Here is a 57,309-nt window from a genome sequence, read left to right as displayed (position 1 = left end):
GCGCCACACGTCGATCAGTACTGCAAACACGATGATCAGGCCCTTGGCGACCTGCTGGTAATAGGAGGACACGCCGAGCAGGTTCAGGCCGTTGTTGATCACGCCGATCAGCAACGCGCCGAACAGCGTGCCGACAATGCTGCCGGTGCCGCCCGACAGGCTGGTGCCGCCGATCACCACGGCGGCTATCGCGTCCAACTCATAGGACACCCCGGCCTGGGGCAGGGCGGAGGTGGTGCGTGCCGACAGCACCACGCCGGCCAACCCGGCGAGCAGGCCGGACACCACGTACACCGAAAACATCACCTTGCGCACGCCGATCCCGGAGGTGCGCGCGCTCTTTTCATTGCCGCCCACCGCGTACACGTAGCGGCCGTAGGTGGTGTAGCGCAGCACCATCCAGAAGATCAGCGCGACCACCGCAAAGATGATGATCGGCACGCCAATCGGGCCGATCTTTCCGATGCCCAGGGCCAGGTAGGCGTCGGGCAGGTCGGTGATCGGGCTGCCGTCGTTGAGGATGAAGGTCATGCCGCGGGCAATGCTGAGCATGCCGAGGGTGGCCACGAACGGTGGGATCGACAGGTTGGCGACCATAAAGCCGTTGACCACGCCGAGCATCGCCCCGGCAAACATCCCCGCACTCACCGCCGCCAGCAGCCCGTAGCCCTGGGTCGCGACCATGGCGCTGCACAATCCGGCAAAGGCCAGGATCGAGCCGACGGAAAGGTCGATGCCCTTGGTCAGGATCACGTAGGTCATGCCCACCGCGAGGATGCCGTTGATGGAGGTCTGGCGCAGGATGTCCATCCAGTTGCGCCAGGTCATGAAGTACTCGCTGGAAAACGCCATCACCACGCACAGCAGGATAAACACCAGCGGCAGGCCGAAACGGTCGAGGGACAGGCGCAGGCGGTTGCGCGGTGCGGTGGTGATAGGGGCGGCAATGGTTTTGGCATTCATGAGGCAAGACTCAACAGGGCTTCCTGGGAAAGGGCGGTGTCGGTGCTGATGGTCACCAGGCGGCCGCCCTTGAAGACGGCGATGCGGTCACTCAGGTGCAACAGTTCCGGGGCTTCCGACGACACCACGATGGCGGCGCCACCGGCGCGCACGAATTGATCCAGCAGGTGGTAGATCTCCTGCTTGGCGCCCTCATCGATCCCCCGGGTCGGCTCATCGCAGAGCAGGCACACCGGTTCGGTCGACAGGCATTTGGCGAGCACCACTTTCTGTTGGTTGCCGCCGCTCATGGACGCCACCGGCAGTTCCAGTGAGGTGGTTTTGATCTGCAGGCGCTTGACCATGTCCTGGGCCAGTTGGGTTTCCTTGCGTGCGTTGATCAGCGACCAGCTCGACAGGCGTTTGTAGGCCGACAGCGCAATGTTGGAAAGAATGCTGCCGGTGAGCACCAGGCCGCTGTCCTTGCGGTCTTCGGTGACCAGCGACATGCCGGCATTGATGGTCGCCTTGGGCAGGCCGACGGGCATGGGCTTGCCTTGCAGGGTGACGCTGCCGGAGTCGGCCACGGTCAGGCCATAGATGCAGTTGAGGAATTCACTGCGCCCCGAGCCCATCAGGCCGTAGATGCCGAGGATTTCACCCTGGCGCAGTTGCAGGCTGATGTCGTGGAACTCGCCGGCGCGGCTGAGGTTGTCGACTTGCAGGCAGGTGTCGGCGGCGCATTCGCGGCCGACCTTGTGGTCGATGCGGGTCAGTTCCTGGCCAACGATGCCGCGCACCAGGTGGTCGCGGTCGATATCGGCCATGCGTCCGCTTTCCACAAAGGCGCCGTCGCGGAAGATGCTGTAGTCATCGGCGATCTGCGCCAGTTCGCTCAATCGGTGCGATACATAGACGATGCCGGCGCCCCGCGCGGTGAGGCGGCGAATCGCCTTGAACAGGGTTTCGGCTTCGCGCTCGCCAATGGCCGAGGTGGGCTCGTCCATGATCATCACCTGGCAGTCATGGCTGAACGCCTTGGCGATTTCCACCAGCTGGATCTGCGCCACGCTCAGGCGGTGCATGGGGCTGCTCGCGTCGACATCGAATTCCAGGCTTTCCAGCAGTTCGCGGGTGCGGCGGTTCAAGGCCTTGTTGTCGACGATGCAGCCGGCGCGGCGCGGTTCGCGGCCCAGCCAGATGTTTTCGGCGACGGTCATGTAGGGGATCGGTTCCAGTTCCTGGGTGATCATCGCGATCCCCGCCGCGAGGGCTTCGCTGGGGCGATTGAACTGTACGGCGGTGCCGTTGAGCAGAATGCTGCCGGCATCACGCGGGGTGATGCCCATCAGGATGCTCAGGAAAGTCGACTTGCCTGCGCCGTTGCCGCCGCACAGGGCGTGGACGCTGCCGGCCCGCAGAGAGAGGCGCCCGTCACGCAGGGCAGGGATCCCGGCGTAAGCCTTGGCGACGTGTTCAGCCTGGAGCAGTAATGGCGTGGCCATCGGCGTGTCCTCGTGCTGTGAATTCTTATTAGGTCGCACAGTCATGTTTCGCTGTGATCATATGTGTATCAAATGAAATTCTGATCAGTCAATCTCTTTCATGTAAATGCTGCGATTCTGATCTTTTTCGCCAATTACCCTTTTTTAGAGCGCTTTGACTGACAGGTCAGTTAAATCCCGCTTGACAGAAGAGGGGTAACGCCTGCGAAATGAATGATAGAAATTTCATTGAGTGATCAATTGATCAGTTGTAAGCACCCTCACGGCAGCGGAGCCAGACACCATGAACACACCTTTCCCGGTGGCTATCGGATGCGATGAAGCGGGTTTTGAGCTCAAGGAGCTGTTAAAGCGCCATATCGAGGCGCTGGGCTATCCGGTGACCGACTTCGGCACCCATTCCACCGCGCCGGTGTTGTACCCGGACATCGCCCTGGCCGTGGCCACCGCCATCAACGCCGGGCAGCAGCGCCTGGGCGTGCTGGTGTGCGGCACGGGGATCGGCATGGCGATCTCGGCCAACAAGGTGCTCGGGATTCGCGCGGCCCAGGCCCATGACACGTACTCGGCAGAGCGGGCGCGCAAGAGCAACGATGCGCAGATCCTCTCTATCGGCGCGCGGGTGATCGGCGCCGAACTGGCGAAAAGCATCGTCAAGTCGTTCCTGGAGTCGGAGTTCGAGGCGGCCCGTTCCGGGGCCAAGGTCGAGCGCATCAATGCGATCGAGCGCGATGGGCATCAATAGTGGACGTAGCAGGGCAAGAGTCGGGAGAATGCGCCTTTGACGCCGAAACGGAAGCCCGTCCCCATGAGTGACAGTACCCAGCGCATGGCCAGCGATATTGATCAGATGACCGAAGTGGCGATGCTCTATTACCTCGAGAACGTCACTCAGGAAGCCATCGCCAAGCGCTTCGACCTGTCCCGGGCAAAAGTCAGCCGATTGCTCAAACGTGCGCGGGATGAGGGCATTGTCGAGGTGCGCGTCTTGCAGCATCCGGCGATGAACAACGAGCTGGAACAGGCCTTGGTGGCGCGCTTCAAGCTGGATCGCGCGTTGATCGCGGTGGACCACAGCGACCCCGATACCCAGCGCTCGGCCGTCGCCAGCCTGGTGGCCAACTACCTGAACAAGACCTTGAGCGACGGCATGATCGTCGCCGTGGGCATGGGCCGCAACGTCGGCGCCGTGGCTGATAACGTGTTCCTGCCGGTGACGCGCAACTGCACATTTGTCTGCGCCATTGGCGGTTCGCTCAAGGCCGGCGAATACATGAACCCCGATCACATCTGCCGGCGCCTGGCCCTGCGCTTTGGCGGCGAGAGTGAAAGCCTGTACGCCCCGGCCCTGGTGGCCAACCCGGAGTTGCGCGGGGTGTTGATCAACAACGACACGGTGCGCTCGACCCTCGACCGTGCGCGGCGGGCTGACATGGCGCTGATCGGCATCGGCGACATGAGCGAAAACAGCAATATGGTGCGCATGGGCTGGTTCTCGCCCCAGGAAATCGCCCAGGCTCGCCTGTCCGGCACCGTGGGCGACATGATGGGCTATGACTTCATCGACATCCACGGCCAGCCGGCAGTCAACGCGATCCAGGGGCGAGTGATCGGGTTGACGGTGCAGGAGTTGTTTCGCATCCCGGACGTGGTGGCGATTGCCAGCGAGAACACCAAGGCGGCGGCCACGCTGGGGGCGTTGCGTTCGGGGGTGATCAATACCCTCGCAACCACCGTCACTAATGCCCACACCATTCTGGCGCTGGACGACGCAACCCGTAAAACCTGACACGCCCTCATCGGGGCGTGGGTATCTACACAACGTTGGCTCAACGCCGGACGCCCGGCAGATAGGGCTGTTGTGGTGAGCGGGCTTGTCGAATCGTCGCACCGCCCGCTCACCACAGAGATTTGGCAGGATCTGAAAATACCCATGCTCATCGGGGGCAAGCCCCTTCCCACATGATTTTGTGTGGGGTTCGAAGACAGGTTTTGTAATAGTTTTGCGTTGCAGGAAATTTGTATTTCGCCTGTAGGATTCAAGTCCTTTTGTTATTTCAGGACCTGCATGAACATCCTCTCGGAGCCTCCCAGTCGTCTTTCCCCAAGACATCCGCCGCCGCTGTTCCCGCTGAAACATCCCGTATCCCGACTGCCAGCCGTGTCCCGGTCCACTGACCGCGCCTTGCCGTGCCCGGCATTCTGAAACCTGTAGAGAGACTTGTATAAATGGAATGGTTAGCGGATCCAACGGCCTGGCTCGGCCTGTTGACCTTGATTGTGCTGGAACTGGTGCTGGGCATCGACAACCTGGTGTTTATTGCGATCCTGGCGGACAAGCTGCCGCCGGAGCAGCGCGACCGTGCGCGCTTGATCGGTTTGTCCCTGGCGTTGCTGATGCGCCTGGGCCTGTTGGCGAGTATTTCCTGGTTGGTGACCCTGACCCAGCCGCTGTTCGAGGTGTTCGACAAGAGCTTCTCCGGCCGTGACCTGATCATGCTGTTCGGCGGTGTGTTCCTGTTGTTCAAGGCCACCATGGAATTGCATGAACGCCTGGAAGGCCATGTGGCCCAGCGCACCGGTAACGTGGCATACGCCATGTTCTGGCCGATTGTGGCGCAGATCGTGGTGCTCGACGCGGTGTTCTCCCTGGATGCGGTGATCACGGCCGTGGGCATGGTGGATGAGCTGGCGGTGATGATGATCGCGGTGATCATTTCCATCGGCCTGATGATCGTCGCGAGCAAGCCGCTCACACGCTTCGTCAACGCCCACCCGACGGTGATCATGCTGTGCCTGGGCTTCCTGATGATGATCGGTTTTGCCCTGACCGCCGAAGGCCTGGGTTTCCATATTCCCAAGGGTTACCTGTACGCGGCGATTGGTTTCTCGATCCTGATCGAGGTGTTCAACCAGATTGCCCGCGCGCGTCGCAAGAAGTCGGCCCAGAGCGTGTTGCCGGTGCGTGAGCGCACGGCCCATGCGGTGATGCGCTTGCTCGGCGGTCGCAGCCTGGCGGTGGAGGAGGTGGGGGAAGAGGTGGCTGACCTGTTGGGCGAGACGGATGCCGCCCAGGGGCCGCTGTTCGACCGACGCGAGCGGGTGATGATCAGTGGTGTGCTGCAACTGGCCGAGCGGCCGATCCGCAGCTTGATGACGCCGCGGGCCAACGTTGACTTTATCGACCTGGCGGACGACGCCGACACGATTCGCCTGAAGCTGATGCATTCGTCCTATTCGCGCCTGCCGCTGATCCGCAATGGCGCGGTGGATGAGCCGCTGGGCTTTGTGCACAAGAAGGAGTTGCTCAAGGAATACCTGGCCGGCAACGAGCCGAACCTGGAGCACCTCGCACGCCGGGCGATCAACCTGCTGGAGAGCTTTTCGATCCTCAACGCCCTGGAGCAGATGCGCCAGGAATCCACCCATATCGCCTTCGTGATCAACGAATTCGGTGACTTCATGGGCGTATTGAGCATGACCGACATTCTTGAATCCATCGCCGGTGAGTTGCCGGATGCCAGTGAGATCGAAGGGCCGGATATTGTCGAGGAGGGCGCGGGCTTCCGTGCCAATGGCGCCCTCAACCTCACCCAGATTCGTCAGCGTACCGGCTTCAAGGCTGTTGCGACCGAGGACTACCAGACCCTGGCCGGCCTGGTCATGAGCCTGCTCGACCGCCTGCCGGTGGTGGGCGATAGCCTGGAGCATGAGGGCTGGCGCCTGACGGTGGCGGCGGTAGAGGAGCGGCGGGTGACGCAGGTGTTATTGCAGCCTTACGGCGTGCATAACGCCTGAAGGTGTCCTCCACAAACTGCGCTTGCTGCTCCTCGGGCCCGAAACCCTTGAATGTTTCCATCAAGGTGCCGTTCTGGAAGATCAGCAGCGTCGGGGTGCCTGTAACCTGCGGGTGCCTCGGCGTTTTCGCGCAATCGAGCACCAGGCTCACTACTGATCGGTACTGGGCGGCAATCTGCTCAAACAGCGGCCCGGCTACCCCGCAGGCCGGGCAGTGAGCTGAGATGAACAGCATGAACACCGGGCGCGAACTGCTCAGCACGCGCCGGTAGTCGTCGGTAGTGGCAATGGTTGCAGTGGCAATCCCCATGATGATCTCCCTTTGGGCCTTGCAGGATTTTTGCCAACGCTAAGCCCGGGGGACCGTTACCGTCTACTGTCAACCTTCACAGGTCTGCCTCACGCTCCACACGTTCCCGGGCCTTGCGCGCCTGGTTTGCGCACTTGCGGTATTCCTCATTGTCCCGGGAGGCCTTGGCCCGGCGGTAGTCGTGGTGGTTCTGGCTGGTGTAGTTGGTGTCGAAGGCTTCCTTGAGCCTGCGCAGTTCTTCCTTGCATTCGCGGCGGTCGTTGCTGGCCGACGCGTTGCCGGCTGCCAGCAAGGTGAGCACCACCAGGGTAAGACATGACTTCATCAGGGCAGGGTCCTTGTCGGCAGGGATGTGCCAAGGCTAGTCCAGCGTGGGGATTTTTCCACGCTGCGCGCGCACTGCAACGGTGCGCGGTAACGCTGCTGCAGTGCGTCCAAAGGGACCTGTCACCGCCATATGGGGCCTTGGGTAGCAAAGTGATTGCAGATACTGGCGTAGCGCCTTGTCTCCCAGAAATATTTATCTATCTGATTTAACAAGCCTTTATTACAGGCATGTTTTTGTTTGGGGGCGTGTGGCACACTTTCTGCTGTCTATTCCGTTGTTACATACTAAGTTCCGGTATAGCGGAATACACAACTCCTGGAGTGCTTGTCATGCATCACCGACCTTCCGTGTTTAAAGCGTGTGTTTTTCTCTTCGCCGCATCGGCTTCCCTCGCAGGCATCGTGCAGGCGGCGGACAGCAAGCTCGATGATGTGCTCAAGCGTGGGCACCTGATCGTGGGTACAGGCAGTACCAATGCGCCGTGGCACTTCCAGGGAGCGGATGGCAAGTTGCAGGGGTTTGATATCGACATCGGCCGGATTGTGGCCAAGGGGTTGTTCAACGACCCGAGCAAGGTCGAGTTTGTGGTGCAGTCCTCCGACGCCCGCATTCCCAACCTGCTGACCGACAAGGTCGACATGAGCTGCCAGTTCATCACCGTCACCGCCAGCCGTGCCCAGCAAGTGGCGTTCACGCTGCCGTACTACCGCGAAGGCGTGGGCCTGCTGCTGCCGAACAACAGCAAGTACAAGGAAATCGAAGACCTGCAGGCGGCGGGCGATGGCGTCACCGTGGCGGTGCTGCAGAACGTGTATGCCGAAGAACTGGTGCACCAGGCGCTGCCCAAGGCCAAGGTCGACCAGTACGACAGCGTCGACCTGATGTACCAGGCGGTGAACTCCGGTCGCGCCGATGCTGCCGCCACCGACCAGTCCTCGGTCAAGTACCTGATGGTGCAGAACCCTGGCCGCTACCGCAGCCCGGCCTATGCCTGGAGTCCGCAGACCTACGCGTGTGCGGTCAAGCGTGGCGACCAGGACTGGCTGAACTTCGTCAACACCGCGCTGCATGAAGCCATGACCGGTGTGGAATTCCCCACCTACAAGGCGTCGTTCAAGCAGTGGTTCGGTGTGGACCTGCCGGAACCTGCCATCGGCTTCCCCGTCGAGTTCAAGTGATTCGTGAAAACCGGGGCGCCGCCAACGGCGCCCCCATCAGGTACTGCTGACCATGAACTATCAGTTGAACTTTGCCGCCGTGTGGCGCGATTTCGACACCTTGCTGGCGGGGCTCGGCCTGGGCCTGCAACTGGCATTGCTGTCGATCGCCATCGGCTGCGTGATCGGCCTGTTGATGGCGTTTGCCATGCTGTCCAGACACCGTGCGCTGCGCATCTTCGCCTCGGTGTATGTGACGGTGATCCGCAATACGCCGATCCTGGTGCTGATCCTGTTGATCTACTTTGCGTTGCCCAGCCTGGGTATCCGCCTGGACAAGATCCCGTCGTTCATCATCACCCTGTCGCTGTACGCCGGTGCCTACCTGACCGAAGTGTTCCGCGCCGGGCTGTTGAATATTCCCAAGGGCTTGCGCGAAGCCGGACTGGCCATTGGCCTCGGCGAATGGCGGATCCGCGCCTACATCACCGTACCGGTGATGCTGCGCAATGTATTGCCGGCGCTGTCGAACAACTTCATTTCGCTGTTCAAGGACACTTCCCTGGCCGCCGCCATCGCAGTGCCCGAGCTGACCTATTACGCCCGCAAGATCAACGTCGAAAGCTACCGGGTGATTGAAACCTGGTTGGTCACGACCGCGCTCTACGTGGCGGCCTGTTACCTCATTGCCATGCTGCTCCGTTATCTGGAGCAGCGTCTGGCGATCCGTCGTTAAGGAGGGTGTCCATGTACGAGTCCCCCAGCTGGCTGCATGAGTTGTGGATCGCCCGGGATACGCTCTGGGCGGGGTTTCAGGCCAGTGTCGCGGTGTCGGCGCTGGCGATTATCTTTGGCACGCTGATCGGTATCGTCGCCGGGTTGATCCTGACCTACGGCAAATTCTGGATGCGCGCACCGTTTCGCCTGTATGTCGACCTGATCCGTGGCACGCCGGTGTTTGTGCTGGTGTTGGCGTGTTTCTACATGCTGCCGGCGCTCGGTTGGAAAATCACCGCGTTCCAGGCCGGCGCCGTCGGGCTCACGCTGTTCTGCGGCTCCCACGTGTCGGAAATCGTGCGCGGTGCACTGCAAGCCATTCCCCGTGGGCAGCTGGAAGCAGGCAAGGCGATTGGCCTGACGTTCCAGCAGTCCCTGGCCTACGTGCTGCTGCCCCAGGCGCTGCGGCAGATCCTGCCGACCTGGGTCAATTCCTCGACGGAAATCGTCAAGGCCTCGACCTTGCTCTCGGTGATCGGCGTGGCCGAATTGCTGCTGAGTACCCAACAAGTGATCGCGCGTACCTTCATGACCCTGGAGTTCTACCTGTTCGCCGGGTTTCTGTTCTTTGTCATCAACTACGCCATCGAGTTATTCGGGCGCTACATTGAAAAGCGGGTGGCCTTGCCATGAACCAACCTCAAACAACCGAGCCGCTGCTGGACATCCGCGGCCTGCGTAAACAATACGGCGAGGTCGAAGTGCTCAAGGGCGTCGACCTGTCCATGGAGCGCGGCAACGTGGTGACGTTGATCGGCTCCAGCGGCTCGGGCAAGACCACCTTGCTGCGTTGCGTCAACCTGCTGGAAGAATTCCAGGGCGGGCAGATCACCCTCGATGGCGAGTCCATCGGCTACAGCGACATCGGCGGCAAGCGTGTGCGTCACCCTGAACGGGTGATCGCCCAGCACCGGGCGATGACCGGCATGGCGTTCCAGCAGTTCAACCTGTTTCCCCATCTGAGCGCGTTGCAGAACGTCACCCTCGGCCTGTTGAAGGTTAAGAAAATGCCTAAGGACGAGGCGGTGGCACTCGCGGAAAAATGGTTGGACCGTGTAGGACTTTTGCAGCGCCGCGATCACTTTCCCGGCCAACTGTCCGGCGGCCAGCAGCAGCGTGTGGCGATAGCCCGTGCCATTGCCATGAACCCGAGCCTGATGCTGTTCGACGAAGTCACTTCGGCCCTCGACCCGGAATTGGTGGGCGAGGTGCTCAGTGTGATCAAGGGCCTGGCGGAAGAGGGCATGACCATGTTGCTGGTCACCCACGAAATGCGCTTTGCCTATGAAGTCTCGGACAAGATCGTCTTCATGAACCAGGGCCGGATTGAAGAGCAGGGCTCGTCGAAGGACATCTTCGAGCGGCCGCAATCGCCGCGCCTGGCGGAATTTCTCAAGAACATTCGTTTTTAATCAGGAGCATCGTTTTATGAGCATCACTCGTTACGGAGCCGGCAGTACGGCCGGCGGTGGCCAGCCGCGTCCCTTCGCCCGCGCGGTGGAAGCGGACGGTTGGTTGTACGTCTCGGGCCAAGTGCCTGCGGTGGACGGCGAAATCATCACCGGCGGGATTATCGAGCAAACCCGGCAGACCCTGCGCAACGTGGTGGCGATCCTCGAAGAAGCCGGCTACGAGTTGAAAGATGTGGTGCGGGTCGGCGTGTGGCTGGAAGACCCGCGTGACTTTTGGAGTTTCAACAAGGTCTTCGGCGAATACTTCACCCCGGAACACGCCCCGGCGCGGGCCTGTGTGCAGGCCAGCATGATGGTGGATTGCAAGGTCGAGATTGATTGCGTGGCCTACAAGAAAAAGGGCTAAATTGCCCTCACTCTTAAGCCCACTGCAAATCCAATGTGGGAGGGGGCTTGCCCCCGATGGCGGTGAGTCAGTCACAAATGTATGTGCTGACACTCCCTCATCGGGGGCAAGCCCCCTCCCACAGGAGAATTGTGTCGTACCCAACAACTTCGACCGGACCGAAATTGCCATGACCGAAGACACCATCAAACGCCGCGCCAAAGGCCTGGACCGTGCATTCGATATCCTCGATTTTCTCAAGGAAATCGGCCAGCCCCTGCGCCCGAATGATATTGCCAGCGGCATCGGCAGCCCCAAATCCACGGTCTACGAATTGGTCGCGTCCCTGTTGGAGCGGCGCATCCTCGAAACCGTGGGCAAGGACGGTCACGTCTACCTCGGCCGCCAGCTGTACTTCCTCGGCCAGGCGCACCTGCGCCATTTCGACCTGACCCGCGAGGCCGACCACGCCTTGCAGGAGATCGTCAGCCAAACCCACGAAACCGCGCAGATGTGCCTGCTCAACGGGCGCAAATACACGGTGGCGCTGATGCGCGAAGGCGAGCGGCATTTCCGTATTTCCTCGGACATCGGTGAAGACGCGCCGATCCCATGGACCGCCTCCGGGCGCCTGTTGCTGGGGCACTTGAGCGACCAGCAGATCATCGACCTGATCGACCACGACGACTTTATCCTGCCGGACGGCCAGCGCCTGCCGCTGGAGACCTTTCTCGCGCAAATCCGCCAGGCCACCCTCGATGGGTTCTTTTCCTTCGACAGTGTGGCCGACACCTTTACCCACTGCTTTGCCGCCCCGGTCCGGGACGCGCAGGGCATCAGCATTGCGACGCTGTGCATCGTCGCCCCTCGGGCCGATGCGAGCAAAAACTACAACGACTACCGCCGGGTGTTGATCGACAGCGCCAACAACCTGGCCCGTCGCATCAACGAATAGGAGTACTTCATGTCTGCCATCAATGCCGTTGAAAAGGGCGCCGCCGCCGTCGGTGCCCACCTGGTCCGTGACGTCAGCCTGCCCGCCCTGGTGCTGCACCGCGACGCCCTGGAACACAACATTCGCTGGATGCAGGATTTCGTCAGCAACAGCGGCGCGGAACTGGCGCCCCACGGCAAGACCAGCATGATGCCGGCATTGTTCCAGCGCCAGCTTGCCGCGGGCGCCTGGGGCATCACCCTGGCCAACGCGGTGCAGACCCGCGCCGCCTATGCCAGTGGCGTGCGCCGGGTGCTGATGGCCAACCAGTTGGTGGGCGCACCGAACATGGCGTTGATCGCCGACCTGCTGGCCGACAAGGATTTTGACTTCCACTGCATGGTCGACCACCCGGACAACGTCGCCGACCTGGGCCTGTTCTTCGCCGCCCGTGGCCTGCGCCTCAACGTGATGATCGAATACGGCGTGGTCGGTGGCCGTTGCGGTTGCCGCAGCGAGCAGGAAGTGCGCGACCTGGCCAAGGCGATCAAGGCCCAGCCGGCCCTGGCCCTCACCGGTATCGAAGGCTACGAAGGGGTGATCCACGGCGAGCACACCATCAATGGCATCCGCGACTTCGCCGCGAGCCTGGTGCGCCTGGCCGTGGACTTGCAAGACAACGGGTCCTTCGACCTGCCCAAGCCTATTATCACGGCGTCGGGGTCGGCCTGGTACGACCTGATTGCCGAGTCCTTCGAAACCCAAAACGCCGCTGGCCGTTTCCTCAGCGTATTGCGCCCCGGCAGCTATGTGGCCCACGACCATGGCATCTACAAAGAGGCGCAATGCTGCGTGCTCGACCGTCGCAGCGACCTCCAGGAAGGCCTGCGCCCGGCCCTGGAAGTCTGGGCCCATGTGCAATCGTTGCCTGAGCCGGGGTTTGCGGTGATCGCCCTGGGCAAGCGCGACGTGGCCTACGACGCCGGTTTGCCGGTGCCGCTTAAACGCTATCGCGCCGGAATCCTGCCGGCGGAAGGCGATGATGTGAGCGCCTGCACCGTCACCGCCGTGATGGACCAGCACGCCTTCATGACCGTCGCGGCAGGTATCGAGCTGCGCATCGGTGACATCATTTCCTTCGGCACCTCGCACCCTTGCCTGACCTTCGACAAGTGGCAGGTCGGCTGCCTGGTGGATGAGCAGTTGCGGGTGATCGAGTCCCTGGAAACCCGTTTCTGAGTGTAAAGCCATGACCACCACCCATCCCCGCATCGCCCTGATCGGCGAATGCATGATCGAATTGCAACACCGCGCCGACGGCAGCCTGCAACAGAGCTTCGGCGGCGACACCCTGAACGCGGCGGTGTACCTGCGCCGTGAGCTGGGGGATATCGGCACGGTGGACTATGTCACCGCCTTGGGCGATGACAGCTTCAGCGACGCCATGTGTGCGCACTGGGCCGAAGAAGGCCTGGGGCTGGAGCGGGTCCAGCGCCTGCCCGGGCGTTTGCCCGGCTTGTACTGCATCCAGACCGATGCCAACGGCGAGCGCAAATTCCTCTACTGGCGCAACGAAGCGGCCGTGCGCGACTGCTTTACCACGCCGGCGGCCGAACCGATCCTGGCGGCATTGCCGGACTACAACGTGGTGTATTTCAGCGGCATTACCCTGGCGGTGCTGGGTGAAGTCGGGCGCCAGCGCCTGCTCGAAGTCCTGAGCGAAACCCGCCGACGTGGCGGTGCAGTGGTGTTCGACAACAACTACCGGCCGCGACTCTGGGCCACGGTGGACGTTGCCCGCGAGGCTTATCGCAGCGTACTGGCTGAGGTGGATATCGCCTTGCTGACCGAGGATGACGAACGCGCGTTGTTTGGTTATGCCGACAGCGAACAGGTATTCGCGGCGTACCCGGCGATTGCGGAAGTGGTGCTCAAGCGCGGTGCCGATGCGTGTTTGATCCGTTGCGACGGTGAGCGCCTTGCCGTGCCGGCGCTGAAGGTGGAGAAGGTGGTGGACACCACGGCGGCGGGGGATTCGTTCAGTGCGGCGTACCTGGCCAGTCGGCTCAAGGGTGGTTCGCCCCAGGAGGCGGCGTTGGCCGGGCATCGATTGGCGAGCCGGGTCATCCAGGTGCCGGGGGCGCTGATCCCCAGGGAGTAGGTGAATGGCCGCCTGCGGCGGATCGGGAGCAAACCCCCTGTGGGAGGGGGCTTGCCCCCGATAGCGGTCTTAAGCCAAAGCCTCAATCCCGGTAAAACACCTGCACCAGGTGATACCCGAACTTGCTCTTGATCGGCCCGTGCACCACCTTCACCGGTTTCTTGAAGATCACCGCATCGATCACCCCGACCATCTGCCCCGGCCGCACTTCACCCAAGTCGCCGCCGCGCTTGCCGGAGGGGCACGTGGAGTACTTCTTGGCCAGCACATCAAAGGCTTCGCCCTTGGCAATGCGCTGCTTGAGTTGTTCGGCTTCTTCGCTGGTTTTCACCAGGATATGGCGGGCTTGGGCTTTCATCGGTCTCTACCAGGTGTGCGACGGCGCGCGATTATGCCTGAACTGAATCATCGACGCTGATCATGCTGCGGATTTTGGTCGCCAGCAGGTCGATGGAAAACGGCTTGGCGACCATGTCCATGCCGTCCTCCAGGAAGCCCTGGCGCTCGGCGGCTTTCTCCGCGTAGCCGGTCATGAACAGCACCTTGAGCCCCGGCCGATGCTGGCGGGCGATCTCCGCCAGTTGGCGGCCGTTCATGCCGGGCAGGCCGACGTCGGTCACCAGCAGGTCCACGCGCAAGTCCGACTCCAGCAACGGCAGCGCTGCACGGGCATCCGCCGCCTGGTGTGCGGTATAGCCCAATTCGTCGAGCACATTGACCACCAGCATGCGCACCGCCGGGTCATCCTCGACCACCACCACCGCTTCGCCGGCAAGGGCCAGCGGGACTTCGCCCAGATGGGCGGGCTGGCTGCTTTCCAGGGAGGTGCCGTGCAGGCGCGGCAGATACAGGCGCACGCAGGTGCCCTGGCCCGGTTCGCTCTGGATGGTCACGTGGCCACCGGACTGCTGGGCAAACCCATAGATCATCGACAGCCCCAGGCCGGTGCCCTGGCCGATGGGCTTGGTGGTGAAGAACGGGTCGAACGCCTTGGCGAGAATCTTCGGCGCCATGCCGCTGCCGTTGTCACACACGCCGAGCATCACGTAGTCGCCGGCCCTGACCGGTTCGAGGGTGGTGATGTCGGTGCCGTCCAGGTAACTGTTGGCGGTTTCGATCAGCAGTTCGCCGCCATCGGGCATGGCGTCGCGTGCGTTGATCACCAGGTTGAGCAGGGCGTTTTCCAGTTGGCTGGCGTCGGTGTTGACCGGCCAGATGTCGCGGCCCAGTTGCACCTTGAGCGTGATATGCGCGCCCTTGGTGCGCTGGAACAGCTCCTCCAGGGACGCTACCAACTGGTTTGGATCCAGCGGGCGAAGGTCCAGCGACTGGCGCCGCGAGAAGGCCAGCAGGCGGTGGGTGAGGGCGGCCGCGCGATGGGCCGAGGACACGGCGGCGTCGGTAAAGCGCCCGATCTCGTCGCTGCGCCCGGCGGCGATGTAGCGCTGCATCAGGTCCAGGCTGCCGATGATACCGGTGAGCATATTATTGAAATCGTGGGCGATACCGCCGGTGAGCTGGCCCACCGCTTCCATCTTCTGCGCATGGCGCAGGGCATCTTCGGCGCGCTCGCGTTCGAACATCTCGTTTTGCAGGCGTTCGTTGGCTTCGGCCAACGCCTGGGTGCGCTGGGCCACGCGCTCCTCGAGGTTCTCGTTGAGGTGGCGCAGGGCTTCTTCGGTGAGTTTGCGTTCGGTTTCATCGATGACAAAGATGTAGAAACCGTTCACCGAGCCGTCATTGCTGAAGCGCGGCAGGTATTTCATCAACGCATGGCGCGGGCGGCCATCGCGATGGGGGGTGACGGTCATGAAACTGCAGGCCTTGCCCCTGAGCGCAGCGGCGATCTTGTCCTCGCGCCCGGCGTACACATCGTCGCCGAGCACCTCGCGGATGGTCTTGCCGTACAGCTCCTGGGGCGTCAGGCCGTACCAGTCGAGGTAGGCACTGTTGTTCAGGCGAAAACGCTGCTCGTGGTCGACGTAGCCGATCAGCACCGGCATGGCGTTGATGATCAACTGCAGTTCGGTCTGGCTCTGGCGCAGGGCCTGCTCGGTGTTTTTGCGCTCGGTGAGGTCCAGTGCCGCGCCGAGGAAGCGCGCGGGGCGGCCTTGATGATCCTTGTAGCAACGCCCTCGGGCGAACACCCAGCGCACCTGGCCGTCGGCCTGTTGCAAGCGATATTCCTCGGCGTATTCAGTGCCGAAGGTGATGCAATGCTTGATGCTGCGCGCCACCATGCCGCGATCTTCGGGATGTACGCCTTGCAGGTAGTCGCTGATCGGCAACCGGCTGGCGTCGCTTGGATCAACCCCGTGCAGGTAGGCGAAGTGCGCATCGGCGATAAAGCGGTCTTCACCAATGTCCCAGTCCCAGGTGCCCACCGCATCGGTGGCGGCCAGGGCCAGTTGCAGGCGTTGTTCGGTGTTGTGCTGGGCCTTGCGCCGTTCGTTGGTTTCGATGGCCGTGACCAGGATGCCGGCCACATTGGCGCTTTCATCGCGGATCGGGCTGTAGGTCAGGTCCAGCCAGATTTCGGTGTCGCGATTGTTGCGTTGCAGGACAAAACGCTGCTCGCTGAAGGTGCGCACCTGGCCGGTCAGCACGGCGTCGTAGATCGGCGCAGTGAAGCTTTCGAGTTCCGGCCAGGTCTGGTGCGCCGGCTGGCCCATGGCGTCCGGGTGTTTATTGCCCGCCAGCAGGGCGAAGCCGTCGTTGTAGAGCTGGGTGAGTTCGCTGCCCCACAGCAGGAGCATCGGCATCGGTGAGTGGATGACGATGTCCACGGCTGTGCGCAGGCTTTGCGGCCAATCATTGGCCTCACCGAGGGGGCTGTGCGCCCAGTCCAGCCGCGCAATCAATGCAGCGGCTTCGCTGCCGGTGGTTGTTCCCTTCATAAAAAGCCCTGAGCGTAACGCTTTGAAAAATGACAACACCCATTATCCCGTGGGACACCGATGGGTGACTACCCTCGAAAAATAGCATGCATTGAGGGTTTGTCTTCAAATGAGTGCGGCAGGGCTGAAACCTTTCATCTTTCCGCCAGTTCGGGGCGGTCGCGGAATTGCTCCAGGGCCTGCGGGTTGGCCAGTGCGTCGGTATTTTTCACCGGCTCGCCGTGCACCACGTTGCGCACCGCCAGTTCGACGATCTTGCCGCTGATGGTGCGGGGGATATCGCTGACAGCGAGGATCTTCGCCGGCACATGGCGCGGCGTGGTGTTGGCGCGGATCACCTGGCGGATCTGTTGCGCCAGGGCCTCATCCAGTTCGATGCCGTCATCCAGGCGCACAAACAGCACCACGCGCACATCGTCCTGCCAGCGTTGGCCGATGGCCAGGCTTTCCAGCACCTGCGGGACTTTTTCCACCTGGCGATAAATCTCCGCGGTGCCGATGCGCACGCCGCCGGGGTTGAGCACTGCGTCGGAGCGGCCGTGAATCAGCAGGCTGCCGTTGGGACGTAGCTCGGCGTAGTCGCCCTGGGCCCACACGCCGGGAAACTGGCTGAAATACGAGGCGCGCAGCTTCTTCTGGTGCGGGTCGTTCCACAAGCCGATGGGCATCGCCGGGAAGTGCCGGGTGCACACCAGCTCGCCTTTTTCCCCGACCAACGGTTGGCCCTGGTCGTCCCACACCTCGATGGCCATGGCCAGGCTCTTGCACTGCATTTCCCCGCGCCGCACCGGCAACACCGGATTGCCGATCACAAAGCAGGAGACGATATCGGTGCCACCGGACATCGAAGACAGGCACAACTCGGCCTTGATCTCGCGGTACACGTAGTCGTAGCTCTGGGGCGACAAGGGCGAACCGGTGGAAATCAGGCCCTTGAGGCTGCCCAGGTCGTGGCTCAGGCGCGGTTGCAGCCCGGCCTTTTCCAGGGTGGCGAGGAACTTGGGGCTGGTGCCGAACACGCTGATCTTTTCCGCGTCGATCAGGTCGATCAAGCGTTCCGGGCCGGGGTGAAACGGCGAGCCGTCATACAGCACCGCCGTGGCGCCGATGGCCAGCACCGAAACCAGCCAGTTCCACATCATCCAGCCGCAGGTGGTGTAGTAGAACAGGCAGTCCTCGCGGGAGATATCCGCGTGCAGGCCGTGTTCCTTGAGGTGGGTGAGCAGCACGCCGCCGGTGCCGTGGATGATGCATTTGGGCACGCCGGTGGTGCCGCTGGAATAGAGGATATACAGCGGATGGTCGAACGGCACCGCGATGAATTCAGGCTCGCCGCCGGGTTGGTAGAAGTCGTTCCACAGGGCGACGCGGGCCTGGGTCTGATAGTCCTCGACACAGGCCTGGGGCCGCGCATACGGGACGATGATCAATTGTTCCAGGGACGGCAGGCGTTCGAGGATTTCATTGAGCTTGGCGCTTTGGTCGATGGTTTTGCCGGCATAACGGTAGCCGGCGCAGGTGATCAGCACCTTGGGCTCGATCTGGCCGAAACGGTCGATGACGCCTTGGGTGCCGAAGTCTGGCGAGGAGCACGACCAGATCGCGCCGAGGCTGGTGGTGGCCAGCATGCCGACCAGGGTTTGCCAGGTATTGGGCATGCACGCGGCGACCCGGTCCCCCCTGCCGACACCGGCCGCCCGCAGGCTGTTTTGCAGGCCGGCGACGTGGGCGGCCAGTTCGGCGTAGGTCAGTTGTTCGCGCTGGCCGTCCTCGCTGATCGCCACCACCGCCGGGTGATCGTCGCGGCGACGCAGCAGGTGTTCGGCAAAATTCAGGCTCGCGCCCGGAAACCACTGGGCGCTGGGCATCTCGGCATCTTCGATCAGCACTGCGCTGGGCGGGCTGCGAAACTGCACATCGAAGAACGTGACGATCGCCTGCCAGAAGTCCGGGCGCTGGTCGATGCTCCACTGGTGCAGGGCCGGGTAATCGCTGAGCTGCACGCCGTGGCGATCATTGATAAAACGTCGGAAGTGGTCCATCCGCGTGGTGCGGATGCGTTCGGGGGAGGGTTGCCAGAGGATTTCGGACATCAGCACGGTCTCTTGTTCTTATGCAGGTTTTCCAAACTATAGCGTTCTAATGTGTCTGGCCTTATTGGGCCAGCCAGCCGCCATCAATGTTCCACGCCGCACCCCGCACCTGGGCCCCGGCCTCGCTGCACAAGAACAGCACCAGCTCACCCAGCTGCGACGGCGTCACGAACTCCAGGGACGGCTGTTTCTCCGCCAGCAGATCATGTTGCGCCTGCTGCGGATCGACGCCGTTGGCCACGCGATCATCAATCTGCTTCTGCACCAGCGGCGTCAACACCCAGCCGGGGCAGATCGCGTTGCAGGTCACGTTGCTGGTGGCGGTCTCCAGGCCCACCACCTTGGTCAAGCCGATCACGCCGTGCTTGGCCGCCACGTACGCGGCCTTGCCCACCGAGCCGACCTGGCCGTGCACCGAGGCGATGTTGACGATACGCCCCCAGCCCTTGGCCTTCATGCCCGGCAGGCTCAAGCGCGTGCTGTGGAACACCGAGGACAGGTTGATCGCGATGATCGCGTCCCAGCGTTCCACCGGGAAGTCCTCCACCGCCGCCACATGCTGGATGCCGGCATTGTTGACCAGGATATCGACACCGCCGAACTCACGCTCGGCGTAGGCCAGCATGTCGGCGATCTGCGCCGGGTCGCTGACGTCCGCCGGGTGGTGGCCGACCTTGCCGCCAAACGCCTGCACCTGGGCGACCACCGCACTGGCGTCGCCGAAGCCGTTGAGTATCAGGTTGGCACCGGCCTTGGCCAGGCTCAGGGCGATACCCAGGCCGATGCCGCTGGTGGAACCGGTGACCAGGGCGGTCTTGCCGTTCAATCTCGTCATGAAAACCTCACACAATGCCGGTGGCGTAGAAAGTACCGATCACCACGAACACCGCGAGGGTCTTGATGATCGTGATGCCGAAAATGTCCTTGTAGGCTTCGCGGTGGGTCAGGCCGGTCACCGCCAGCAGGGTGATCACCGCGCCGTTGTGGGGCAGGGTGTCCATGCCGCCGCTGGCCATGGCCGCGACCCGGTGCAGCACTTCAAGGGGGATATTGGCCGCATGGGCCGCCGCAATAAAGCTCTCGGACATGGCCGCCAGGGCGATGCTCATGCCGCCGGACGCAGAGCCGGTGATACCGGCCAGCAGGGTCACGGTAATCGCTTCGTTGACCAGCGGGTTGGGGATGCCTTTCAGCCAATCCGCCAGTACCAGGAAGCCCGGCAGCGAGGCGATCACTGCACCAAAGCCGTATTCGGAAGCGGTGTTCATCGCCGCCAGCAACGCGCCGCTGACCGCGCTTTTGCTGCCGTCGGCGAGCTTACTTTTGATCGCCGACCAGCCGAATACCAGCACCATGATGATGCCCACCAGCAACGCCGCCTGCACCGCCCAGATCGCCGTGAGCTTGGCGATTTCAGTGGTCACCGGCGCGCTCATGCCCGGCAGGCTGAGGCTGTGGGTCTTGCCATACCACTGTGGGATCCAGTGGGTGAACAGCAGGTTCATCACGCCCACCAGGATCAGCGGCGACAGCGCGATCCACGGGTTGGGCAGGGCAATGTTCTCGGCGGTCTCAGGCTCGTTGCGCAGCTCGGTGCCGTAGCCTTCACCCGCGCGCTGGGCCTTGTTGCGCTGGCGCGCCAGGTAGAGCATGCCGGCGCAGAACACGAAAATCGTGCCGATCAACCCCAGCCACGGCGCCGCCCAGGCGGTGGTGTTGAAGAAGGTGCTGGGGATGATGTTCTGGATCTGCGGCGTGCCGGGCAGGGCGTCCATGGTGAACGAAAACGCACCGAGGGCGATGGTCGCCGGGATCAGGCGCTTGGGGATATTGCTCTGGCGGAACATCTCCGCCGCAAACGGGTACACCGCAAACACCACCACAAACAGCGACACGCCACCATAGGTGAGCAGGGCGCAGACCAGCACGATCACCAGCATCGCCTGGCGCGTGCCGAGCAAACGGATCGCCGCCGCCACGATAGAGCGCGAGAAACCCGACAGCTCGATCAGCTTGCCGAACACCGCACCGAGCAGGAACACCGGGAAATACAGTTTGATAAAGCCGACCATTTTCTCCATGAACACCCCGGTAAAGGCAGGGGCGACGGCGGAGGGGTCGGTGAGCAGCACGGCGCCGAGGGCGGCGATGGGGGCAAACAGGATAACGCTATAGCCACGGTAGGCAGCCAGCATCAGCAACGCGAGCGCTGCCAGGGCAATGATCACACTCATGGTGTGTCTCCATCGGATTGTTATTGTTGTGGGTGAAGCAGTGGGGAGGGCTATAGCGAGATGTGTGCCATATTTTCAAGTTGTTGAAATATATGGATATTTTTTAATTTCTTTGGAGTGTTTTTGAATGCTGTCTCAATTTAGAGACAAATGAAGACCAAATGTGGGAGGGGGCTTGCCCCCGATAGCGGTTTATAAGCCAGCATATGTGTTGACTGACCTACTGCTATCGGGGTGCAAGCCCCCTCCCACAGGGAATGTCTTTATATGGAGGATTTTGTCTCTGTTTGGAGATCAGGCAATTCCCAGTGCCACCATTTTCTTGTACAACGTCGACCGCCCCAACCCCAATCGCCTGGCCGCCTCGACCACATTGCCCTCACACGCCCTGAGCGCCGCCGCAATCACCTGCCGATCAAACCGCTCCCGCGCCGCCGCAAACGTCTCACCCTCAGCCGTGTCCACCGCGCCGCGCGTCACCGGGCTGACCGTGCCAATCGCCGCACGAATGTCCCCAGCGTTCAACACCAAGTCATCGCTCAGCAACGCCGCGCGCTCCAGCACGTTGCGCAGTTCGCGGATGTTTCCCGGCCACGCATGCTGTGCCAACAGCGCCAGGGCTTCGCGGTCCAGTTCATGCTGGCTGCGCAGTTCCTCGAGGATCGCTTCGCTCAGCGCCGGAATGTCCTCCAGCCGCTCACGCAGCGGCGGCACCTGGATTGGCAATACGTTCAGGCGGTAATACAGGTCCGCACGGAACTCACCGCGCTTGATCGCCGCTTCCAGGTCCATGGAGGTGGCCGCGATCACCCGCACATCGCTGTGCAGCATTTCGTTGGAACCCACTGGTTCGAATTCCTTTTCCTGCAACACCCGCAGCAGCTTGCTTTGCAGCGGCAGCGGCATATCGCCGATTTCATCGAGGAACAGCGTGCCGCCCTGGGCAATCTGGAACTTGCCCGGGCGGCCCTTGCGATCGGCACCGGTAAAGGCGCCCGGCGCGGTGCCGAAGAACTCGGCTTCCAGCAGGTCATGGGGAATCGCCGCGCTGTTGATGCTGACAAAGGCTTTGTGCGCACGCGGTGAGGCACCGTGGATCGCCTGGGCGAGCAATTCCTTGCCGGTGCCGGTCTCACCCAGCAACAGCACCGGCGACTCGGCGCCTGCGCTGCGCCGGGCACGGCGTTTGACTTCCAGGCTCGCGGCGCTGGTGCCGATAAAGTGCGCGAAGTTGTACTTGCTCTGGCGTGAACGCAGCAACGAGCGGGTGGAGGCCAGTTCCTGCTGCATGCTCAGGTAGCGTTCGATCAGCGGCGACAGGTTGCGCAGTTCATCGAACAAGGCAAAGCCAATCGCACCGATCACTGCACCGGCATCGTTGTGGATCGGCAGGCGCATCACCACCAAAGGGCCTTTGGGGGTGTCCTGGATGTCCAGCAGAATCGGCCGGTCGGTGCGCACCACCTGGCGCAACAGGCTGTTGGAAATCACCCGCTCGCATGGCTGGCCGATGGCTTCATCGGCACTCTTGAGGCCGAAGCGCTTGGCGTAGCGCTCGTTCATCCAGACGATATTGGCGTCGCGGTCGACAATCACCGTGCCTTCGCTGGACTGCTCGATGATCTCGAACAGCGACTGGATCGCCAGGCCGCGAACCTGTTGATAGTCCGTCAGGCTGGTACTCATGACGACAGCCCGCCGGCCGCCGCCAGGAGTTCTTTGGTATACGGGTGCTGCGGCGCTTCGAAAACGTCATGGCTCGGCCCGCGCTCGACCACCTTGCCGTCCTTGATCACGATCATGTCATGGGCCATGGCGCGTACCACGGCGAGGTCATGGCTGATAAACAGGTAGGTCAGGCCGTACTTTTCCTGCAATTCACGCAGCAACGCTACGACCTGCTTCTGCACCGTACGGTCCAGTGCCGAGGTCGGTTCATCCAGCAGCATCAGCGCCGGCTTGAGCACCAGCGCGCGGGCGATGGCGATGCGTTGGCGCTGGCCGCCGGAGAATTCATGGGGGAAGCGATGGCGGCTGGCGGGGTCGAGGCCCACGTCCTTGAGCACCTGGATCACTTGCGCATCGCGGTCGGCCAGGCTGCACGGCGCATGCACCTCCAGGCCTTCGCTGATGATCTGCTGCACCGACATGCGCGGGCTGAGGCTGCCGTAGGGGTCTTGGAAGACCACTTGCATCTGCTTGCGCCACGGGCGCATCTGCTTGTGGTTGAGCGGGTCGAGGGCCTCGCCCTGGAAGCGGATGCTGCCGGTGGAATCCAGCAGGCGCAGGATCGCCTGGCCGAGGGTGGACTTGCCCGAACCGGACTCGCCGACAATCCCCAGGGTCTTGCCGCGCTGTACGCTGAGGCTGATGCCATCCACCGCGCGCAGGTAGGTCTTGCGCCGGAACAGACCGCCGCCCAGGGGGAATTGCACGCTCAGGTCGTGCACGTCCAGCACGGTCTCCCGTGGCTCGCTGCACAGCACATCGCCGGACGGCTCGGCGTCCAGCAACAGGCGGCTGTAGGGATGTTGTGGTGCCGTGAACAAGGTCTCGCAGTCAGCCTGCTCGACAATCTCGCCGGCGTGCATCACGCACACCCGCTGGGCGATGCTGCGCACCAGGTTGAGGTCATGGCTGATCAGCAGCAGCGACATGCCCAGGCGGTGTTGCAGGGACTTGAGCAGCAGCAGGATCTTGCGCTGCACGGTCACGTCAAGGGCGGTGGTGGGCTCGTCGGCGATCAGCAGCTCCGGCTCACAGGCCAGGGCCATGGCGATCATCACCCGTTGGCGTTGGCCCCCGGAGAGTTGGTGCGGATAGGCCTTGAGGCGTTCCTGGGGTTTCTGGATGCCCACCAACTGCAGCAACTCGAGGATGCGCGCCTGCGCCGCCTTGCCGCCCAGGCCCTTGTGCAGCAGCAAGGTTTCGCCGATCTGTTTTTCGATGCTGTGCAGCGGGTTGAGGGAGGTCATCGGCTCCTGGAAGATCATCGCAATGCGGTTGCCGCGCAGTTTCTGCAAGGTCGACGCCGAGGCGCCGACCAGTTCCTGGCCGCGATATTTCACGGAGCCACGGGTTTCAGTACCGGCTTCGGGCAGCAGTTGCAGAATCGAATGGGCGGTCACCGACTTGCCGGAGCCGGACTCACCCACCAGCGCCAGGCACTCGCCGGGGCGTACATCCAGGCTCAGGTTGCGTACCACGGTCTGGCCGCTGAAGGCGACGCTGAGGTCGCGGATTTCGATCAGGTTCATACGCAGTCACTCATGAGCGTGGGTCGAAGGCATCACGCAATGCCTCGCCGATAAAGACCAGCAGCGACAGGATCAGCGCCAAGGTGAAAAACGCCGTCAGGCCCAGCCACGGTGCTTGCAGGTTCTGCTTGCCCTGGGCAATCAACTCGCCCAGTGACGCACTGCCCGCAGGCATGCCGAAACCGAGGAAATCCAGGGCGCTCAGGGTGGAAATCGCCCCGGTGAGGATAAACGGCAGGTAGCTCAAGGTGGCGGTCATGGCGTTGGGCAGGATATGCCGGCGAATGATCTTGCCGTCGCCCAGGCCCAGGGCCCGCGCGGCCTTGACGTACTCCAGGTTGCGCCCGCGCAGGAACTCGGCGCGCACCACATCCACCAGGGCCAGCCAGGAAAACAGCGCCATGATCCCCAGCAACCACCAGAAGTTCGGCTCGACAAACCCCGACAGGATGATCAGCAGGTACAGCACCGGCAGCCCGGACCACACTTCAAGGATGCGTTGGCCGAGCAGATCCACCCAGCCACCGTAATAGCCTTGCAAGGCCCCGGCGGCGATGCCGATGGTGGCGCTGATCGCGGTGAGTGCCAGGGCAAACAAAATCGACACCCGCGCGCCGAAGATCACCCGTGCCAGCACATCCCGCGACTGGTCATCGGTACCCAGCCAGTTCACCGTCGAGGGCGGGCTGGGGGCCGGGCGGGTCAGTTCGTAGTTGGGCGTGTCGTCGCTGAACGGGATGGGCGGGAACAGCATCCAGCCGCCGTCCTGCTTGATCAGCTTTTGCACGTAGTCACTGCGGTAATCGGCCTGGAACGGCAGTTGCCCGCCGAACTGCTGCTCGGTGTAGCGCTTGAAGACGGGGAAATACAGCTCGTTCTTGTAACTGAGCACCAAGGGTTTGTCATTGGCGATCAACTCGCCGCCCAGGGTCAGGATAAACAGGCCGATAAACAACCACAGCGACCACCAGCCGCGCCGGTTTTTCTTGAACCGCTCGAAACGCCGACGGGCCACGGGAGACAGGTTAAGCATCAGGCGTTCCTCGCGGCGAAGTCGATACGCGGGTCCACCAGGGTGTAGCAGAGGTCGCCGATCAGTTTTATCAAGAGCCCGAATAACGTAAAGATAAACAGCGAGCCAAACACCACCGGGTAATCCCGGGAGACGGCGGCTTCGTAGCTCATGCGGCCGAGGCCATCGAGGGAAAAAATCACTTCGATCAGCAGTGATCCGGCGAAGAACACGCTGATAAACGCCTGGGGAATCCCCGAGATCACCAGCAGCATGGCGTTGCGAAACACATGGCCGTACAGCACCCGTCGTTCGCTCAAGCCCTTGGCGCGGGCAGTCACTACGTACTGGCGCGTGATTTCATTGAGGAACGAGTTTTTGGTCAGGATGGTCAGGGTGGCGAACCCGCCGATCACCAGTGCGCTGACCGGCAGCACCAGGTGCCAGAAGTAGTCGGCGATCTTGCCCACGGTGCTCAGCTCGGCGAAGTTTTCCGAGACCAGCCCGCGCACTGGAAACCAGTTCAATGACGTGCCTCCGGCGAACACCACGATCAGGAACATCGCGAACAGGAACGCCGGCATCGCGTAGCCAATCACAATGGCGGTGCTGCTCCACACATCAAAGCTGCTGCCATGGCGCACCGCCTTGCGAATGCCCAGGGGGATCGACACCAGGTAGGTGATCAGCGTGGCCCAGAGGCCGAGGGAAATGGTCACCGGCATTTTTTCCAGGATCAGGTCGATCACGGTGGCGCCGCGAAAGAAGCTGTTGCCGAAATCCAGCTGGGCGTAGCTCTTGAGCATCAGCCACAGGCGTTCCGGCGCGGGCTTGTCGAAGCCGTATTGTTTTTCGATGTCCTTGATCAGTTTCGGGTCCAGGCCACGGCTGGCACGGGAGCCGCTGCTGACACCGTCGCCGGATGAGCCGCCGACCGCGCCGCCGCCGATGCCTTGCAGGTGAGCGATGGCTTGCTCCACCGGCCCGCCGGGTGCGGCCTGGACGATCACGAAGTTGACCAGCAGGATGATCACCAGCGTCGGGATGATCAGCAGCAGGCGCCGCACGATATAGGCAAACATCAGCGAGCTCCTGCGCGTTTTTTCAACTCGGCATTCATTTGTTCATTGGTCAGCGGGGTAGGGCTGATTTCCCACCAGGTTTCCAGGGCTTCATCATTCCTGGCCTCGATGGCCGGACGGCCGAAGCGGTTCCACCACGCGGCGGAGGTGCCGGGGGGGTAGTAATTGGGGATCCACAGGTAATTCCATTGCAGCACCCGATCCAGGGCATGGGCATAGGTGAGCATCTGCGCCTGGGTGTCGGCCTTGACCAGGCCCTTGATCAGGCTGTCGACGGCCGGGTCCTTGAGCACCATGTAGTTGTTGGCGCCCGGATCGAATGCGGCGGTCGAGCCGAAGTAGTTGTACAGCTCCATGCCGGGCGAGGTGGTGACCGGGAAGCCGGTGACGATCATGTCGTAGTCGCGGGCCATCAGGCGGTTGACGTATTGCGAAGAGTCGATGCGGCGGATGTTCAAGGTAATGCCGATCTGTGCGAGGTTGCGTTTGTACGGCAACAGCAGGCGTTCCAGGCCGTTCTGGGCATTGAGGAAGGTGAATTCCAGCGGCTCGCCCTCGGCGTTGACCAGTTTGTCGCCGTCTGGCTTCCAGCCGGCTTCTTCCAGCAGGGCCAGGGCTTGCAACTGTTTGTCGCGGATCATGCCGCTGCCATCGGTGACCGGGGCCTTGAACACCTGGGTGAATACCTCGTCGGGAATCTGCCCGCGCAAGGGTTCGAGAATCGCCAGTTCTTCCGGGGTGGGCAGTTGGGTGGCGGCCAACGGGCTATTGGAGAAGTAGCTTTGCTGGCGGATGTACAGGTTGCGCATCATCTGCCGGTTGGCCCATTCGAAGTCCCACAGCATCGCCAGGGCCTGGCGTACGCGACGGTCCTTGAACATCGGTTTTTGCACATTGAACACATAACCCTGGGCCGGTTGCGGCATGTCCTTGGCCAGGTGCGCACGTTGCAGGCGGCCATCGTCCAGGGCCGGGCCGTTGTAGCCGATGGAATAGCCGGTGGCGGAAAACTCACGGTTGAAGTCGTAGGCGCCACCGCGCAGTACCTGGCGGGCCACTTCGGTGTCGCCGAAGTACTCCAGGCTCAGGTGATCGAAGTTGTACAGGCCGCGGCTGACGGGCAGGTCCTTGCCCCACCAGTCGGGGTCGCGGGTAAAGGTGATGGTGCTGCCCGAGTCGATCTTGCCGACCTTGTACGGGCCGCTGCCCAGGGGGGCTTCGTAGCCACCGCCGTTGGCGAAGTCGCGGGTTTTCCACCAGTGCTCGGGAAACACCGGCAGGGTGGCGATATCCAGGGGCAGGGTGCGGTTTTCATTGCTGGAGAAATCAAAACGGACCTGGCGCGGGCCTTCGACTTCGACGTGCTTGACGTCGGCGAACAGCGTGCGAAAGCGCAGGCTGCCTTGAGTCATCAGCAGGTTGAAGCTGTAGCGCACGTCTTCGGCGGTGATCGGCTTGCCATCGGCAAAGCGCGCCTTGGGGTTGAGGAAGAAACGCAGGGACAGGCCGTCCTCCGCGCGTTCCATCTTCTCGGCCACCAGGCCATACACCGTATAGGGCTCATCCAGGGAACGCAGGGCCAGGGGCGCATACAGCCAGCCGTCGACCTGGGAGACGCCGATGCCTTTGTCGATATACGGCAGCACATGGTCGAAACGTCCGATTTCAATCGCCGAGCGCCGCAGGCTGCCGCCCTTGGGGGCGTTGGGGTTGGCGTAGTCGAAATGGCTGAAACCGGCGGGATACTTGGCCGGTTCGCCGTACACGGTCATGGACGGTTGGGGCGCCGCGATCACGGCGCTGCTGGCCAGCAGCAGGGCCAGGGAGGTACTGAACAGTCTGGAAAAAGCCAATCGCATTGTCAGCCTTGAACGCCGGGTGAAGAAGAATAAGGATTTGTACGCTAACGGCATCAGCGTCGCCAGTCGTCACATGCACAACGGCCCACCAAGAGGCGGGCCGTTGTTTCAAGCAGCAGCGCGGACGGGATCAGTCCTGGCGGCTGGTGACTTCCAGCAGGTGGTAGCCGAACTGGGTTTTCACCGGGCCTTGCACGGTGTTGACCGGGGCGCTGAAGACGACGGTGTCGAATTCCTTGACCATCTGGCCTGGACCGAACGAACCCAAGTCACCGCCCTGGCGGCTGGATGGGCAGCTGGAGTTGGCTTTGGCGATTTCTGCGAAATCGGCGCCGCCTTCGATTTGGGCCTTGAGTTCGTTGCACTTGTCTTCGGTGGCAACGAGGATGTGACGGGCGGTGGCTTTGGCCATGGGGATTAACTCCTTGAGTAAAAACGGTGAGCGTACCGGATTCAGGCGGTTATTTCCTGGCAAAGTTCCGCTGGGGGTCAGGTTGGGGCGCTGAGCTTGGGTATTGGCGTGATGGAGTGAGATCCAGAGCAGGCTGGTATCTACCTGATGCATAGAGATCACATGTGGGAGGGGCGGTGCGACGATTCGACTTGCTCCCGATGGCGGCCTGACAGCCGACCAGGATGTTGGATCAGACCGAGTACATATCCGTTGCTGCGGTAACGGCCACCTATGGTTCCGCTCTTACAGCGGCTCACTTTTGGAGGGACCCAAAAGTAAGCAAAAGGTCCTCGCCCCAACACTCGGCACCTCGCCTAGGCTCGGTGTGCCCGAACGCAGGCTTGAATCCGTGGGCCGCCGTCATGGGCCATCCCTGGCCCAGGACGGCTAACCCGGCGTCCTGCCGGGTTACCCACGGATTCAAGCCTGCGTTCGGCCAGCGTGTTTGACGGGGCGCCTGAGATCAAGAGCCACAGCAACAGCAACAGCAACAGCAACAGCAACAGCAACAGCAACAGCAACAGCAAAAGCAGTGTTACGTCTGACGTTGCCGGAGTCATCTGATGTCAGGTCGAATAAGCCCCCCATCAATTCAGGACGATATAGTCGTTCTGCTGAATGATCGGCCGATGGGCGCCTTGCACCAGGTGCAGGTAGCGGCCGTCCACCAGGTCGATGGGCAGGCAGTCGTCGATATCCATCACGCCATCGGTGTGGGCCTGGGACCAGTGGCGCAGCACCTGTTGCTTGCCCTTGCTGGTCGCCTCCCGTTTGTTGCGGGCGACCACCAGCAGGTAGTGGTGGGCTTCGCCAAAGCTGTTGGCTTCATAACCGCCAAGGTTGATGAAGTACAGGTGATGGGCGTCGGCAGCGGGGGCCAGGTGGCTGAGTTCGACCTTCCAGCCGTCGACGCCATCCACCGCCATCCACGAATCAATATGCACACCCTTGGGGCTGCCAAACCAGCCCTCGCGCAATTGCGGGTAGGTGCCTTCCAGTGTGTCCGCTACGGCGAACACCACATCGTGCACTTCAATTCTTGCTCGTGGGTGCTTGCCCCCGAGCATCACGACAAACAGCATTGCAGGTCCTTCCTGGCGACTTGGCAAAGGGCAACCATACTTCGATTGAACCCTTTTGTCCGGTCAATGCCACACTGTTAATCCGCGAACTCATCAGGAGGTTGTCATGCGCACCATTGATCTGGCGGGCGTTCCCGTCCCTGTCATCGGCCAGGGAACCTGGCGCATGGGCGAAGACCCGGACCGGCGCCGCGCCGAAGTCGCGGCATTGCAACTGGGGATCGACGAGGGCATGACCCTCATCGACACCGCCGAGATGTATGGCGAGGGCGGGGCAGAAGAAATCGTTGGCGAAGCCATCAGCGGCAGGCGCGACCAGGTGTTCCTGGTGAGCAAGGTCTACCCGCACAACGCCAGCCAAAAAGGCGTGCCCCGTGCCTGTGAAGCCAGCCTCCGGCGCCTGGGCACGGACTACATTGATCTGTATCTGCTGCATTGGCGTGGCCAGTACCCCCTTGAAGAAACCGTCGAAGCGTTCGAGCGCCTGCGTGAGGCCGGCAAGATCGGCCGCTGGGGTGTCTCCAATTTCGATGTGGCCGACCTGCAGGAGCTCGCATCCCCGGCCTGCGCGACCAATCAGGTGCTGTACAACATCGAAGAGCGCGGGATCGAATTCGACCTGTTGCCCTGGTGGCAACAACACCATTTGCCGCTGATGGCGTACTGCCCGATTGCCCAGGGTGGGGCGTTGCTGTCCAGCCAGACCCTCAAGCAGATCGCCCGCCGCCACGAGGTCACGCCCGCCCAGGTTGCCCTGGCCTGGGTGCTGCGCCAGGACGGTGTGATCGCCATTCCCAAGGCGGTCACCCCGGAGCATGTACGGCTCAATGCGGCCGCCGCCAAGGTGGTGCTCGATGAGCACGACCTGGATGCCATCGATCGGGTGTTCGGCGCACCCAGGCGCAAGCATCCCTTGGCGATGGTGTAGTTGCCTGGCAGAAACGGTGCCGTCCCTGGCACCTGTTCCTGCTCAGGTCCGACCTAACCCGCTACCGGGCTGCGCCAGTCATCGGACCCGGATGTGCCGGACACTTCGTGGGTCCACACGATCTTGCCATAGGTGAAGTGCACATCCTCCAGGTGAGTGAAATGGGCATTGTCCGGGTCCTGGCAGTGGGGCATGCGTGACTGTATGTCCACGATCTTCGCCCTCTCCAGTTCAATCGTGAAGTAGTGCTCTTGGGTACCGGCTGGCGACGTACGGAACCACTCGAGTCGGCAGGTGACGTCTTCACCGCTGGTCAAGGCGCTGAACAGCAAGGGCGATGACTTATCGAAGACCTTGCTGATCATCAGCGGCTTATGGACCCTCTGGCCCGTCGGCTGGCCGGACTGCGGGTCGCGTGGAACAATCACCTGATGGGAGAAGGCCTGGACCAGAATCTGGTCTTCATGGCCTTCCTGGTAAATATTGCCCACCGAGTCCTTGGTAAATGTGCCTGCCGTAATCAAGCCTTGCTTGGAGCCAGTGACGGAAAGATACGCGGGTGTTGGCATGACGGGTTTCCTTGTCTGATTGATGAGGTAGTTCCAACGGTTAATCGTACCGGTTGGGAATGTGGCTATTACAAGAAGCGTGCCGGAAAGTGTGGGAACCAATACGGACTTGGCATGCTGTGGATATAGGCGTTGGGTTTAAACGGGTGTTATGGTTTTTTTGGCTGTTTTACGGAAAGTGTTTGCGCATAAGTGCGCATTTAGTTGCTCATGTTGCTACGTCTCTTAGTAGTTGGTTTTCCGCTGGGGTTAGGTGAAATCCATCTCTGTAGCTGCGCAAAAGTCTGCATATGCCTTGGTTTACGGGGTGTGTAGGAAATGTCTTAAGTGTGAGTCTGTTGCTTGCTGGATGTTATTGTCGTGGCTAAGGTTTACGAACTTCGCGGCGGTTCAAGCGAAGGGTTCATGGCAATCTGGTGTGAAAGTTAAATGCACTTAGTTTGTCCCTCGTGCCTTGGATAGTCGAGTGCGCTCCTAAATGGTCCATTCAGAAAAACTCTGCGCTTATTACCTCGAGCTTGCCCGGCAGCCCTGTTTGCCAGCGAACTTTGCCGGCAGTGATATACGCTATTCAAATGAATATGAAACCCTGGAGTCCGAACTGGCAAAGATGCAGTCCATGCATGGCGCTGGCCAGCCGGACTGGCAAAAGCTCCTGGAAATCAGCGAATGCCTGTTGCGTGAGCAGTCCAAGGATCTGCGCGTGGCCGTCTGGCTGACCTGGGCGCTTTATCACTGCGAGTCCTTTGCCGGACTGCTGGCTGGCCTCGGGTTGCTGCGCCATCTGTGTGAGCACCATTGGTCGGCGGTATACCCTGGAAAGCTGCGCACCCGCGGCGCAGCGTTCGGCTGGCTGGTCCTGCGCCTTGAGACGCTGCTTGTCCAAGACCTGTCGGTTCAGGACCAGCAACTCCTATTCCAGTCCATGCTTGAACACCTCACGCGCCTTGATGAACTCTGGACTGCACATTTGGGAGGCGACGCGCCGCTGTTGCTGCCGATTCGCAGGCAATTGGAGCAGCGGTTGGCGCTTGCTGCGCAAGGCCATCCCCCCATCGCCGGGTTGAACGCCGTCGTTGCGCAAGTGCAACCCGCTGCTACGCCATCGTCAACGGCCAAATCGACGGTAAATAACGAAAAAGACGCGCATGACTTGCTGTTTGCCTTGCAGGAACAGGCTCGTCCGTTGTGTGCCTGGTGGTTACGCCAGGACGCTGCCGACCTTCGGGCCTTGCACCTGAGTCGAACGCTGGCCTGGCTGTCCATCGTCCGCTATCCGGATGCCAACGGTGAGCGAGTCACCGCGTTGTGCGGGCCTGCCCCTGACAGACTCAAGTACTACCAGCAACGTTTTGCCCAAGGCCATCACGCCGAGCTGCTGCCTGAACTTGAGGCCGGCCTCTCAGGTGCGATGTTCTGGTTCGACGGGCTGTACATGCTCTGGCAATGCCTGGAATCCCAGCAGGCGGAACTGGCCATGAGCGAGTTGGAAGTGAGTTTCGCCCTGTTGTTGCAACGATTGCCGGACTTGCCGGCGTTTCGTTTTCAAGGGGGTGCGCCTTTTGCCGACGGCGCCACTCGCGACTGGATCGCACTGCATGTTTCCCATCACCTGCAAACCCCTGAGGCGCGCCGCGTAGCGGTCGATGCCGAGCCCTGGGAGATCGCCTTGCAGCTTGTGCTGCCGCGGCTGCGCAAGGATGGGCTCAAAGCCGCGGTACATGAGCTCAATCAAGGCCTGCATGCCGCTCGCAGCGATCGTGCCCGCTTTTATTGGCGGTTGGCCCTGGCGCGCTTGTGTGCACACGCGGGCAAACATGAGTTGGCGAAGATCCAGCTCGAACAACTGGACCTCGAGCTGCAGCGCTCGGGCCTGCAACACTGGGAGCCGGAGCTGGCGTTTCAAGTGACGCGTCTCTTGCACCGCTGCTGCGACCTGATGCCACAAAACCATGCCGTGCGCGAGCGCAAGGAAGACACCCACCGCAGGCTGTGCCTCTTCGATCTGGAAGCGGTACTTGAATAGGCTTACGAGCCGCTTGAAAAGGAGATTTACCATGGCCAAAGAAGGTTCGGTAGCACCCAAGGAACGTATCAATATCACCTTCAAACCCTCCGTCGGCGGTGCGCGGGAAGAAGTCGAGCTTCCGTTGAAACTCCTCGTGCTGGGGGACTTCACCCAGCGTGAGGACCTGCGCAAGCTTGAAGATCGCAAGCCCATCGCCCTCAACCAGAACACCCTCGATGAGGTGTTGGCCAAACAGGCGCTGAGCCTGACGCTGAATGTCCCCAATCGCCTCCAGGACGGCGCCGAGGTCGAAGACCTGGCCATCCAGTTACGAATCAATTCGATGAGGGATTTCAACCCGGCGAACCTGGTGGAGCAGATCCCCGAGTTGCACAAGCTGATGGCCCTGCGTGAGGCGCTGATGGCGCTCAAGGGACCACTGGGCAACACGCCAAGCTTTCGCAAAGCCATCGAACAGGCCCTGGCCGACGACGAATCCCGTGCCCGGGTATTGGCGGAGCTGGGCCTGAGCGGCCGGACCGCCTGACATTTTTCAGTAAAAGGACACTGGCGCCATGACGACTCAACACACCTCGATACCTGTACACATCACTGACGAGCACAGCATTCTCGACAACATCATCGCCCAGACTCTGTTGAGTGCGGATGACGAGGCCTACGGCATAGCCAGGCGTGGCGTCTCGGCATTTATCGAAGAGCTGATCAAGCCGCAGAACAGCGGGGAACCGGTCAAGAAACACCTGGTTGACCGCATGATTGCCGAGATTGACGAGAAGCTCGGTCGGCAAATGGATGAGATTTTGCACCACCCGCGTTTCCAGGCCCTGGAATCCTCATGGAAAGGCCTGCAATTGTTGGTCGAGCGCACCAACTTTAGGGAAAACATCAAGATCGAACTGCTGAATGTCTCTCGGCAAGACCTGCTGGATGACTTCGAAGACTCACCCGAGGTGACCCAGTCCGGGCTCTATAAGCACGTCTACAGTGCGGAGTACGGTCAGTTCGGCGGTCAACCTGTGGGCGCAATCATCGCTGACTTCTTTCTTTCCCCCAGCGCCCCCGATGTGAAGCTGATGCAATACGCTTCCAAGGTCGCCTGCATGGCCCATGCACCGTTTATCGCGGCCGCCGGGCCGACTTTTTTCGGCTTGGAAAGCTTCACCGATCTGCCTGACTTGAAGGATCTCAGGGATCACTTCGAAGGTCCGCAGTTCGCCAAATGGCATAGCTTTCGCCAGAGCGAAGATGCCCGTTACATCGGGCTGACGGTGCCGCGATTCCTGCTGCGCACGCCTTACGATCCCCTTGAATGTCCGGTCAAGACCTTCGCCTACCGGGAAACCGTGGTGAACAGCCACGAGCACTACCTTTGGGGTAATACCGCCTACGCCTTTGCCACACGATTGACCGACAGTTTTGCGCGGTTTCGTTGGTGCCCGAACATTATCGGTCCGCAAAGCGGCGGCGCAGTGGAAGACTTACCCTTGCATCACTTCCACAGCATGGGCGAAATCGAAACCAAGATTCCCACTGAAGTACTGGTATCCGACCGTCGCGAATACGAACTGGCGCAAGAGGGTTTCATTGCCTTGACGATGCGCAAGGGCAGTGACAACGCCGCGTTTTTTTCCGCCAGCTCAGTACAAAAGCCCAAGCGCTTCGGTATCAGTGCCGAGGGCAAGGAGGCCGAGCTGAATTACCATCTGGGCACCCAGTTGCCCTACATGATGGTGGTCAACCGCCTGGCCCATTACCTCAAGGTCCTGCAGCGGGAGCAACTGGGCTCGTGGAAGGAGCGTACTGACCTGGAGCTGGAGCTCAACAAGTGGATTCGCCAGTACGTGGCAGACCAGGAAAACCCCAGTGCCGAAGTGCGTGGGCGGCGGCCATTGCGGGCGGCACGTATCGTCGTCAGTGACGTCGAGGGCGAGCCTGGCTGGTACCGCGTCAGCCTGAGTGTGCGACCGCACTTCAAATACATGGGGGCGGATTTCACCCTGTCCCTGGTTGGCAAGCTCGACAAAGAATGAGCAGGGGCCAAGGGATGACGCGTAACCAAAGCCTCTTCGAGCGACTTGAAAGTCCGGCCGCAAAATCATCATGTGCCGTGACGTCCGTCGCAGCTCATCTGGGAAAGATGCTCAGCATCCGCGCTGGCAGTGTGCAGACACTGGAGGATTACGGTATGCCGGATCTCAATGACATGAGTCAGAGTCTGCATGAGTCATTGAGCCAGTCGCGCTTGTTGATCGAGCGGTTTATCCGGGCCTATGAGCCCCGCTTGAAGGATACGCACGTGAGGGCGTTGCCTTGTGGTGACGATCCTCTGGCGCTGGCGTTTGCCATTGACGCCACGCTCTGCGTCGACGGTGTGACGCAGCCCGTGGTGTTCACCGCGCGCCTGCAGGATGCTGGACAGGTTGAGGTCTTGCCTGATGTCCTTTAATCACTATTACCAGAGCGAACTCAGTGCGTTGCGACAGCTCGGGCGGCGCTTTTCCGAGCGCAATCCTGCTCTCGCGCCCTTTTTAGGGGAGGCCGGTCAGGATCCGGATGTGGAAAGACTGCTGGAAGGCTTTGCTTTCCTCACCGGTCGCCTGCGCCAGAAGCTGGATGACGAGTTGCCTGAGCTGACTCATTCCTTGATGCATCTTCTGTGGCCCAACTACATGCGGCCCATACCGGCGTTCAGTATCCTGCAGTTCGATCCGTTGAAACATGCGGGGCCCGGTGTGATGGTTGCACGGGATACACCGGTCGAAAGCGCTGCGGTCAATGGTGAGCGCTGTCGTTTTCGAACCTGCTACGCCACCTGCATCTTGCCGTTGCAACTGAGCGCGCTGGAGTACTGCGTCCAGGGAGAGCAGGCGTTGCTGAGCCTGCGCCTGGACATGGGCGGCGAAGGCAATTTCAGCGAATGTGCGTTCGATCAATTGCGCCTGCATTTGTCGGGAGACCGCTACATCAGTCAAGCGTTGTACCTGAGCCTGTTGCGCGAGGTTGAGGGTATCGAGTTGCTGCCATTGGGCGGTGATGGGCTTGCGGTCAGCGGGGCTGATGGCCAGCCCCTGCTGTTGCGATTGGGTGGCGATCAGGTCAGTCCGGTGGGGTTCGCGGAGGAGCATGCGCTGATGCCTTATCCGCAGAATACCTTTCGTGGATACCGCCATCTGCAGGAGTACTTCGCCTTTCCTGAAAAGTACCTGTTCGTCGATGTGCTTGGCCTGGATGCGTTGCAGCGGTTGCCCCAGGACGTACTCAAGCAAATCTGCAGCGTCAGGCTGTGCTTCAAGTTACGCACCCGGTGCCAGGCAACCGGATGCCCCACGCTGGACAACGTGAGGCTGTACTGCACGCCCATCGTCAACCTGTTCAAACATGATGCGGTGCCGATTCGCCTGGACGGCAAGCAGGACGAATACCTGCTGATTCCTGGGGAATACGCGCGCGCAAACGCCTGTGTATTTTCCGTCGACAAGGTCACGGGCTGGCGCCCTGGCGGGCTGGGGTATCAGGCGTACGTACCGTTTGAATCCTTTGAGCACGACGGCGTTATCGATGCATCGGCAGCGCCCACCAGCTACAGCATTCGTCAGCGTGCTTCGGCGCATCATGCCGGGCTCGATACCTGGCTGGGGTTCGGAAACGGGCGGGGGCATACCCAGGAAACGCTGTCGATCGAGCTGACATGCACCAATCACAACCTGCCTCGGCAATTGCAGGCAGGGGAGATCAATCAGCCCTGTGAGCAGACACCGGAGGGCTTGTCATTTCGCAATATCTGCGCGCCGACTGTGAGTTTCGCACCGCCCCTGGACCAGGACTTTCTCTGGCGACTTATCAGCAACATGTCGCTCAACTATTTGTCACTGAGCGACATCAATGTCTTGAAGGTGATCCTCGAAACCTATGACGTGCCGCGTTACCACGATCTGCAAGCGAAAAAGGTCAGCCAGAGAAGGCTGGGAGCCTTGCGTTCCATCAGCCATACGGCCGTCGACCGCTTGCACCGGGGCATGCCGCTTCGCGGGTTGCGGGTCGACCTGAGCATTGATTCCCAAGGTTTCCTGGGGGTGGGCGAAGCGTTTTTGTTCGCCTCGGTGCTCAACGAGTTCTTCGCGCTTTATGCCAGCCTTAATGCCTACCACGAACTGCGTGTCACCAGCACACAAGGAGATGTGTACCTATGGCCACCTCAGATGGGGCAGCAGCCCCTGCTTTGAAGCAACTGTGCCGTGCCATCCGTGAATATTCGCTGTTCCAGGCGATTTCGCAGGTGATCAAGCGCTTGCGCGATGCCCATCCGCTACTGGATGACAACGCGCTCTATGACAGGTTGGAGTTTCAGGCCAACCCGGGTCTTGGTTTTCCCGGTCACGATATTGACCGGTTGGAGTTTTTTGTTGAACACGATCAATTGCGCGCGCGTCTTCGCCTCAATGTCCTGGGCCTCTGCGGCGCAGGCTCACCTTTGCCGGCCTTTTACGGTGAGCAGGCGTGCGCCGACGGAACGGGCGGCCACACGACCCGAGACTTCCTGGACCTGTTTCACCATCGTCTGCAACGGCTGATGCTGCCGATCTGGCGCAAATACCGCTACCAGGCGTGTTTCCAGGCGCAGGCGCGTGATGCTTTTTCCGAGCAGATGTTTGCGTTGATCGGGTTGAGGGGCCAGCGCATGCGTACCGCTGCGCAGTTGGACTGCAAGCGACTGTTGCCCTACCTGGGATTGCTTGGCCTGCGGGCGCACTCGGCGGCGGTGATCGAGACAGTGCTGCGCTACTACTTCGGGCATGAGCGCGTGTTTATAGAGCAATGGGTGGAACGCACGGTTGCCATTGCTCCCCCGCAGTTGAACCAGCTTGGCTGTGCCAACAGCCTGTTGGGCTTCGACCAGGTATTGGGAAGCCGGATCACCGACTGCAACGGTAAGTTCCGGGTGCATATACAGGATCTGGATTGGCAGCGCTTCCATGGTTTCTTGCCGACGGGGTCGGAGTATCCACTGCTGTGTTCGTTGGTGCGACTGGCTGCACGAGACCCGCTGGAGCATGACCTGCGGCTGGTGCTGGCCAAGGAGGCGATCAGGCCGTTGCATGTGGGTGAACACAATGTCTGCAGGCTGGGGTGGACCACTTGGCTGGCACACGAGTGCGCCGATGGTGCGGTCATCGTGGCCAGCAATGCTCACTAGGGAACAATGATCATGATGAATGTAGACCTGCAACAGCTGATCCTGACATTGACGCCCGCAGTCCGTCAGGACCTGGAGCGCTCGGCCGAACGTTGCGTGACGCGAGGTGGCAGGGAGGTCCTGGTGGAAGACCTGCTACTGACCCAGCTGGAACGTCCCAGGGGACTTTTGATACGAGCCTTGGCCGACGCCGGGATCGCGGCGCAGACGCTGCAAGCAATGTTGCAACCCAAGGGGCAGGCAAGTGCCACGCGTAATCCGGTGTTCGCCCCGGCCCTCGTGCAGTGGTTACAACAGGCGTTGATGGTTGCCCATCTGGAGTTGCGCCAGAGCGTCGTGGACCACGGTGCACTGTTACTGGCGTTGTTGCGTCACCCGCTGCAGCACGCGGGTACCGGCTATCATGCGTTGTTGAGCGGTTTGGATGCACAGCGTATACACGGATTTGTGCTGGACCAGGGGCCTGACATCTGCCCGGCAGCAGGCGGCGAGTCACTGCTGGCGCGCTTTACCCATGATCTGACACGCCAGGCCCAGGAAGGGCGTATCGACCCGGTGCTGTGTCGCGAGGGTGAAATCCGCCAACTGATCGACATCCTTATGCGGCGGCGCAAGAACAATCCGATCCTTGTCGGCGAGGCCGGGGTGGGCAAGACCGCGGTTGTCGAAGGCCTTGCCCTGCGCATCGCCAGCTCGCAGGTGCCGGAGCCACTCAAGGGTGTGCGTGTGCTGACCCTGGACATCGCACTGCTGCAAGCCGGTGCCAGCATCAAGGGCGAGTTCGAGCGGCGTCTCAACGGCGTGATTGACGAGGTGAATGCCGCGCCGACACCGGTGATTCTGTTTATCGATGAAGCGCATACCCTGGTGGGGGCGGGGGCCGGCGATGCCGCCAACCTGCTCAAGCCGGCCCTGGCCCGCGGTGAGTTGCGGACCGTCGCGGCTACGACTTGGGGCGAATACAAGAAATACTTTGAGAAAGACCCGGCCTTGGCGCGGCGTTTCCAGCCTGTGCTGGTTGGCGAGCCCAGCGTTGAACAGGCGACTTCGATCCTGCGCGGGCTGGTCCCGGCCTACGAATCCAGCCATGGCGTGCATATACGTGACGATGCCGTCGTCGCGGCGGCGCAAATGAGCGCCCGCTACCTGGCAGGGCGTCAGTTGCCCGATAAGGCCGTGGATGTGCTGGACACCGCCTGCGCACGTGCGCGCATCAACCAGTTGACGGTGCCCGAGGCATTGGAACGCCTGTGTACCGAACAGGCTGAAGGCTCGCGCCAGCGCGAGGCACTGAATCGAGACAGGGATGCGGGGCTGCCAGTTGATGAGCAGTCTGCGCAAGCGCTGGGCCTGCACCTGGCGGCTGTCGAGAGCGAACGTCAACATCGGCAGCAGCGCTGGCTTGCACAGCGCGCACTGGAGGAGCCGGTGCGCGTATGCCCCCGCCTGGTGGCAGAGGTCATCAGTACCTGGACGGGCATTCCGGTTGAACAACTGTCCCTTGAGCACAGTGCATCGGTGCTGGGGGTTGCCGATGCCCTGCGGTCGCGCATTCTTGGCCAGGAACCTGCCATACAGGCGCTTGACCGCAACCTGCGCGCGGTGGCTGCCGGACTGAACAAGGCCGATGCGCCGGTCGGTGTGTTTCTGCTGGTAGGCCCAAGTGGTGTGGGCAAGACCGAAACGGCCTTGGCCCTGGGTGATTTGCTCTATGGCGGCGAGCGTTTTGTCACCACCCTCAACATGTCGGAGTTTCAGGAAAAACACGCCCTGTCTCGGCTGATTGGCGCACCTCCCGGTTATGTCGGCTATGGAGAGGGCGGAGTGCTGACGGAAGCCGTGCGCCGGCGCCCCTATTCGGTGGTGCTGCTCGACGAAGTCGAAAAGGCCGACCCGGAGGTGTTGAACCTGTTCTATCAGATCTTCGACAAGGGGCTGGTCAATGATGGCGAAGGCCGGGAAATCGATTTTCGCAATACGCTGATCCTGATGACTTCCAACCTGGGCAGCGATTGCATTATCGACTTATGTGCAGGCGGCCGACGACCTGGCCCGCAGGTGCTGCAGGACGCGATTCACCCTCTGCTGCGCGACTATTTCAAACCGGCACTGCTCGCCCGGATGCGAGTCGTGCCCTATTACCCGTTGATGGGCGCTGTGTTGCATGACCTGGCAAGACTCAAGCTCGACCGTCTTGGGCGAAGGTTGCAGTCACGCAAGCTGGCCTTGAGCTATACGACCGAACTGGTCACGCATATGGCTGAACGGTGCGCCCATAACGACAGCGGAGCGCGGTACATCGACCAATGGATCGAGATCCACCTGTTGCCGCAGATGGTCGATCGACTGCTTGGGGCGGTGGCGACGGGTGAGCCGCTGTCGCGAGCCCACGCCTGCCTGGATGGTGACGGGCTGCCGATCTGTGAGTTCAGTCAATGATGAACGGCGTGCTTGCTCCTTTACCCCAGCCCCTGGTCTACGCGGAGACGTTGTTGGCATGGTTCACCCGAATGGGAGTCGAGGGTGACGAGACGACGTTGCCAGGCCTGTGTGTTGCAGCGGCTGCGCAACTGAGTGAATGCGAACTCGGCCAGTTATATTGGCGGGACGAGGTCACGGGTCGGCTTGCCTTGATTGCCCAGCATTTGCCTGGCGCATTGCCCGTCGGCGCGGGTGCTTGCGGCGCTGACTTTCAGCATCACCAGCTGTTGCGTGACGTGCTCGGCCATCCCAGTATCCTGAGCGTGGAGAACCTGGTCGATAGTGTGTACGAAAGCGGTTTTCTACCCGCGACAGCTACGCCCTGGCACTCGTTGATATGCCTGCCGCTGTTCGGTCGCCACAAGGCCGTTGCCGGTCTATTGCTGTGCGCCAGCCAGCGGCCGAAACTGCTCCAGGACTACGGACCCTCGTTAAGCCAACTGGCAAGCTTCGCCTTGAGTCAACTGGCGCTGTTGCGACGTGTGCGTCCTCCGCACAACGGCTCCCAGGCCAGGCCTTGCCTACCCTCGGCGCGTATGACGTATGGGTTGATCGGCAACAGCGCAGCCATGGACGAAACCTACCGGCTGATCGGCAAGGTACTGAATGCGCCCTGCACAGTGCTGCTGCGCGGGGAGACCGGAACCGGCAAGGAGGTGGTGGCACGGGCCATCCATGCTGCCGGGTCGCGCAGTAGCAAAGCCTTTGTGGTGCAGAACTGTGCGGCCTTTCCCGAGGGGCTGCTGGAGAGCGAGCTATTCGGTTATCGCAGGGGCGCCTTTACAGGCGCCGAACGTAACCATGCGGGGCTATTTGACGCCGCCGATGGCGGCACGTTGCTCCTCGACGAAATCGGCGATATGCCGCTGTCACTCCAGGCCAAGCTGCTGCGGGTGTTGCAGGAAGGCGAGGTTCGCCCGTTGGGAGCCGATGCGGCCCATAAGGTCGATGTGCGAATTATCGCAGCGACCCACCGTGATCTGGCTGCAATGGTGGCGGAGGGCAGTTTTCGCGAGGACCTGTACTACCGACTGGCGCAGTTCCCGATCGAATTGCCGGCCTTGCGCGAGCGCGACGCAGATGTGCTGCTGTTGGCGCGACAGTTCTCGCAATCGGCCTGCGCGGCACTGGGGCTCGCACCGGTGGAATGGTCTGCTGCGGCCTTGGATCAACTCTCGTGCCACCCTTTTCCCGGGAATGTCCGTGAACTCAAATGCCTGGTGGAGCGCGCGGTACTGCTGTGTGACGACGCAGTGGTGCTGCCTGCACACCTGGGCCTGGCGTCCGGGCCGACCACTATTGCTGTCGGCGCGACGTTGCGCCAGCGCCTGGAGGGGGTTGAACGGGTATTCCTGATCGACTGCCTGCACAAGAACCGTGGCAACCGGACCCGTACGGCACGCGAGTTGGGGCTCGCGCGCCGCACCCTGCTTTACCGCCTTGCACGCTTGAACATCCCTGGCGGCGATGTCCGAGGGGGATGCTGAATGGTGCACGTATGGATTCCACTCTTCGCCGCCGGCCTTACTTTCATTGGAGATACCTGATGCCACTTCGTACTTGGAAAGCCTTGGGGCTTGTCCTGTGCCTGTTGAGCGGCTGCAACGCCAATTACGTTTTTGATGACGCTGACTACCGTCCGCTGGGTGACCCCCAGGCGACACGTCGCAGCGATTGAACAGCGGAGTCTTGTCATGCAACTAGTGTTAGAGGTGTGCAATACCGGAAGCGGTGAGCCTGCATCCTGTAAGACATTCGACGGCGCCGGCGGCGTGATCGGCCGCGGGATCGGCTGTGACTGGGTCATCCCCGACGCGAGTCGCTTGCTCTCCAGTCATCATGGCCTGGTCAGCTACCGGGATGGCCAGTATTTTTTCACCGACATCAGCAGCAATGGCATTGGCGTTTCGGGCAGCGCGGAGCGTTTGTGCAAAGGGCAGGCACGACTGATCAGCGAGGGTGATGTCTACCAACTGGGGCCAGTGGATATCCGTGCACGACTGGTGGCGCCCGGGAGACAAAATGGCCGGCAGGTGTTTTTCGGCAACGATACGATTCCGGATGACGCGTTTTTGGTGCTTGACCCCTTGCGAGCACTCGATAGCGAGCAGGTGCATGGCAGCTCATCCGGGGATCCGGATGCGCTGAAACTCTCGGCTGCGAGGGCGGCCTGCGCACTGTCCCACTGCCCCCTGGAGCGGGATCACCTGATCGTGCCGAGATGGGCCGAGCCAGTAACGGAAGAGGCCTCGACTCAACCCGCCCAGGTGACTGCAGCCAGTCGTGCTCCATTCTGGTCGCAGTTCGCGGAGGCGATGGGCGTGCCCCTGGATACGCTCGATACCCAGGCATGCGAAGCCCTGGCGATCAAGGTGGCTGGCCTGTTCAGGCAAACCATCGAAGGGCTGCAGCAGAGTCTGCGTACTCGCGATGAGCTGAACGGCGAGTTGAACCTCGGTTGGACCGTGCCTGCCATTAAGAGTCACAACCCCTTGAAGGATTGCACCGATACCCCGTCTGCCCTGGCCTCACTGTTGGGCCTCGGTGAGCCGGGCCCGCTGCCTGCAGAGGTAGCGGTCGCCCAGGCATTCCGGGAAATGCAAATCCACCAGTTGGCCTTGGTCGTGGCTTGCCGTGCTGCAATACGTGGCGCTGTGGAGGCATTTGCACCAAGCCATCTGTTGCTGTGCTTCGAGCGCCAGGACATGCCGGCCAGGTTCTCTACCGATGGAGCCCACTGGCGGGCCTACCAGCGCCATTACCGACACCTTATCGACGAGCAACCCTTGGGCGAGCAGCTGTTGCGTAACGAATTTTCCAAAACCTACGCCGAGCAGGTGCGCCTGGTCGCCACACTGCATGCGGCTTATCCGGGATGATTGTCATGTATCGAGCTGCCGTTCTGTCAATGCTGCTTGTACTCGGCCTGTTGACCGGGTGTGCCAGCGTGTCACCGTATTCAACCCTGACCAAGCTGGACCTGGTGTTGAGCGCCAGCGAGAGCGTCAACCGCGATCTTCACGGTCGCCCGTCTCCCATCGTGGTGCGCCTGCTGGAGCTGCGGCACCCGGTGGCGTTCGAAAACGCTGATTTCTTCACCCTCTATAGCCGCGCAGAGCAGGCGCTGCCCAAGGACTGGGTCAACAGCGAGGAGTTGGAGCTGCGGCCCGGTGAGCGGTTGGCGCTGAAGCTCAGTGTCGAACCACAGAGCCGTTATGTCGGGGTGCTGGCTGCCTATCGGGACCTGCCCCATGTGCAATGGCGGCTTGTGCTGCCCGTCGCCCGGCAGCGCCTGACGCGTGTCGAGCTGATGCTCGACGAGTCCGGGGTTCGCGTCGTTACCCCTCAAGCCCGGAGGTTGGAGGATAGACATGCAGGTTCATAAAGTCGTGTGGCAGGAGGGCATGCTGCTGCGCCCCCAACACTTGCAGCACAACGACCGTTACTACCACCAGCAACTCAACCGTACCCGTTTGCTGGGCATTGATGGTTGGGGGTTCCTGACCCTTGATGTCGATATGCAGTACCTCAATCTGGGGAAGCTGGTCGTCAACCAGGCCAGCGGTGTATTTCCCGATGGCAGCTTGTTCGAGCTGAGCAGCGTGATGGAGCCACTGGTGTTGCAGGTTCCTGCCCACACCAGTGGGCAAGCCATTTACCTGGCGTTGCCGTTGGCCATCGGCAATCAGGTGGAAGTGCGCCAGCAGGAGCACAGTGATGTGCTGGCGCGCTACGTAAGCTGCGAAGCGGAGATCACTGATTCGAACGCTGGCTTTGATTCCCGTTGCCGGATCAACTGCGCACGCCCGGACCTGCGATTGCTGTTAGGGGAGCAAACCAGTGACACGTTGCAGGTGAAACTCCAGGTTGCCCGGGTACTGGATTCGACTCCGGAGGGCGGCGTGCGGCTGGACGCGGATTTCGTACCGGCGTTTATCTATGTGCAGGGCTCAGGCTATGTCGCGTCATGTATCAAGGAAGTGCTGAGTCTGCTGGCCACCCGAGGCGATGCGATTGCCGCGAGGATCCGGGGAGGTAGCGGGTCGGAGGCGGCCCAGGTGGGCGATTTCCTGATGCTGCAGCTGATCAATCGAACCGAGCTGGTGTTGCGTCACTTCCTGAGTCAGAGCCAGGTACGTCCGGAGGTGTTGTACCGGCAGTTGTTGTCGATCCTCGGTGAGTTGTCGACGTTCGCCACCGACAACAAACGCGCGCAACTGGAGACTCGTTACCAGCATGGTGAGCAGGGGGCGAGTTTTCGCGGGTTGATGGAAGGCATTCGCACCGTGCTGTCGTTGGTGCTGGAGCAGCACGCCACTGAGCTCCCATTGGAGCCTCGACAGTATGGTGTGCTGGTCTGTCCGGTGAGTGATCTCAAACTGCTGGGTAGCGCAACATTCATTCTGGCGGCAACTGCCCAGTGCGATTCGGAGGAGCTGCGCCACCGCCTTCCGGCGCACTTGAAAATCGGCTCCGTGGAGCGCATCCGCGAGCTGGTCAATCTGCATCTGGCCGGCATCAAGGTCAAGCCACTGCCGGTGGCTCCCCGACAGATCCCGTTCCATGCCGGCAAGACCTATTTCATGCTCGAACTCAGTGCCCGTGATATCACGCAGCTGGAGCAATCGGGCGGTTTTGCCTTCCACGCCAGTGGCGAGTTTGCCGAACTCAAACTCAATTTCTGGGCCATCAGGAACTGAATGCCATGACAATGGACAGTGAATACCCGCAGGACGAAAAAACTATCCTGCTTGACCTCGATGGTCGCGCGCCCGCAGGGGCGCCGGTGACGGACTTCCCATCGCCACCGCGCTTCGAACGGTTGGAAGACCGGATGATCTACACCGCCAGCCTGCAAGGGGCACAGAGTTTCAAGATCGGGCCCAACATCCTGGTGGTCGCCGCCTGGGAACTCCTGTCGCAGGTCGTTCGACTCAAGCGCAGTTCCGGTCGGGAAAGCTTGCAGGCCCTCAATGATCGGTTGTCGTCGGGGATCACCGCGTTTGAAGCGTATGCCTTGCACCAGGGTGCAGAGGACAGGCAGGTCATGTCGGCGCGCTATGTGCTGTGCAGCGTTATTGACGAAGCCGTGGTCACTACCCCGTGGGGCAGTCGCAGTGACTGGTCGAAATCCAGCCTGTTGAGCCGCTTTCACAACGAAACCTTCGGTGGCGAAAAATTCTTCCAACTGCTGGAGCGTTTATCCCGCGACCCCGTCAAGCACCTGGCAATGCTGGAGTTGATGTACCTGTGCCTGTCACTGGGGTTTGAAGGCAAATACCGCGTCATGGAGCGGGGCGGGCCGCAGTTGGAAGCGGTACGCGATGGCTTGTATCGACAGATCCGGCATGTGCGCGGTGAGCGCCCGCCGATGCCTGTGCCCGCTGCCGCAGCACAGGCACCCGGTGCCGGGCTGCGCATCTTTTCTCCTGCCGGGGTCGTCGTCTTCACGCTCGCCTGTTTACTGGCCATGTACCTGGGCTTTGCCTGGGCATTGGGCAATGAACGCCTGGCGGTGCTGCAACCTGTTCAATCTTTGGCGTCGGATCAGACACGGTCGCCGTTGTAACGCTGGGAGCTATGAATGAACGCATTCTTCAAGGGCGTGGGCACGGCGCTGCGCAAGACGTGGGTCTGGAGCCTGTTTGTGGTGTTTGCCAGCGCGTTGCTGGTGTGGTTTTTCGGGCCATTGCTGGCGGTGGACGACCACCGGTTCTGGCAGGGCGCTCCGGCTCGTCTGTTGACCATAAGCGGGTTATTCCTGCTGTGGGGGTTAGCGATGGTCATGGTCGACCCACGCCGTACCGCACGATTGAATCGGCACGAGCACCAGGAGCGCCATCAAGGCAAGGGGTTGATTGACGAAGAGCGGAGGCAGGTGCGGGGGCGTTTCAAGGAGGCGTTGCACACACTGAAAACCTCCCGTCGTTATGGCGAGCGCAATGAGCGTTGGCGCAACGACTTGCCGTGGTATCTGTTGATCGGCCAGCAGGGCAGCGGCAGAACCCGTCTGCTGGCCGCCTGCGGATCGCAGTTCGCCCTTGATCGGGAGCAGGCGATGACGCCGGGCGCAACTCAGTATTTTGATTGGTATCTCGCCGACGAAGCTGTCCTTGTCGAGAGCGCAGGGCGCTACCTGGCCCAACCCGACAGTGCCGTGGATGGGGCCGGCTGGGCGACGTTTCTGGACCAGCTCAGATTGCGGCGCAGGGTTCGCCCGCTCAATGGCGTGGTGGTGACGCTGGCGGTGGAGACGCTGCTTGGCAGCACTGATCGCGACCTGGACCTGCATGCGCGCCACGTGCACACCCGGTTGCAGGACGTACAGCAGATGCTGCATGTGGATGTGCCGATCTATCTGGTATTGACCCAGGCTGACCGGTTGCCGGGCTTTGTCGAATTCTTTGATGCGTCCCAGGGCGACGGCGCCGAAGCCCTGCTCGGAGAACCCGTGGCAACAGGTCCGGCCGGTACCGCGATCACCCAGGTTCGCGAAGCGTTCGAGGCGTTTCTGCAACGCCTTGGAGCAGAGCTGATTGCGCGTTTGCATCAGGAACGCGATATCGAACGTCGCGGGCTGATGCTCGATTTTCCTCGGCAGGCTGCGCAAATCGGTGAACGTTTGTGCCTGTTTGTGGAGTCTGCGTTCTCCTCTCATCGCTTTCAGCGTATTAACGGATTGCGTGGCTTTTACCTGACGAGTGCGCAGACTGCCGACAGGCGTTCCTACTTCGTCCAGGGCCTGTTCAACCGGGTGATTTTTGCCGAGGCCAATCTCGCCGGGCTGCAGACTCCGGAACGACAGCGTATCCGTCGACACCAAGGGTTGCTGGCGTTGGCCGCCTCCGTGGTCATTGTCGCGGCGGGGTGGCTGTGGGCACACAGTTATTCGATCAATCACCAGCGGCTGGTGCAACTGGCGCAACTGCTCAAGCCACAGCCGCCTGCCTCACCCGGTCTGGACGATACCCTGGTGCTCCTGCGTCTGCTGGACGATCGCCTGGCCGCGACCCAAGTGTTTCCAGCGTTGGCGGAGGCTCGTGCGGTGGAGCGGGGCGGCTTGTATCAAGGGGAGGCGAGTCGGCCACTGTTGGTCAGTGCCTATGAAGACTTGCTGCACCAGCAGTTGTTGCCGCTGGTATCTACGATGCTTGAAGAACAGTTACGGGCCAGCCTTGGCGACCGCGAGGGGCTTTTGGACATCCTGCGGGCTTACCTGATGCTCAGTCTTCGCGAGCGTCGCGATAAGGTTTGGCTGGCGCAACGCGTGGCCGTTCATTGGGCTGTGCGCTATGCCGGTGATGCTTCGGTGCAGAAACGATTGAATGCACATTTTGCACGGCTGCTTGAGCGCCCCTTCGCGATGCCCTTGAACGTTGAGCTGGTCGCCGAGGCCCGCCAGGAACTGCGCGGCGAATCGTTGGCGGGCGTGGTCTATCGGGCGCTGCGTGACCAGGCGCGTGACCTTGAGCCCTTGCGCCTGGCCGAGGGGAGGGGGTTCTCAGCGGTCGAGCAGCCCATCCCCGGCTTCTATACCCGGCGGTATGTGCAGTATTTCGAAAGGCAGGGCTCTCGGCTGGTGAATGCCATTGCTCAGGACAACTGGGTACTTGGGGAGGACGCAGACCTCAGCAGCCTGGATTTGCGCCAGTTGATGCTGGAGCTCGAGCAACGTTATTTCAGTGAGTACGCCGACACCTGGAGCCAAGCCATTGGCCAGGTGCGCCTGCAGGAAAGTGACAGCCTGAGCCAGCATGCTGACGGGCTTGCCAGCCTGGCGTCAGCGCAGTCGCCGTTGGTGCAGCTGTTGCGACAGGTTCGGGAAAACACACGCCTGCTGTCGACCAACGATCCCCTTGAGGCCTTGAGCCCGCCCGTCGGCGAGCTCGGGACCAGCGCTTTCAGCATGTTGTCCAGCCCGTTGCATGGGCAGGCAAAGCCTGATTCTGCCCGGCGTGCACTGCAGCGTCGGTTCGAGCACCTGCACCAATTGCTGGATGCGGATCAGAACCCTGGAGCTGAACTGACGCAGGCGTTGCGGCTGCTCGACGAATGGCATCTGCAACTGGCGGCCCTTAACCGCGAAGCTACCCCAGGGCAGGCGGCATTCATGATGGCCAGGCAACGAATGGAAGGGCAGCAGCCATTGCTGGGGAATCTGCGGGATGCTGCCGGGCGCCTGCCGTTGCCGGTCAAGGGATGGTTCGAAGGCATTGCCGATGACAGTTGGCGGCTGCTGCTCGATGATGCTTATGTGTATATAAATCAGCGTTACCAAAGTGAGGTCTATGGCTTTTACGCCAAGGCGATCCAGCGTCGGTACCCATTCAACCCACGGTCCGAGAGTGATGTTGCCCTTGGCGATTTCCAGGACTTTTTCAAGCCGCGGGGTGGCATGGCGCGCTTTTATGAAAGCTACCTGCGGGCCTTTGTCAGTGCCGAGTCCGGTCGCTATCGTCTACGCGGCCTGGATGGCCGTAGCCTGGCGCTGTCGCGCTCATTGCTGGAACAGCTGACGAAGGCCCAGGTGATTCGCCAGGGGTTTTTCACTGAGGACCAGGGTGAGTGGGCGGTTCGCTTCACGCTGGCGCCCTATAGCCTGGACCAGGCGGTCAGCCGAGCGATCCTGAGCATTGGTGATCAACACCTTGAATACCGTCATGGCCCGATCGTGCCCATGGTTTTCCAGTGGCCAGGCGAGGCGGCCGATGGCCGTAGCAGCCTGGTGCTGGAGCGGGGGGCGGAACGGCCGCTGGGCATGGAAAAAAACGCTGGTCCCTGGTCGTTGTTCCGGTTTTTCGAGCTGATGCAAAGTGAGCCTGGGAGTGGCCGGGGTTCTCGGCTGCTCAAGGCTGAGCTCGCTGGCACGCGTGCCACCTTCCTGCTCAACAGCCATCGCAACCCTGGTCCTTTTCAGATGGCGAACTGGCGCACCTTTCGTTTGCCGGAGCAACTGTGAGGCAGGTGCATGCCGATGGGTGCAGCGCCGGGCGAACGGCGCGAGGCAAGACACGCGCGCGCAATGAGGATGCGTTCCTCGACTGTCCCCGGCGCGGTTGTTGGGCGGTAGCGGATGGAATGGGTGGGCATCTGGCTGGGCATGTGGCCAGCCACTGGGTCATCAGCAGCCTGGCTTCGTTGCCCGACCAAGGCAGCTTTGACGAACGGATCGATGCCATACGCCGCTGCTTGCGATGGCTCGACCGTCAAATGGGGCAAGCCACGACGGAACAAACTGCCGACGGCATCATGGGCAGCACCGTGGTTGCGTTGCTGCTGGAGGGTAATCGCGCAGCCTGCATCTGGGTCGGGGACAGCCGTTGCTATCTTTGGCGGGGACGACGTTTGTACCAACTGTCGCGGGACCATTCCCTGTGGCAGCAACTGATGGACAAGCAGCAATTGAGCCTGGAGCAGGCCCTGGCGCATCCGGATGCCAGGGCCTTGACCCGTGCCATCGGTGGGCGGCAGCCATTGAGTCTGGGGGTGCTGGAGTTCATTACCCAACCTGGGGATGTGTTTTTATTGTGCAGCGATGGTTTGTATCAGGGGCTCAGCCATGGCGAGTTGGGCAGCGCCCTGAGTGTGGGGCCGCCCCGCCAGGTAGTGGATCGGTTGTTTTCCGACGTGCTACGAGGGGCGGCCCAGGATGATCTGACGGCCGTGGTGGTCCAGCCGTGAGCGAGGTCGCCGGCCCGCCGAGACTGCTTGCGGGGCGCTATCAGCTGGAGCGGCTATTGGGCAGCGGTGGCATGGGAGTGGTCTACCGAGCCAGGGATATGCTGCACGAGGCGTTCGGCGAGCCCAACGCATGGGTGGCACTCAAGTTGTTGGGCGATACGCTTGCCGAATCTTCCGACGGCCATGTATTGCTGTACAGCGAGTTCGCCCTGACCCGGAGCCTGCGGCACGATCACGTGGTCAGAACGTACGCTTTCGAGGTCGATACTCCGCGTCAGGTTGCGTTCTTCACTATGGAATTGCTGCAGGGCAGGACCCTTGACCGCATCCTCTCGGAGTGCCCGTATGGATTGCCGTGGCGGGAGTTGCAACCCATCGCCCTGCAACTGTTGGATGCACTGGCTTATGCCCACAGGCAGGGCGTTCTGCATGGCGATGTGAAACCGGCCAATATCATGCTGGGCGAGCAGGGAGTGCGGCTGTTCGATTTCGGCCTGGGCCATGCCGAGGCGAAGCAGGCTGCGGGGCTGCCCACCTTGAGTCGCAGTCGCTTGAAGGCTTGGACGCCTGGGTATGCGGCGCCGGAACTGGTGGCCGGGGGGAACATCTCCGCCAGGGCCGACTTGTATGGCGCCGCCTGCGTAATCTATGAGCTCGCCCAGGGACGGCGCCCCGGCGAGCATCAGTCGGATCAGCCATTGTGCAGGCCTCGGCAATTACCTCGGCGCTGCTGGCCGGCGTTGCGTTCTGCGCTGGCCCTGGACCCTGAGTGCCGAACCATTGCCGTCGAGGAGTTATGCGAAGCGATGAATAGACGACGGCGCTACTGGTTTGTCTAGTGGGCGTGTCAATCAGCCAAATCATGCAGTTGGCAGTATTCGGTCCAACTCAAGCCGGCCATCTGGGCAACTTCCTTGTGTACTTCCAGGCGCCGCGCCTCGAAGTCAGCGGGGGATTGGCTGGTCAGCCTGAGGGTCAGCTCCCAGGCAAACAAACCCTGGCGTTCTGCTTCTGCCTCGAAGGCTTCATGCAGCCGTTCGGCGCGGTACTGTGCCAGGGTTTCACCCTTGGCCTGAGCGGCCAGCGGGTTCAGGGTGTTCAGTTCGGCAGCCACATCGGGATGTTCGTTCAGGAATCGATCCAGCGCGAGCTGGTGGTTATCGCCGGGAGGTGACAAGGGCGTGCTCCAAATCAGGTGGGACCATGCCTCGGTTTCTGGTCCGAGGCAAGCCGTGTGTGCACAAGCAACACAGATAACGGGTATTGAAGCAGATTCCAGGACCGGTCCAGATCAGAAAATCAAATTATTGGAGATGCCCGGCTTTGACTGTCACTCATTGCTGGAAATTCACCGATACCCATGGCAAAGGACTTTCGCTCCCGGTGCCAGGACGTGTAGCGTTAGCCCCGGTGCTTCCGACCCTGCTTTCCAAGGGCCGCGGGCGATGGGCAGAGGGACGGGTCATGGCGCAAACGCTGTTCAAACTTTTCTTTACCCAGCGCCTGGCCGCTTTGGCCAGTGCCGATTCATTGCGAGCGATCCGCGAAGGGTTGCTGTGGATCTTGCCGTGCCTGCTGGTGTCGGCGGCTTTTCTGATCCTGTCCGAATGCGCTCGGGTGTTGGGCGGCAGCCCGCAGGTGGTGAGCTTCCTGGCGGGGTTGCACAATCAGATCAGTTCGGTGATCCCGTGGCTGGTGGCCGCCTCCATTGGCTACATGCTGGCGATCCAGCATCGCCTGCCGCAATTGCCGGTGGCGTTCCTGTGCCTGGCCCATGTGGTATTGGCGACGTTTACCCTGCGGGAGTATCCCCGGGCATCGGCCACCTTCCTGCTGTTTATTGCTATTGCCTCGCCGCTGCTGAATGTACCGGCCTTGGCCTGGCTGCACCGTTTTCGCTGGACGCGCCTGGTCAACGAAGACCTGGTGGGGCACAACCTGCGAGGCACGATCAATATGGTGGTGCCAGGGGCCATTACTGCCCTGGCGCTGGTGGCGGCGCTGTCCTTGTTGTTGCAGATACCCTATGTGGCGCAGCTGCAGGGCCCCCAGGTGCTCGATGCGCTGGAATCGCCCTACGGCAGCGGTTTGTTTGTCACCCTGATGAACTCGCTGTTGTGGTTTTTCGGGGTTCACGGCGTCTATGCCATGCAACCGCTGTTTGATGTGCTGGACCAGGCCGTGGCGCTCAACGGCGCCGCGTTGGCAGCGGGCGAGCCAATCAGATATGTGCTGAACGGCGGCCTGTTGGGCAGTTTTGCCTTTATCGGTGGTTCGGGCGGTGCGTTGTGTTTGTTGATCGCAATCCTGCTGTTTTCCAAGAGCCAGTCCATGCGCCTGGTGGCCGTGGCGAGTTTGCCGCTCTCGCTGTTCAACGTCAGTGAAGTCCTGCTGTTCGGCCTGCCGATCATCCTGAACCCGCGTCTGTTCATTCCGTTTCTGCTGGTGCCTGCGCTGAATGCAACGGTGGCGCTTACCGTGGTGCAACTGGGCTGGGTATCCCCGGCGGTGGCCAGCGTCCCGTTTACCGCACCGGTGTTGCTCAATGCCTACCTGAGTACTCATGGCGACCTGGCGGCAGTCGCGCTGCAAGTGACGCTCCTGGGCCTGGGCACGCTGGTGTATGCACCCTATGTGCGCGCGATTCATCGCCAGGCTGCCGAAGGTGGCACGGTGTACCTCAAGTCCCTGGACATGACCTTCCGCGGCCTGGAAGAAAAAGGCCGGCTGCGCGAACTGGACCCGGTCCTGGCTTCCCACAAGGCCCTGGCGCGCCAGGCCAATGAACTGAATCGCATCCAGCAGATCAGCGATTATGAGTTCTATCTTGAATACCAGCCCCAGGTCTCGACCCGCACCGGGCTGTGTACTGGCTGCGAAGCGCTGATGCGCGCCCGCGATGCCCAGGGTACGGTGCATTCACCGTGGGAGTTCCTGCAATGGCTGGCCCAGGCGCGGTTGATGCCGGACGTGGATATGTGGGTGGCATCCCAGGCGATTCGCCAGTACCAGAAATGGCAGAAACTCGGCTTTACCCTGCCGATGACCATCAATATTTCCAGCGCCACCCTGACCGACGCCGCCCACGGCGAGCGCCTGGTGGAGATCCTCGCCCAGGCCCATGGCCAGGTATCGGTGGAGATCACCGAAGACGCGCTGGTCAGCGATATCCCTGCCACGCGCCAGAACATCCAGAAACTGCAGGGCATCGGCGCCAAGGTCTATATCGATGATTTCGGCACTGGGTTTTCGGCCTTGAGTTACCTGCATCAGTTCCCGGTGGACTTCATCAAGATCGATCGCAGTTTCGTGGTGGCGCAGCACGATCCCAAGGGCGCCCAGGTCCTGACCGGCATGCTGCGTTTCTGCGAAGCGCTGAACCTGGGCGTGGTGGTGGAGGGCGTGGAGACCGCCGAGCAGTTGGCCTTCTTGAACACCGGCGCCGAGCTGATTATCCAGGGCTGGTATTTCAGCAAGGCACTGCCGGGCGATCAGTTGGAAGGTTTTGTGCGCGAGCGTGCGGCCATGGCGCAGGTCTAGTAGCCGCGCTGGGTCTGTTCGATCTCTTCGACCAAGCGATCGATACCTGCCAAGCGTGCACGGTTGTCGTGATCCCAGGGGTGAAAGCCGGGTTTGAAGTAGTGCAACCACGGCCGCACCATGCGTGGGAAAACACCCTTGGGGCCATAAAGAAATTTCAACATGCGCCAGAAGCCTTTGAGGTGCCCACCCGCCTTGCGGTCGGCAATCAACAGACGCACATGAAAATCCAGCACCACCAGCCAAAAAAACACTGTGGTGGTGAGCATGGCGCCCGTGCGCAGCAGGTAGCGTTTGGGCCCAGGCTCGATCACCGTATTCCACACATCAAATGCCACAGCTTTGTGTTCGGTTTCTTCCAAGGCGTGCCAATACCACATCTGTTGGTAACCCTTGAGCGAATCGCCAAAGCGTGACGGATCGCTCAGCAGGATCTCCGCGAGCATCGCCGTGTAGTGCTCAAGGGCAATGGTGATCGCCAGGTTGAACGACGGTGGGAAGTGCTTCTTCTGCAGGTCGAGAATGAATTTAAGCCGACGGTCCAGGGTGTGCGCCGGAAGCCCGGCCGCTTGCATCAGGTCGTTATAGGCCACATGTTCGCGGCTGTGCATGGCCTCCTGGCCGATAAATCCCTGGATCTGTTTCTTTAGCGCCGGATCGTCGACGCGTTGGCGGTAGTGACGCACGCTGTCCATGAAAAACAGTTCGCCCTGGGGGAACAGCAGCGACAAGGCATTGAAGAAATGCGTGATGAACGGGCCCTGTTCGTGCCAGTCGGTGATGCGTTCGGCGGGCAGGGCAAAGTGGAGGTCGCGGCGGATCGGCAACATGATTCGTGCTCCTGTTCAGAGACGGGGCTCGTCGTTGGTTTCAAACACTTGCCTGCGTTGCTTGGGGGCCATGCGCTTGCTGGCCAGCACCACCAGCGCTTGATAGGCCGCCGGCAGGCAACGGGCGAGCAGGTCGAGGAAATACGCGTCGCGGCCAATCAGCACACGACGCTTGTTTTTGCGTACGCCTTGCAGGATCACCTTGGCGGCCTGGTCGGCATCGGTGATGAAGAGTTTTTCGAAGTCGGCGCGGGCCTGCTGTTCGCTGTGGATCAGGAAGCCGGTCATGTTCGCGTCGATGCGGCTGCTGCGACAGATATCGGTGCGGATGCCGCCGGGGTGCACGCAGGTGGCCGAGACGCCGCAGCGTTGCAGGTCAAGCTCCTGGCGCAGGGCTTCGGTAAAGCCGCGCACGGCGAATTTGCTCGCGTTGTAACCGCTCATGCCGGGCTGGGCAAACAGGCCGAACACGCTGGACGTGTTGATCACATGGCCGTCGCCACTGGCCTTGAGGTGCGGCAGGAACGCCTTGGTACCGTAGACCACGCCCCAGAAGTTGATGCCGACGATCCACTCCAGGTCGGCGTAGTCCACGCCTTCGACCGTACTCGACAGGGCCACGCCGGCGTTGTTGAACACCAGGTTGACCTGGCCATGCTCGGTCACGCAGCGCGCCGCCCAAGCCTCCATGGCCGGGCGGTCGGACACATCCAACACCTGGGTGGTAATCGTCACCGGCGCCAGGGTCGAGGTCTTGATCAGTGCCAGGGTCTGCTCCAGGCCCTGGGCGTTTTTGTCCGCCAGTGCCAGGTGGCAACCTTCGCGCGCGAGTGCCAGGGCCAATGCACGGCCCATGCCGGATGCCGCGCCGGTAATCGCCGCCACGCGGCCGTTGAATGACTTCATGAGAGGCTGCCTTCTGCGGTGGAGTGGGGCGCCGTTGCCGGACGGGGCGGCGCAGTGAGGGGCAACAGGTCGACCGCATAGTCCTTGAGTGCGAACTGCCGGGTGACCCGCTTGAAGCGCCATGTCGAAGCGGGCCACAGGGTGGTGTTCTTGCCGGTACGTGGGTCCAGGTACCAGCTCTGGCAACCGCCGGTGTTCCAGATGGTGCGCTTGAGTTGGTCCTGCAATTGACGGTTGTAGGCCTGTTCCACCATCGGTTTGACGTCCACCGTGGCGATGCGATGGCGCTGCATCTGCCTGAGCGCGTCGAGGATGTAGGTCACCTGCGCCTCGATCATCAGGATCATCGAGTTATGGCCCAGGCCGGTGTTGGGCCCGATGATCAGAAACAGGTTGGGATAGCCCGGCACCGTGGTGCCCTTATAGGCGTGTGCACCGTCGCGCCAGGTGTCCATCAGGTCCACACCGTCGCGACCGATGATGCAGTCCCGGGGCAGCGGGTCAGTGGCCTGGAAGCCGGTGCCGAAAATCAGGCAGTCGGCCGGGTGCTTGATACCGTCGGCGGTGATCACACCGTCGGCTTCGATGCGCAGGATTCTGTCGGTCACCACCTCGACATTGCTGCGCGACAGCGCCGGGTAGTAGTCATTGGAGATCAGCACACGCTTGCAGCCGATGGTGTAGTCCGGCGTCAGGGTCTTGCGCAGGGAAGGGCGCGCCACTTGTTTGCGAAGGTGGCGCAGGGCGACTTTCTGCACCATTTTCATCAGCCGTGGATGCAACGCAAAGCCCAGCACACGGCCTTCCAGTGCCCAGTAGAAGGCGCCACGCACCAGGCGCTGGGTAACAGGCAGGTGCTTGAACAGCCAGCGTTCGAACGCTGAAATCCCGCGGTCGGGCTTGGGCATGATCCACGGTGGAGTGCGCTGGAACAGATCCAGGTGCGCCACCTGCGGCGCAATCTGCGGCACGAACTGGATGGCACTGGCCCCTGTGCCGATCACCGCCACGCGCTTGCCTTTCAAGGCGTATGCGTGATCCCACTGCTGGGAGTGGAAGCGCTTGCCCTTGAAGGTTTCCAGCCCCGGAATCTCCGGCAGCGCCGGGCGTGCCAGGGCGCCCATGCCCGACACCAGCACCCGCGCACTGACGTGGCGGCCATCGCTGAAACTCAACTGCCAGCGTTGTAGCTGTTCATCGAACACCGCGCGCTTCAGGCCCATGCCGAAACGCAGGTAGGGCGCCAATCCGAAGCGCACCGCGCAGTGTTCCAGGTAGGCGCGGATTTCCGCTTGCGGCGCGAACTGCCGTGTCCAGTCCGGGTTGGGCGCAAAGGAAAACGAATACACATGGGACTGCACATCGCAGGCGCAACCCGGGTAATGGTTGTCCCGCCAGGTGCCGCCGAGGGTGTCGGCCTGCTCGGCGATAAAGAAGTCGGTGAACCCCGCTTCCTTGAGCTTGATGGCCAT

Annotated in this window: 49 protein-coding genes and 1 pseudogene (2 of these 50 only partly in view); 29 read left to right on the top strand and 21 right to left on the bottom strand. The window is 61.6% G+C overall.

Annotation, left to right across the window (positions count from 1 at the left end; all coding sequences use genetic code 11):
• On the bottom strand, positions 1–963 hold the 5' portion of the coding sequence (locus BM416_RS03275; RefSeq protein ID WP_027608638.1) for an ABC transporter permease. The gene continues 15 nt to the left of window position 1, outside the view; 963 of the gene's 978 nt are visible here — the first part of the coding sequence; the start codon lies at positions 961–963; its stop codon lies off the left edge, out of view.
• On the bottom strand, positions 960–2,447 hold the full coding sequence (locus tag BM416_RS03270) for a sugar ABC transporter ATP-binding protein (RefSeq protein WP_074847010.1): 1,488 nt from the start codon (positions 2,445–2,447) through the stop codon (positions 960–962). Before BM416_RS03270 ends, BM416_RS03275 begins: the two co-directional genes overlap by 4 nt.
• A gap of 283 nt (positions 2,448–2,730) precedes the next feature.
• Here BM416_RS03270 and rpiB point away from each other — a divergent pair, with 283 nt between their 5' ends.
• The 3 genes from rpiB (at position 2,731) to BM416_RS03255 (ending at position 6,245) form a co-directional block, all read left to right on the top strand.
• The gene (gene rpiB, locus BM416_RS03265; RefSeq protein WP_016969738.1) at positions 2,731–3,192 is read left to right on the top strand and encodes a ribose 5-phosphate isomerase B; all 462 of its coding nucleotides are present in this window, start codon (positions 2,731–2,733) and stop codon (positions 3,190–3,192) included.
• A gap of 63 nt (positions 3,193–3,255) precedes the next feature.
• On the top strand, positions 3,256–4,236 hold the full coding sequence (locus BM416_RS03260; protein ID WP_027608636.1) for a sugar-binding transcriptional regulator: 981 nt from the start codon (positions 3,256–3,258) through the stop codon (positions 4,234–4,236).
• Positions 4,237–4,676: 440 nt separating this feature from the next.
• On the top strand, positions 4,677–6,245 hold the full coding sequence (locus BM416_RS03255; protein ID WP_092485317.1) for a TerC family protein: 1,569 nt from the start codon (positions 4,677–4,679) through the stop codon (positions 6,243–6,245).
• A 19-nt stretch (positions 6,246–6,264) separates the two neighbouring features.
• On the opposite strand, the pseudogene BM416_RS03250 reads toward BM416_RS03255, so the two are convergent.
• Together BM416_RS03250 and BM416_RS03245 are read right to left on the bottom strand one after the other, a co-directional pair.
• Positions 6,265–6,555: pseudogene (locus BM416_RS03250) on the bottom strand (thioredoxin family protein); the annotation flags it as partial.
• A gap of 76 nt (positions 6,556–6,631) precedes the next feature.
• Positions 6,632–6,880: a hypothetical protein gene (locus BM416_RS03245; RefSeq protein ID WP_092485314.1), complete on the bottom strand. Its 249-nt coding sequence runs from the start codon at positions 6,878–6,880 to the stop codon at positions 6,632–6,634.
• 332 nt (positions 6,881–7,212) lie between these two features.
• Here BM416_RS03245 and BM416_RS03240 point away from each other — a divergent pair, with 332 nt between their 5' ends.
• From BM416_RS03240 to BM416_RS03205, 8 genes are all read left to right on the top strand, one after another.
• Positions 7,213–8,061 carry a transporter substrate-binding domain-containing protein gene (locus BM416_RS03240; RefSeq protein WP_027608633.1) on the top strand — a complete coding sequence of 283 codons (849 nt, stop codon included), beginning with the start codon at positions 7,213–7,215 and terminating at the stop codon, positions 8,059–8,061.
• Positions 8,062–8,113: 52 nt separating this feature from the next.
• Positions 8,114–8,776 (top strand): amino acid ABC transporter permease, encoded by a 663-nt coding sequence (locus tag BM416_RS03235; protein WP_090403350.1) that lies wholly within the window; start codon positions 8,114–8,116, stop codon positions 8,774–8,776.
• Between the two features lie 11 nt (positions 8,777–8,787).
• On the top strand, positions 8,788–9,450 hold the full coding sequence (locus BM416_RS03230; protein ID WP_027608631.1) for an amino acid ABC transporter permease: 663 nt from the start codon (positions 8,788–8,790) through the stop codon (positions 9,448–9,450).
• Entirely contained in the window at positions 9,447–10,229 is a 783-nt protein-coding gene (locus BM416_RS03225; RefSeq protein ID WP_065941974.1) for an amino acid ABC transporter ATP-binding protein, read from the top strand. The genes BM416_RS03230 and BM416_RS03225 overlap by 4 nt, the downstream gene beginning before the upstream one ends.
• Positions 10,230–10,245: 16 nt before the next feature.
• Positions 10,246–10,635, top strand: coding sequence for a RidA family protein (locus BM416_RS03220; RefSeq protein WP_092485311.1), 390 nt, complete (start codon positions 10,246–10,248; stop codon positions 10,633–10,635).
• Positions 10,636–10,804: 169 nt separating this feature from the next.
• The gene (locus tag BM416_RS03215) at positions 10,805–11,569 is read left to right on the top strand and encodes an IclR family transcriptional regulator (RefSeq protein ID WP_065927191.1); all 765 of its coding nucleotides are present in this window, start codon (positions 10,805–10,807) and stop codon (positions 11,567–11,569) included.
• 9 nt (positions 11,570–11,578) lie between these two features.
• Positions 11,579–12,787 carry an amino acid deaminase gene (locus tag BM416_RS03210; protein ID WP_092485308.1) on the top strand — a complete coding sequence of 403 codons (1,209 nt, stop codon included), beginning with the start codon at positions 11,579–11,581 and terminating at the stop codon, positions 12,785–12,787.
• 10 nt (positions 12,788–12,797) lie between these two features.
• Entirely contained in the window at positions 12,798–13,709 is a 912-nt protein-coding gene (locus tag BM416_RS03205) for a sugar kinase (RefSeq protein WP_092485305.1), read from the top strand.
• Between the two features lie 82 nt (positions 13,710–13,791).
• Here BM416_RS03205 and BM416_RS03200 read toward each other — a convergent pair whose 3' ends face one another.
• From BM416_RS03200 to BM416_RS03140, 12 genes are all read right to left on the bottom strand, one after another.
• Complete coding sequence (locus BM416_RS03200; RefSeq protein WP_010564624.1) at positions 13,792–14,067, bottom strand: peptidylprolyl isomerase; 276 nt, start codon at positions 14,065–14,067, stop codon at positions 13,792–13,794.
• Positions 14,068–14,098: 31 nt separating this feature from the next.
• A complete protein-coding gene (locus tag BM416_RS03195) occupies positions 14,099–16,606 on the bottom strand; it encodes a PAS domain-containing hybrid sensor histidine kinase/response regulator (RefSeq protein WP_092485302.1) in 2,508 nt (835 codons plus the stop codon).
• Between the two features lie 134 nt (positions 16,607–16,740).
• Positions 16,741–18,699 carry an acetoacetate--CoA ligase gene (locus BM416_RS03190; RefSeq protein WP_092485299.1) on the bottom strand — a complete coding sequence of 653 codons (1,959 nt, stop codon included), beginning with the start codon at positions 18,697–18,699 and terminating at the stop codon, positions 16,741–16,743.
• Between the two features lie 61 nt (positions 18,700–18,760).
• Positions 18,761–19,534 carry a 3-hydroxybutyrate dehydrogenase gene (locus BM416_RS03185; protein ID WP_092356753.1) on the bottom strand — a complete coding sequence of 258 codons (774 nt, stop codon included), beginning with the start codon at positions 19,532–19,534 and terminating at the stop codon, positions 18,761–18,763.
• A 7-nt stretch (positions 19,535–19,541) separates the two neighbouring features.
• Positions 19,542–20,933 carry a GntP family permease gene (locus tag BM416_RS03180; protein WP_065927160.1) on the bottom strand — a complete coding sequence of 464 codons (1,392 nt, stop codon included), beginning with the start codon at positions 20,931–20,933 and terminating at the stop codon, positions 19,542–19,544.
• 294 nt (positions 20,934–21,227) lie between these two features.
• Complete coding sequence (locus BM416_RS03175) at positions 21,228–22,619, bottom strand: sigma-54 interaction domain-containing protein (protein WP_092485296.1); 1,392 nt, start codon at positions 22,617–22,619, stop codon at positions 21,228–21,230.
• Entirely contained in the window at positions 22,616–24,190 is a 1,575-nt protein-coding gene (locus BM416_RS03170) for an ABC transporter ATP-binding protein (RefSeq protein WP_092485293.1), read from the bottom strand. The genes BM416_RS03175 and BM416_RS03170 overlap by 4 nt, the downstream gene beginning before the upstream one ends.
• A 10-nt stretch (positions 24,191–24,200) precedes the next feature.
• Positions 24,201–25,223 (bottom strand): ABC transporter permease, encoded by a 1,023-nt coding sequence (locus BM416_RS03165; RefSeq protein ID WP_175539029.1) that lies wholly within the window; start codon positions 25,221–25,223, stop codon positions 24,201–24,203.
• A complete protein-coding gene (locus BM416_RS03160; protein WP_027608619.1) occupies positions 25,223–26,284 on the bottom strand; it encodes a microcin C ABC transporter permease YejB in 1,062 nt (353 codons plus the stop codon). The genes BM416_RS03165 and BM416_RS03160 overlap by 1 nt, the downstream gene beginning before the upstream one ends.
• Positions 26,284–28,143, bottom strand: a complete 1,860-nt coding sequence (locus BM416_RS03155; RefSeq protein WP_092485287.1) for an extracellular solute-binding protein — start codon at positions 28,141–28,143, stop codon at positions 26,284–26,286. Before BM416_RS03155 ends, BM416_RS03160 begins: the two co-directional genes overlap by 1 nt.
• Positions 28,144–28,273: 130 nt before the next feature.
• Complete coding sequence (locus BM416_RS03150; protein ID WP_044274278.1) at positions 28,274–28,555, bottom strand: peptidylprolyl isomerase; 282 nt, start codon at positions 28,553–28,555, stop codon at positions 28,274–28,276.
• Between the two features lie 629 nt (positions 28,556–29,184).
• The gene (locus tag BM416_RS03140) at positions 29,185–29,679 is read right to left on the bottom strand and encodes a DUF1543 domain-containing protein (RefSeq protein ID WP_092485284.1); all 495 of its coding nucleotides are present in this window, start codon (positions 29,677–29,679) and stop codon (positions 29,185–29,187) included.
• Positions 29,680–29,785: 106 nt separating this feature from the next.
• On the opposite strand from BM416_RS03140, the gene BM416_RS03135 reads away from it, so the two are divergent.
• The gene (locus tag BM416_RS03135; protein ID WP_092485282.1) at positions 29,786–30,607 is read left to right on the top strand and encodes an aldo/keto reductase; all 822 of its coding nucleotides are present in this window, start codon (positions 29,786–29,788) and stop codon (positions 30,605–30,607) included.
• Positions 30,608–30,660: 53 nt separating this feature from the next.
• Here BM416_RS03135 and BM416_RS03130 read toward each other — a convergent pair whose 3' ends face one another.
• Positions 30,661–31,176 carry an Hcp family type VI secretion system effector gene (locus BM416_RS03130; RefSeq protein WP_065927152.1) on the bottom strand — a complete coding sequence of 172 codons (516 nt, stop codon included), beginning with the start codon at positions 31,174–31,176 and terminating at the stop codon, positions 30,661–30,663.
• Positions 31,177–31,654: 478 nt separating this feature from the next.
• Between BM416_RS03130 and tssA the strand changes: the two genes are divergently transcribed.
• The 16 genes from tssA to BM416_RS03050 are packed head-to-tail and all read left to right on the top strand — an operon-like array spanning position 31,655 to position 51,400.
• Positions 31,655–33,202, top strand: coding sequence for a type VI secretion system protein TssA (gene tssA, locus BM416_RS03125; protein ID WP_092485279.1), 1,548 nt, complete (start codon positions 31,655–31,657; stop codon positions 33,200–33,202).
• Positions 33,203–33,233: 31 nt separating this feature from the next.
• A complete protein-coding gene (gene tssB / locus BM416_RS03120; protein WP_092485276.1) occupies positions 33,234–33,731 on the top strand; it encodes a type VI secretion system contractile sheath small subunit in 498 nt (165 codons plus the stop codon).
• 28 nt (positions 33,732–33,759) lie between these two features.
• Entirely contained in the window at positions 33,760–35,235 is a 1,476-nt protein-coding gene (tssC, locus tag BM416_RS03115) for a type VI secretion system contractile sheath large subunit (protein ID WP_092485273.1), read from the top strand.
• 14 nt (positions 35,236–35,249) lie between these two features.
• Positions 35,250–35,651 carry a type VI secretion system baseplate subunit TssE gene (tssE, locus tag BM416_RS03110; protein ID WP_092485270.1) on the top strand — a complete coding sequence of 134 codons (402 nt, stop codon included), beginning with the start codon at positions 35,250–35,252 and terminating at the stop codon, positions 35,649–35,651.
• Positions 35,641–37,428 (top strand): type VI secretion system baseplate subunit TssF, encoded by a 1,788-nt coding sequence (tssF, locus tag BM416_RS03105; RefSeq protein WP_092485267.1) that lies wholly within the window; start codon positions 35,641–35,643, stop codon positions 37,426–37,428. The genes tssE and tssF overlap by 11 nt, the downstream gene beginning before the upstream one ends.
• Entirely contained in the window at positions 37,392–38,399 is a 1,008-nt protein-coding gene (tssG, locus tag BM416_RS03100; protein WP_092485264.1) for a type VI secretion system baseplate subunit TssG, read from the top strand. The genes tssF and tssG overlap by 37 nt, the downstream gene beginning before the upstream one ends.
• A 12-nt stretch (positions 38,400–38,411) precedes the next feature.
• Positions 38,412–40,838 (top strand): AAA family ATPase, encoded by a 2,427-nt coding sequence (locus BM416_RS03095; RefSeq protein ID WP_092485261.1) that lies wholly within the window; start codon positions 38,412–38,414, stop codon positions 40,836–40,838.
• Positions 40,835–42,367, top strand: coding sequence for a sigma-54 interaction domain-containing protein (locus BM416_RS03090; RefSeq protein ID WP_092485258.1), 1,533 nt, complete (start codon positions 40,835–40,837; stop codon positions 42,365–42,367). Before BM416_RS03095 ends, BM416_RS03090 begins: the two co-directional genes overlap by 4 nt.
• A gap of 59 nt (positions 42,368–42,426) precedes the next feature.
• On the top strand, positions 42,427–42,558 hold the full coding sequence (locus BM416_RS03085) for a type VI secretion protein (RefSeq protein ID WP_081797692.1): 132 nt from the start codon (positions 42,427–42,429) through the stop codon (positions 42,556–42,558).
• A 16-nt stretch (positions 42,559–42,574) separates the two neighbouring features.
• On the top strand, positions 42,575–43,759 hold the full coding sequence (gene tagH / locus BM416_RS03080; RefSeq protein WP_092485255.1) for a type VI secretion system-associated FHA domain protein TagH: 1,185 nt from the start codon (positions 42,575–42,577) through the stop codon (positions 43,757–43,759).
• A 5-nt stretch (positions 43,760–43,764) separates the two neighbouring features.
• Positions 43,765–44,265, top strand: a complete 501-nt coding sequence (gene tssJ / locus BM416_RS03075) for a type VI secretion system lipoprotein TssJ (RefSeq protein WP_092485611.1) — start codon at positions 43,765–43,767, stop codon at positions 44,263–44,265.
• Positions 44,252–45,580, top strand: coding sequence for a type VI secretion system baseplate subunit TssK (gene tssK / locus BM416_RS03070; RefSeq protein WP_092485252.1), 1,329 nt, complete (start codon positions 44,252–44,254; stop codon positions 45,578–45,580). The genes tssJ and tssK overlap by 14 nt, the downstream gene beginning before the upstream one ends.
• A 5-nt stretch (positions 45,581–45,585) precedes the next feature.
• Entirely contained in the window at positions 45,586–46,449 is an 864-nt protein-coding gene (gene icmH, locus BM416_RS03065; protein ID WP_092485249.1) for a type IVB secretion system protein IcmH/DotU, read from the top strand.
• Between the two features lie 15 nt (positions 46,450–46,464).
• Positions 46,465–49,839 carry a type VI secretion system membrane subunit TssM gene (gene tssM / locus BM416_RS03060; protein WP_092485246.1) on the top strand — a complete coding sequence of 1,125 codons (3,375 nt, stop codon included), beginning with the start codon at positions 46,465–46,467 and terminating at the stop codon, positions 49,837–49,839.
• Between the two features lie 5 nt (positions 49,840–49,844).
• On the top strand, positions 49,845–50,561 hold the full coding sequence (locus tag BM416_RS03055; RefSeq protein ID WP_092485608.1) for a PP2C family protein-serine/threonine phosphatase: 717 nt from the start codon (positions 49,845–49,847) through the stop codon (positions 50,559–50,561).
• A complete protein-coding gene (locus BM416_RS03050) occupies positions 50,558–51,400 on the top strand; it encodes a serine/threonine-protein kinase (protein WP_092485243.1) in 843 nt (280 codons plus the stop codon). The genes BM416_RS03055 and BM416_RS03050 overlap by 4 nt, the downstream gene beginning before the upstream one ends.
• Before the next feature lie 8 nt (positions 51,401–51,408).
• Here BM416_RS03050 and BM416_RS03045 read toward each other — a convergent pair whose 3' ends face one another.
• Positions 51,409–51,738, bottom strand: a complete 330-nt coding sequence (locus tag BM416_RS03045; RefSeq protein ID WP_065927138.1) for a DUF6388 family protein — start codon at positions 51,736–51,738, stop codon at positions 51,409–51,411.
• 287 nt (positions 51,739–52,025) lie between these two features.
• Here BM416_RS03045 and BM416_RS03040 point away from each other — a divergent pair, with 287 nt between their 5' ends.
• Positions 52,026–54,101 carry an EAL domain-containing protein gene (locus BM416_RS03040; RefSeq protein WP_092485240.1) on the top strand — a complete coding sequence of 692 codons (2,076 nt, stop codon included), beginning with the start codon at positions 52,026–52,028 and terminating at the stop codon, positions 54,099–54,101.
• On the opposite strand, the gene BM416_RS03035 is transcribed toward BM416_RS03040, so the two are convergent.
• The 3 genes in view from BM416_RS03035 to BM416_RS03025 are tightly spaced (at most 15 nt apart) and all read right to left on the bottom strand, a layout consistent with a single transcriptional unit that may run on beyond the window.
• Positions 54,098–54,931, bottom strand: a complete 834-nt coding sequence (locus tag BM416_RS03035; RefSeq protein WP_092485237.1) for a metal-dependent hydrolase — start codon at positions 54,929–54,931, stop codon at positions 54,098–54,100. The genes BM416_RS03040 and BM416_RS03035 overlap by 4 nt on opposite strands.
• Positions 54,932–54,946: 15 nt before the next feature.
• Entirely contained in the window at positions 54,947–55,837 is an 891-nt protein-coding gene (locus tag BM416_RS03030; protein ID WP_092485234.1) for an SDR family NAD(P)-dependent oxidoreductase, read from the bottom strand.
• On the bottom strand, positions 55,834–57,309 hold the 3' portion of the coding sequence (locus BM416_RS03025; RefSeq protein WP_092485231.1) for a flavin-containing monooxygenase. The gene runs 63 nt beyond the window's last position; the window shows 1,476 of its 1,539 coding nt (coding positions 64–1,539); the start codon falls outside the window, past its right edge; it ends in the stop codon at positions 55,834–55,836. Before BM416_RS03025 ends, BM416_RS03030 begins: the two co-directional genes overlap by 4 nt.

The organism is Pseudomonas sp. NFACC42-2 (assembly GCF_900116055.1).
GTDB classification, from domain to species: Bacteria; Pseudomonadota; Gammaproteobacteria; order Pseudomonadales; family Pseudomonadaceae; genus Aquipseudomonas; species Aquipseudomonas marginalis.
The sequence above is the reverse complement of the archived record's forward strand: the minus strand, read 5'-3'. Positions and strand labels throughout refer to the sequence as shown.

Excerpts from the sequence above, each read along its gene's own strand:
- BM416_RS03270 (WP_074847010.1), bottom strand. The coding sequence starts at position 2,447 with ATGGCCACGCCATTACTGCTCCAGGCTGAACACGTCGCCAAGGCTTAC.
- rpiB (WP_016969738.1), top strand. The coding sequence starts at position 2,731 with ATGAACACACCTTTCCCGGTGGCTATCGGATGCGATGAAGCGGGTTTT.
- BM416_RS03260 (WP_027608636.1), top strand. The coding sequence starts at position 3,256 with ATGAGTGACAGTACCCAGCGCATGGCCAGCGATATTGATCAGATGACC.
- BM416_RS03255 (WP_092485317.1), top strand. The coding sequence starts at position 4,677 with ATGGAATGGTTAGCGGATCCAACGGCCTGGCTCGGCCTGTTGACCTTG.
- BM416_RS03245 (WP_092485314.1), bottom strand. The coding sequence starts at position 6,880 with ATGAAGTCATGTCTTACCCTGGTGGTGCTCACCTTGCTGGCAGCCGGC.
- BM416_RS03240 (WP_027608633.1), top strand. The coding sequence starts at position 7,213 with ATGCATCACCGACCTTCCGTGTTTAAAGCGTGTGTTTTTCTCTTCGCC.
- BM416_RS03235 (WP_090403350.1), top strand. The coding sequence starts at position 8,114 with ATGAACTATCAGTTGAACTTTGCCGCCGTGTGGCGCGATTTCGACACC.
- BM416_RS03230 (WP_027608631.1), top strand. The coding sequence starts at position 8,788 with ATGTACGAGTCCCCCAGCTGGCTGCATGAGTTGTGGATCGCCCGGGAT.
- BM416_RS03225 (WP_065941974.1), top strand. The coding sequence starts at position 9,447 with ATGAACCAACCTCAAACAACCGAGCCGCTGCTGGACATCCGCGGCCTG.
- BM416_RS03220 (WP_092485311.1), top strand. The coding sequence starts at position 10,246 with ATGAGCATCACTCGTTACGGAGCCGGCAGTACGGCCGGCGGTGGCCAG.
- BM416_RS03215 (WP_065927191.1), top strand. The coding sequence starts at position 10,805 with ATGACCGAAGACACCATCAAACGCCGCGCCAAAGGCCTGGACCGTGCA.
- BM416_RS03210 (WP_092485308.1), top strand. The coding sequence starts at position 11,579 with ATGTCTGCCATCAATGCCGTTGAAAAGGGCGCCGCCGCCGTCGGTGCC.
- BM416_RS03205 (WP_092485305.1), top strand. The coding sequence starts at position 12,798 with ATGACCACCACCCATCCCCGCATCGCCCTGATCGGCGAATGCATGATC.
- BM416_RS03200 (WP_010564624.1), bottom strand. The coding sequence starts at position 14,067 with ATGAAAGCCCAAGCCCGCCATATCCTGGTGAAAACCAGCGAAGAAGCC.
- BM416_RS03195 (WP_092485302.1), bottom strand. The coding sequence starts at position 16,606 with ATGAAGGGAACAACCACCGGCAGCGAAGCCGCTGCATTGATTGCGCGG.
- BM416_RS03190 (WP_092485299.1), bottom strand. The coding sequence starts at position 18,699 with ATGTCCGAAATCCTCTGGCAACCCTCCCCCGAACGCATCCGCACCACG.
- BM416_RS03185 (WP_092356753.1), bottom strand. The coding sequence starts at position 19,534 with ATGACGAGATTGAACGGCAAGACCGCCCTGGTCACCGGTTCCACCAGC.
- BM416_RS03180 (WP_065927160.1), bottom strand. The coding sequence starts at position 20,933 with ATGAGTGTGATCATTGCCCTGGCAGCGCTCGCGTTGCTGATGCTGGCT.
- BM416_RS03175 (WP_092485296.1), bottom strand. The coding sequence starts at position 22,619 with ATGAGTACCAGCCTGACGGACTATCAACAGGTTCGCGGCCTGGCGATC.
- BM416_RS03170 (WP_092485293.1), bottom strand. The coding sequence starts at position 24,190 with ATGAACCTGATCGAAATCCGCGACCTCAGCGTCGCCTTCAGCGGCCAG.
- BM416_RS03165 (WP_175539029.1), bottom strand. The coding sequence starts at position 25,223 with ATGCTTAACCTGTCTCCCGTGGCCCGTCGGCGTTTCGAGCGGTTCAAG.
- BM416_RS03160 (WP_027608619.1), bottom strand. The coding sequence starts at position 26,284 with ATGTTTGCCTATATCGTGCGGCGCCTGCTGCTGATCATCCCGACGCTG.
- BM416_RS03155 (WP_092485287.1), bottom strand. The coding sequence starts at position 28,143 with ATGCGATTGGCTTTTTCCAGACTGTTCAGTACCTCCCTGGCCCTGCTG.
- BM416_RS03150 (WP_044274278.1), bottom strand. The coding sequence starts at position 28,555 with ATGGCCAAAGCCACCGCCCGTCACATCCTCGTTGCCACCGAAGACAAG.
- BM416_RS03140 (WP_092485284.1), bottom strand. The coding sequence starts at position 29,679 with ATGCTGTTTGTCGTGATGCTCGGGGGCAAGCACCCACGAGCAAGAATT.
- BM416_RS03135 (WP_092485282.1), top strand. The coding sequence starts at position 29,786 with ATGCGCACCATTGATCTGGCGGGCGTTCCCGTCCCTGTCATCGGCCAG.
- BM416_RS03130 (WP_065927152.1), bottom strand. The coding sequence starts at position 31,176 with ATGCCAACACCCGCGTATCTTTCCGTCACTGGCTCCAAGCAAGGCTTG.
- tssA (WP_092485279.1), top strand. The coding sequence starts at position 31,655 with ATGGTCCATTCAGAAAAACTCTGCGCTTATTACCTCGAGCTTGCCCGG.
- tssB (WP_092485276.1), top strand. The coding sequence starts at position 33,234 with ATGGCCAAAGAAGGTTCGGTAGCACCCAAGGAACGTATCAATATCACC.
- tssC (WP_092485273.1), top strand. The coding sequence starts at position 33,760 with ATGACGACTCAACACACCTCGATACCTGTACACATCACTGACGAGCAC.
- tssE (WP_092485270.1), top strand. The coding sequence starts at position 35,250 with ATGACGCGTAACCAAAGCCTCTTCGAGCGACTTGAAAGTCCGGCCGCA.
- tssF (WP_092485267.1), top strand. The coding sequence starts at position 35,641 with ATGTCCTTTAATCACTATTACCAGAGCGAACTCAGTGCGTTGCGACAG.
- tssG (WP_092485264.1), top strand. The coding sequence starts at position 37,392 with ATGGCCACCTCAGATGGGGCAGCAGCCCCTGCTTTGAAGCAACTGTGC.
- BM416_RS03095 (WP_092485261.1), top strand. The coding sequence starts at position 38,412 with ATGATGAATGTAGACCTGCAACAGCTGATCCTGACATTGACGCCCGCA.
- BM416_RS03090 (WP_092485258.1), top strand. The coding sequence starts at position 40,835 with ATGATGAACGGCGTGCTTGCTCCTTTACCCCAGCCCCTGGTCTACGCG.
- BM416_RS03085 (WP_081797692.1), top strand. The coding sequence starts at position 42,427 with ATGCCACTTCGTACTTGGAAAGCCTTGGGGCTTGTCCTGTGCCTGTTG.
- tagH (WP_092485255.1), top strand. The coding sequence starts at position 42,575 with ATGCAACTAGTGTTAGAGGTGTGCAATACCGGAAGCGGTGAGCCTGCA.
- tssJ (WP_092485611.1), top strand. The coding sequence starts at position 43,765 with ATGTATCGAGCTGCCGTTCTGTCAATGCTGCTTGTACTCGGCCTGTTG.
- tssK (WP_092485252.1), top strand. The coding sequence starts at position 44,252 with ATGCAGGTTCATAAAGTCGTGTGGCAGGAGGGCATGCTGCTGCGCCCC.
- icmH (WP_092485249.1), top strand. The coding sequence starts at position 45,586 with ATGACAATGGACAGTGAATACCCGCAGGACGAAAAAACTATCCTGCTT.
- tssM (WP_092485246.1), top strand. The coding sequence starts at position 46,465 with ATGAACGCATTCTTCAAGGGCGTGGGCACGGCGCTGCGCAAGACGTGG.
- BM416_RS03040 (WP_092485240.1), top strand. The coding sequence starts at position 52,026 with ATGGCGCAAACGCTGTTCAAACTTTTCTTTACCCAGCGCCTGGCCGCT.
- BM416_RS03035 (WP_092485237.1), bottom strand. The coding sequence starts at position 54,931 with ATGTTGCCGATCCGCCGCGACCTCCACTTTGCCCTGCCCGCCGAACGC.
- BM416_RS03030 (WP_092485234.1), bottom strand. The coding sequence starts at position 55,837 with ATGAAGTCATTCAACGGCCGCGTGGCGGCGATTACCGGCGCGGCATCC.